Consider the following 57,671-nt stretch of genomic DNA (forward strand, 5'->3'; position numbering starts at 1 on the left):
CATATTTGCTTTATTTTTTAACAGGAGCCCTTGAATAACAGGTTTTGGCGATTGATCTTGAATAATCATCGTCACAATAGCTCTTCTCATGATTACGAAGTTACTGAATGAAATCCTCTGCTTCGTGCTCATGAACACAAGAAAATGATTCAGACGAGATGCAAGTTGTCTAAAGCAGGATTGGTTATAGCTTATCCTTTGACCCATGACAACATCGTAACCCTCGTTAATCTTAATAATCAGCTTTATAACCTCACTGGGCGGATTTTGCATGTCATCATCCATTAGAACAACAAGATCACCCCTGCAATGTCTAAGCCCTGTCATTATTGCAAGCTGTTGGCCGCTATTCGTCTCGTGATGAATAACAATAACATTCGCATATTGGTCCCCTAGGTTCTCGCATACTTGACGACTATCATCCTTGCTGTCATCGTTAACAAGAATGATCTCTAATGAATATAAATCATTGTATAAGTGAAGAAGTGATGTTACCACGGTCCCAATGCTGTCCTGTGAGTTATACACGGGAATCACTATAGATAAATCAATATGTTCCACTCTTAGTCCCTTTCTCACATGTCACCGTGTCACTTTTCTTAAGATGTAGTTGATCTCTTTCATCTCAAAACCGACAAATTGATAAGCTCTTAATGCTTCAAGGTTGTTCGATGAGACGATTAAAATCATTTTAGTATATCCTGCATCAGCCAACCAGGTGAGGACTTCCTTCGCGAAGCGTATTCCAAAAGCTCTTCTTCTATAATTATTATATAGGCTGGCTAGTACCGCATGGATGGTTTTATCTTTTCCTTTAAGAAAAAAATAGAAGCCGATCTTATTTGACTTTAATGTCGCCTCTACGATTAAGGCATTCCCGCTGAGAAACCCATCCCTGATCCAATTCACATAACGTTTGTGCGCTAAGCTAGCACCTAATATTGGATCAAGCGACACTCTATCGGTAACAAAAAGATTGTCATCAATATTGGACAGCAGTTCTTCTAACCGTTCTATGGTATCTATAGTTTGAAATTGAATGGGCTCCGAATTTGCTTTTGTGAATCGGGATGGTTCTGTTAGCTTCGTTAGATTTATAGTCATTTCCATTTGCGTCTCCATAAATCTAAACCCAGCTTCCTCAAGACCATGTACGAGATCTATTCTCCGCTTAGGCACTTTAGCCACGATATATTCGTAGTTTTCATAATCATCCTCAAGAGCAACCAAACAATCGGTTGAATCTTCTGCATCTATTTCGATTTCCAGTACCTTTTTATTAAAATTCCGCTTTTCCCAATATGCATCTATCTTTTTCACCTCTTACATGACTCCCTTTCTTCCCATTGTGCTCCTTCACCCGCAAAATACTGTTTAATCAATCTCACCGTAGTATGAATATCTTCTTGTTGTAAGCCGAAATACATAGGGAGTCTGATGATTTTCTCACTTTCGCTTGTTGTGTGGATATCCTCTCCATGAAAGAATCCGTACCTTTTCCCCATGTCGGAACTATGCAAGGGAGCGTAGTGCACAGCAGTCATTACCCCATTATGCTTTAAATAAGTCATTAATCCGTTTCGTACGGTTTGATTTTTAACTTTGATATAAAAGATATGTCCGTTATGTTTTGCGTCCTTAGGGATAACTGGCAGCGTCAGTTTGTCGTCAAGCATTAACTCTTCAAATGCATCATAGTAGGTTTGCCAACTTGTTAATCGATCAGTATTAATAGGTTCTGCCAATAACAATTGAGGATACAAATATGCAGCATTCAATTCGCTTAATAAATAAGAAGATCCGATGTCGAGCCAAGTATATTTATCGATTAAACCATGCAAATACTTTGTACGATTAGTTCCTTTTTCCCTGATAATCTCTGCTCTTTCTATAAATCTTTTGTCATTGATAATCAACGCTCCGCCTTCACCACAATGATAATTTTTCGATTCATGAAAACTGAAACACCCTAAATGACCGATCGTGCCCAAATACTTGTCCTGATACTTGCTCATTAATCCATGGGCTGCATCTTCGATAACAACCAGATTATATCGATGAGCAAGTCTCATAATCATATCCATTTCACAGGAGACACCCGCATAGTGTACGGGAACAATCGCCCTCGTTTTATGTGTAATGGCTCTTTCTATTAGCATCTCATTTATATTCATCGTATCTGGTTGAATATCTACGAATACCAGTTTAGCGCCACGAAGGAGAAAGGCATTCGCTGTAGAGACAAACGTAAACGATGGAATAATAATTTCGTCACCTTCAACAATATCGAGTAAGATGGCAGCCATCTCTAGCGCATGTGTGCAAGATGTGGTTAAAAGTGCCCTGCCACAAGCTAATGTATCTTCAAACCAACTACTGCATTGCTCAGTCAAAGGGCCATCTCCTGCCATTTTCCCGTTTTCTATCACTCTACGAATATATAATTCTTCATTCCCTGTAATTAGGGGTTTATTAAAAGGAATCATCCACCGATCTCCGTTCATCTCGTCGACGTATCTACAAAGCGCAGTGCTGTATAATTCGGGGGCATCGATTCTACAGCTATTGCCTTATAATTGTTATTTAAGTATTCCCACAGGATCGGGTGCGTATTTCGAAAACGCAGATCATCTCTTCCATCCAAGGCAATATCTCCGAGAATAACCAAAGCCACGTTATTTTGTTTTAATTCTTGAATCTGTTTGCGTTGCCGATCTTCAGTTTCAGGGAACAGCAAATAAATATCCCACAATGGTGCCTTCAGATTCAATATGGGGTACAACGCAGGTGTATGAGGAGCAATAAAGAGATTTTCCCCCTGGTTGAGGTATAAATTCTTAGTATCTTGCACGGTACGAATAAAGTTAGCGGTAGATGCATCTATCCATAAATCATTACTCGTTAGAGTGAACTTCACAAACGTATTCGGAGGTGCCTGCATGAGTTGGTACAACGGTTGAGCCCTTCCTACGGATAAGAAGGAGACGATCAACATGGCGGCTAAAAAAACGACGGATTTAGCCCTGCTTCGTTTAAAATAGTCCAAAGCCCAAAAACAAGCTCCCAGCAGCAACGGGAAAATTCCTTGAGCTAAGTGACCTAAATCTGCACGCGAAAAAGCAACATGTATATAGGGGATGCCTACAAATACTGAGGCGGCAAGATATAAGTTTGTTTTTTTTGAAATAAAGTTGTGGATCGCCCACCCTGCAGGAAATAGGAGTACGAGAAGAAACAAGCAGCCGACAATGAGCTTGCTGACGATGTCCATAACAGGAAGGTTGGTAAAGTCTACACTCCATGGCCAAGGAATTGGAAGGGGAAGATTGGTATTCCCTAATCGGAACAGCCAGATGATTGTATCAATATAGTTCTTGAAAGATCCGGGGATAAAAATAAACATAAGAAGCCTAGGAGAATACCCAATGAAGATGCCGATTCCCATATAACTAATTTTCTTCAAAAAGTTCGTCCTATCTATGCTGAAGAAGATGTATAAAGAGGCAATAGCAAACGAGGTAAGTACATACAGTCCATGATTACTACCAAAGAAAGCGGCAAGACCTATAATAATTCCACTAAATAAATATCGCACAAGCTTAGGTTTCTCCAACAAGAGAATAACCATATATACCGCAATCATACTGATGCTGATGTCGAACATTTTATGCCTAGGGTATACCCATAGCATTAAGAGAACCCCTATGGCCAATAAGTAGCCCCATGATTTAGTCACACGCCTTATAGCAAGCAAGGCACACGTCAGTCCTATCAGTTGAAATAATAGCACTGCAATTCTAAGCGTAATTATGCTGGTGCTACCGAGTATTTTAAACCAAAAGGCAACCCAATAATATCTGCCAGGATCATAGGATTGAAAATCCATTAATGGAACTTCTCCATTAGATGTTTGAATGGCACCATACCAGAGATAGCCTTCATCCGCTAAGTTAATACCAATATGGCCCTGTATAATAAACGTGATGCCTATTAAGATAAATGACAACCCACAAACATAGATCCAATCTGGATTTTTTTTCATAGCAGCACATCCACTTTGTTAATGTGTACAACATACCGTGATTAATTAATAAATAATGTAATAGCCCTTCCTTGATGAATAGTGCCCGGTGTCATGAAAGGTGTCATGTGACAAATTATCGCTTAACGGTTTACCCTGACGTTCGAAAGTACGGCTCTGAAAATGTGAAACGGGCTCCACATCTTTGGTAGAATGGAGTTTGTATTTACAACACCCAAAGAGGGGAGTACCATTTATGTGAAGTCTATCACACCACTCGCAAAATCAAGACCGTCTCCTTTTGTACGGCGAAGTGAATCTGGCACCTCCATAATCCTTACATCCCAGAATCCCGCTGCCTCAGCTCCTTGCCTTGATCTTATGGGCTTTCGAAAATTAAGTTTAACATTGGGGGATATTGATGACAATTAATTATTTGGAAAGAAACCTTATTCAAAGGGTCTGCATAGGAGATATGCTCACAAGAACTACCCAACGTTTCCCTAATAAAATTGCCCTCGTTGATAGAAATGTCACATTAACATATAAGGAGTTTAATAAAAAAGTAAATCAGGTTGCTCATGCCCTTCTTCAAAGGGGTTATCAAAAGGGTGATGTTGTAGCAGCCATGTGTGAAAACACAATTGAATTCGTCATCACTTATTTTGCATGTGCGAAGTCCGGTTTAGTCGTCATGCCTCTGAATATAAAGCTAGAGCTCGATAACCTTGCATATCAGTTAAACCAATCTGAAACCAAAGTTCTTGTTTTCACACAAAGCTCGAAGGAAAAGGTGCTGAGTTTAATCGATGAAGTTCCTTCCCTACAAGATCTATTCATGACAGAAGTCGAGGAAGAATTCATGTTGAGTGGAATGAACATTCTCCCTTTTTCTCAACTGGAGTCCGGAGATGCTTCAGACATTGATGTTATTATTGAGGATCGAGATACACTCCAATTAATGTACACCTCCGGAACTACTTCAAAACCAAAGGGAGTAGAGACAAGCCACCTTGCAATTTACTTTTCTGCAATGAGCACAGCTTTGCAATATAAATTGGATCATAACGATTCCTCCATTGTTATGTTGCCCTTATTCCATGTAGGGGGATTAACCTGTATTCTTCTGCCAAACATTTTGGTAGGTGGGACAAATGTGTTGATAAGGAAATATAATGCATCAAAAATATTGAGTGCAATGGAAGAATACAGAACGACTTGGACGATGCTTTCTGCCCCGATGTGGCTTGAAATTTCAGACCAACCCGGTCTTTCGGCAAGAGATTTTTCTTCCATGAGATTATGTGTATGCGCTATTGCGACTTTACCGCTTGCAAGACATCAACAGGTCAAAAGTATATTTAATAATGCTACTATTATACTGATATCGGGGCAAACGGAATTCACACCACCGAATACAGCACAGCGTCCCGAACATGCGAGTTCAAAAAGCAGTGCATGGGGGGAGCCTGTTGTAGCCCAAACCGCTAAAGCAATGGATGATGATGGCAATATATTGCCTCATGGAGAGCTTGGAGAATTAGTTTACCGCGGTCCTCAATCGATGACATGCTATTTCAAAGATCCTGAGGCGACTGAAAACGCATTTAAACATGGATGGTTCCATTCTGGCGATAGTGGATTTATTGACGAAGAAAATGTGGTATGGTTTGTTGATCGCAAGAAAGACATCATTAAAACCGGAGGTGAAAATGTAGCTTCAGTTGAAGTTGAATTAGTTGTTAGAAGCCATGCGAAAGTTGCTGAATGTGCTGTTGTTGGATTACCTCATGAACGTTGGAGTGAAGCCATTACTGTATTCGCAAAAATAAAAGAAGGTGAATCCGTTCAGGAAAATGAGCTGATTGATTTTTGTAAAGAACGATTAGCCGGTTTTAAAGTGCCTAAAAAAGTTGTCTTTACGAATGAATTCCCAATGACCGCGAGTGGAAAGATTCAAAAGCATGAACTGAGGAATATGTATAAAGATCTCTATAATATAAAAGAAGTAAATATATAAGTTGAACAAGAATATTCCAGTATCATACAGGTATGTGTAATTCCCAATGCTAAGGAAATCGAGGTATCCGCGATCGTTAGCCGAGTAGCGAGGGTATTATCCGGAGCACGCGGTTGGTTAACTGCTCTTTTGTCATCTTCTAATCATCCGAGCACTCCCTTATATGGAATAAATAAACGCCCTCCAATCGGAGGGCGTTCTTGATAAGTATTGGTGGACCTTAGTGGGATCGAACCGCTGACCTCTTCGCTGCCAACGAAGCGCTCTCCCAGCATGGTCAGTTACAATGACCCAAAATGGTATTGGGAGAGCCTGCCTATCATACAAGAGAATCTCTCGCCCCGTAATTATCCAATTATATTATGGTTAGATCGCCATTCGTTTATGATTCCTAAAAACTGACTGACTTCCTCAGAAAGATGTATAGGATAATGTAGTCCATATGGAATTGTGTATTCCAAATCACTAGGGATAGTCACTAGAGATGGATGGATATCCGCCCATGCCTCCAATGTTAGCAATACTGTGTTACTTTCTTCGCACCTATTGAATACATCAAGATCAAAAAGACGCGGTACATCTTTAATTCGTATTTCAGGATGATTCCTAATTAAATCATAGCGAACCTCATCAATGACTGCACTTTTACCCCCGTTCACCACCGCTATTTTCTCTCCGTACAAATCCTTGATAGACAATATTTTTTTTGAAGCCAGCCGATGATTTCGAGAAAAAGCAAAGCAAATACGATATCTTCCCAATTCAAGCACACGGAAGTAATCCTTCCAAATATCTGTAAGGAATGGCCCCACAAGGATATCGAACCGCTTGCCAATAGTACGGTAAGTGGTTGGGAGTGTGTGGGCATTATCTTCGAAATGGACGATGTTGATTTTGAACTGGGGGTATTGGCCGCTAATTCCATTCCACAAATCAAGCAAAACCTTACAAGGGTTAAGCATAGAGGTCCCCACTCGTATAACAAGCTGATTCGATTGCGTGACCTGACGCATGCGGACTAGGGATTCTTGAAAATACTGCATCATAAATGCCGCATCCTTGCTAAAGGCCGTTCCTGCCTGAGTGAGATTGACACCATGATTGGTTCGAACAAAGAGAGGGACTCCTGTTTGCTTTTCCAACAAATTCATTTGCTTCATCACCGCAGTTGTAGAAATAAACAGTTTTTCGGCTGCCTTAGAAAAGCTTCCGCACTCCGCTACCTGAATAAAAGTCTTCAGTTGTTCATTCATTCGAAAAAACCCCTCTTTTGTATAAACCCCCAGTTTATGCCATGCTAACATATTGGAAATTCCCTATCAAGTGCTCAAGCCTTACCATTAAAGATGAATCAAAGGAGCTAAAGTAAAGCACCACAAAAGAAACCTATAGGAGATGAGCATACATGGATAACAAAGTCTGGTTTATTACGGGAGCCTCTCGCGGTTTTGGGCGCATTTGGGCCGAAGCAGCCCTTTCCCGAGGGGATAAGGTTGCTGCGACTGCCCGCACACCGGAAGACATCGTTGATCTGAAAGAACGTTATGGAAACGCTGTTCTCCCTCTGGCACTGGATGTAACCGATGTCCATCAGGTACAGCAAGTCGTTCAGCAGGCGCATTCGCATTTCGGCAGGTTGGACGTCGTCCTCAACAATGCCGGTTACTCCCTGGTTGGTACAGCTGAGGAAGCTGGCGAGTCTGACGTCCACGCTCTGTTTGACACCAATTACTTTGGTACGCTTCGGGTCATCCAAGCTGTCCTACCTCATCTCAGACAACAAGGCAGTGGACATATCCTCGGCGTCTCAAGTGCAATGGGACTTGTTGCCGCACCGCTTATCGGCTTCTATTGCGCTTCCAAATGGGCAGTTGAAGCACTCCACGATAGCCTAGCACAGGAAGTAAAAGATTTCGGCATTAAGGTAACGTTACTTGAGCCTGGCGCCTTTGCGACCGATTTTGGGAGCCCCGCCTCGATGAAGGCTTCACAAGGATTGGACGCCTATGCCGATCTTCGAAATCGGGTGTTCGGTCATTTATCGACCGCAGAACGCGGTGATCCGGAAGCGACAGCCGAAGCTATTCTCCGAATCGTAGACGCACAGGATCCCCCGTTGCGGTTTGCTGTTGGCGCCGGGGTCTTGCCTTTGGTGCGTGGAGCCTATGCCGATCGTTTAGCTGCTTGGGAGGCGTGGGAAACCATTTCAAATGCAGCACAAGGTAAAGCCAATAAATAATAATCTGACCGGTCCCAAGGAGACTTTTTTCATGAAGGACAGTAACGATCAGTAGACGGTTCGACTGGTTTTACTGCTAGGTTTATTATCAGCACTGGGGCCTTTTACAATGGATATGTATTTACCTGCTCTCCCAGACATTGTAATGGGGTTCCATTCGACGGCTTTGGTCATCCAACTCAGTCTTACATCTTGTTTACTTAGGCTCGGTGCAGGCCAACTCGTGATTTACCTAAACCAGCTGAAAATGTTCCACAAAACTTATCATTATTTATGATGTGTTTCTCTGTGTTGTCTGTAACTGCAAGTTCTAGGGCCATCCTTTTTACGGGATGGCCCTTTCTATTTAAACCCGCACTGTTCAATTATCTTCCCAGTTCGCTTAGTGATATACCTTTGTTTAGATAGAGTACACTTCATATTCTTTTTCCATCTGGTATCCCAATTTCTCAGCTAACGCAACTGACTCTAAATTGGCTGCATCCCAGTTTGGGTAGATACTCCGATCCAAGCACTCAAGAATTAATCTCGATGCACAGGCTAACGCCAAGCCTTTGCGTCTATACAAAGAATGAGTTCCAATCGTAACTTCAATACTTCCTTCATGATAGGTATAAGATGAAGCTCCTGTAACAATTTGATTATCCTTCATGATGACAAATCCAATTCCATGCTTCATAAACTCCCCTAACGAGGAGAAGAAAGAACAACAATCCGCCATAAAGGGATCTTGCAGGACCCTATAATAGATACGCGCATCTATTCTCACGATTTGGAAGTCGGTGTCTATCATTTTTATATTTTCTTTCAGCTTTTCTATTTGGAAAGATTTCGGTTCCTTCGCGAAGGAATAGCGCTTGAACCTCCTAAATGTATCTGAGTAATATTCAGATAGGATAGATACCCAAGAAGATTCATCTGTAACTATGATTTTCCCCTTGCATTCTTCAAGCACACTTCGCAATGTATTGTCTAAATCATTCAAAACTTCGACATTTCCAAGTAAGAATGCGAAATCTCCCGCGACAATTACGGTAAATTCAGGATTCTCTTTCTGGTCAACCCAAGTCCTGCCTAGGTTGCCTTCGATGTTTGCAAGAAGAACAGTTTCACTCCTTCCTCTACACAAATGTCGAATCGTTTCGAGCTCATTTTTCGCTAATTCTATCATCTATCTAACCCGCTCCCTAAGCAAATCAAAAGTAAATACGAACGACTCCAGGAATTTTTTGTACATACATCATATTCGTGATCCTGAACCACGCCCCCTTTTCGAGGAGGCATTTTCCCCTATTTATGATAAGGTTCACCGTATCACTCAAACATCGAATTGCGATCCACTTGCGTAGTGAAACAGTTAGGGCTTTTTTTCCGTCGAATAAAATATAATCCTATTTTTAGGAATGGATTCCCATACCCTTCCGAAGGAGGAAGTTTTAGTTTGGAGAAAACATGGAGAAAATGGACTGTACTTGCAGTATGTCTTGCTTTCGTGATTGCACTAGTTGCCTTTATTCCTCATGGCAGCAGCCCATCGGACGAGGCCTTACCCAATGTGGCTTTTCCGAAAGCATATGCGTTTGATGACGTCAGTTCTAAAAGTACGGTGATCGAGGGTAATCCCGTGGACGAGACCTTTCTTTCCGCATTGAACGGATTTTCCTACAAAACCGCAGCTCAAATTTTCGCCGGTAGCAGTAGTAATGGAAATTACTCGCCACTTTCCCTTTATTACGCATTGGCGCTGGCTGCTACCGGTGCAGGCGGAAAAACGGCAGATGAGATACTTGCGTTATTGGATGTATCCGATCCATCCACTCTTTCCATGCAAAGCGGAAATCTTTATCGCCAGTTGTATACCGACAACCAAATTGGAAAGTTAAAAATCGCCAACTCACTGTGGATGGACAAAGATATCCATTGGAAAAAGGATTTTATACAAAATGCAGCCGAAAATTTCTATGCTTCCTCCTTCAGCATGGATTTCTCCGATAAAAAGACAGGGGAAGTTATGGCAAAATGGGTTGTGGATCATCTAAACGGTACGTTAAAACCTGAGCTTAAGCTGGAGCCGGATCAGATACTCTCCCTCATCAATACCGTTTATTTCTGCGACGAATGGACGGATAGATTCGACAAGGACAAGACGGAGAAAGATAACTTTAAAACATCAGATGGCACTACAATAATATCCGACTTTATGAATGGCAGATATGCTTCCTCTGGCTTTACAAAGGGAGAAGGGTTTAGGCGTTCCAGTCTTGGCTTAAAAAATGCAGGACGTATGGTGTTCATTCTTCCCGATGAGGGAATTTCCCCCCGTGAGCTTTTGTCCACGCCGGAAAAAGTGAAGGCTGTTTTTGAAAGTGGCAAGGAAAGCTATAGTGCAGTTCTATGGAAGATACCGAAATTCAGCTTTGATACTAATCTCAGTCTTGCGGACACGTTAAAAAAGGTAGGCGTAACCTCAGCTTTTGAACATGACGCCGACTTTTCGGGCATTACGGATCATATGGCTTTCATATCGGACGTTCACCAAGAAACGCACATCGGCATTGATGAAAACGGCGTGGAAGCCTCAGCTTTTACTGAACTTGTATATGCAGGTTCGGGGTTCCCGGTAGGCAAAGCGGATATGATATTGAATCGGCCGTTTATTTACGGCATCCTTGCACCCAATGGTACATTGCTGTTTATTGGCATATGCGAGAGTCCTACAGGAAACTCCTAAACTGAATCACAAGCCGAATAGGATTTAGCAGGATTTCAGTTGTAGTAATTCTTCAAGGCCAAGCTCCGAACTGGCTTCCTATCGCCTAATTCACAGAAGCTATTCCGTGTTTATCATACGGAATTCGGAGACTTGCCCACTCCGGCCGATACGGAAAAGTAACTCATCTGAACCGTCGAGACTGACTTGGGCTTGGATTCTTCCATCCTGTTTTCGGACACGTCGTCCTGAATTTCATCCGAGCAGTCCCGCCGGTACCTTCCCTTCTCCAATTTCATGTCGATAAAATCGACAACCTGCTGCAGAGAGGAAATTTGGCTGACGATATTTTCCCGGTGGCTCCTTAAGAGCTCCACCAGTTCGGGATATTCCGCGGGATCAGCATCAGTGGAGACCGCCAAAAAAGGCCGCATTTCTTCCAGCGGCATTCCCGTTTTTTTCAGACAAGAGATCAGCCGGATTGTTTCGATGTTCTCCTGCCGGTAGACGCGGTGCCCGTTATCCTTCCGTTCAGCCCGGGAGAGTAGCGCGATCTTTTCGTAATAACGAATCGTATCTTCAGAAATTCCGGTTTCCTTGGCGGTTTGCTTTATCGTAAACGTTTGCTCTTCCTTCATCCTGTTCCCTCCCATAGGCTATTTTTGTGTGCATTATACATCTTGGTGTTGGCTCCAAGTCAAGCCCCTTATCCTTTGGACAAAACTTGGCTTTTCAGTCTTGACTTGGAGTCGACTCCAAGTTATAGAGTGAGCATTATCAGGAGAAAACACCAGTATTAGGAGGAGCCATGCAATGAATATGGGACAACGTGAAAATATCGCCGCAATTACGGGCGCAAACGCAGGGATCGGGTTGGCATTGACCCGGAAATTGCTGTCGGAAGACTGGCAAGTGGTTGCTTTGAACCGTTCCGACTTTCCGCCAGACGATAGGAGGATCCAAGAAGCAGTCCAGAGGGGATGGCTTCGCATTTATAATACGGATGATCTTGCCGATTATGCCAGCTTGAGACGGACTTTGGAAGAAATCAAAAGCAAGGAGCAGCGGATCGATATTTTGTTCAACAATGCCGGAGGGTCCTTTTCCGAGCTGAGCTATTCGAAACAAGGACGCGAAAATCATTATGAGCTGATGACAGTCGTTCCGTATATCATTCTGATGGAATTGAAGGAACTCATAAAAAGCGGTCACTTAAAAACGGTGATCAACACCTCATCTTCAGCTCTAAAATTTACGAAAGAGTTAACTATCGAAAGCCTGGAACGCCCCAAAATCTTTCGCAAACTGATTGGTCCTTATGCCGCCTCCAAGTTAGCGCTCTCGCTGTGGACTCAGGCCATCGCGCCGCAGCTAGCCAAGGATGATATCAAGATCCGCAGCGTTGACCCGGGCGGCAACAACACACTAAGAAAAGGGAAAAAATCCGGGTTGCCCCTATTGCTTATCCCGTTGATGAAACTGTTTTTCTCTCCACCAACCCACGGTGCCAACAGGCTGTATGATGGTGCCCTCGGGCAACACCGGAATGAAACCGGCGTGTTTTTGCTGAAAGATCAGGTTACGGAATTAAAATTTCAAGATCAAGCGTGGAATGTTTTAGAAAGGATTAATGCGATTTACGAACACGAATTTTGATTTCTCCTATTCTAAGTATTTCTTCATCTGAATTCTTAATTGATTCGCTTCCTCTTTAATATTGGAATGGGCGACATCCACATTAGCATCGTAGAAGTGCATGATTTCAGTAAACAGTTCATAGAAGCTGTTTTTGATTTCAAAATTTTTGCTCAACGGAATCTTCGACCGGTAATTCTCCAGTAACCCGAAATATTTGCCGTTTGCATTATTGAGCTGATATAGGTCCAATTCGGAATCCGCCCAGCAGCAGTTAAACGGGTCAATGACCGCTGCGGCGGCTGACTGGTCCTTATCGAGCATCACATTCCACATATTGTAATCGCCATGGATTAACCTCGCATGCTCTACCTTCTCCCTAAAGATCTTCCCATAATTGCTGTAGGCATATTGTACAGTCGCATAAACCTCATCATCCAACTGTTTGTTCTTAACCATTATCGTCGCTTTTTCAAATATGAGGTCAACCTTCGGCTTGTAATACTCGTTCCAATCTTTCGTGTAGGTATCCGCATTTAATTCACCGAATCCCTCCGAGTGGATCACACTGTGATACGCAATGAGGTTGTCAACAATTTGATCCGCGATTCTTTTTCTGTTTTCCGGGGGCATCTCATAAATCTCACCTGCATTGATACCCTCCAAGTATTCCATACACAGAACGTCGAAAGGAATGTCAGATGAGCTATGATGCACAAAATAAACCCGGGGCATCGGAAGGATTGCGTGCTCCGCAAGTGTCGTTAATTGAGATTGTTCACGGGTGTTAAGCCCCTTCTGGTTGTATACCTTTATAACCAGCTTATATGGCGGAACATCGAGCTCCACCAAAAATACCTTGCCATAAAAGCCACCACCTATATGCTCGATTGAACCGGATGTTGTTTGAAATTGCACCTTAAGTAATTCATTAATATTCGTAATGAGCTGCTCATCCATCGCTCTGCCTCCTCTTACGGATTTGAGCATAGTTTAGGATACCTGTAAGGAAATGTATATATAATAATATTCTGTCTTTATATAAGAAAATGGAACAGGGATCGTTTAGCGCAATCAATTGGATTGGGATAGTTTAGTACAGTAGAAAACAAATAAGATGCTAGAGATGCAACGCCCCTCTAACTTCGGAGTTCTGCTGACAAACCTAGTTAAAAGTGCTAGCATGTTACCTAATGATGGCCGACAGATTACTATGCGAAGCACGGGGGAATTGGGACGATGTTTGAGAACCGTCACCTTAAAGTCATAATGGAAGTCCAACAGCAGATGCTGTTATCTAACTTTGATTTGAAGCTGTTTATGCAGACGATCTGCGATCGGATGTGCCTATTAACCGATGCCGACGGTTCTACCATCGAGATGCTGGCGGGAGATGAAATGGTTTATGCAGCCGTCAGCGGCACCTTGCAACCTCATCTCGGAATTCGAATAAATAAGAACGGCAGCTTGTCGGGCTTGTGCGTGACGGAGAAGGAAATCTTGTATTCACCGGATACTCAGCAGGACGATCGCGTCAACAAGGAAGCGACTATGAAAGTCGGTGCGCGGAGCATGGTCTGCATTCCCCTGTTCGAATCTAGCAACGCCGTCGGCGTGTTGAAAGTCATCTCCGGCCGCCCCGATGCTTTCTCCAGCCGCGATATCGAGACGTTGCAGTTGTTATCGCTCGCCCTAGGCTCGGAGCTAGGCAAGCAAATCAACTACGACGACAAAATTCGGATTCTGAACGATTACGAGCAATTATTGGTTCAATTAACAGCCGAAATTGAGAGACGTGAAAAACTAGAGAGCGAGCTTATTCAATTGACAGAGCGCGACATTCTGACGGGATTGCTGAATCGTAGAGGCTTTAGCGATCGAATCCAAGGCTGGATTAATCGGGCCAGTCGAGAAGAAGGCTTATTCGGGGTGTTCTATCTCGATTTAAATAAATTCAAGCAATGCAACGATACTTACGGACATGAAGTCGGCGATCTCGTGCTTGTAGAGTTCGCGAATCGCATCAAGAAAGCGGTTCGCGAATCCGATCTGATCGCACGCGTAGGCGGTGATGAGTTCGTGGTAGCGGCATGGCTGCAGAACGGCAACGATGGCTTGATGCAGGTTGCCAAGCGTTTAATCGAGCAACTAGAGTCGCCGATGCGGATTAAGGAGCTTCAACTGCCAATGTCCACCAGCGTCGGCTGCACGCTATGGGCAGGAGGCAAGACGGATCTCGATCTCATTCGCGCGGCGGATCAATCGATGTATCTCGCCAAGTCCAACGGCACCAACCAGATTGCGGTTAATGGGGAGCTCGTGGGGTAAATTCAGCTATAAAAAGTTTAAAATATAACCTTCCTAGGATTACAAAAGCAGAAATGTTGATTGAACAACATTTCTGCTTTTTCTTATGAGACAGCCTCCTACGTTGTTTTTTATTTAATGAACATTTATAATTAATACACATTAACTATTTAGGGTGATGAAACAAATGGATCAACAACTCGTACAGCTTGTAAAAGAAATTAATCAAATCGAATACGAAACAAATCTTATGCTGACGGAAGAGTTCGCTTCTCTTATAGATGATAAAATCACAGCCAAACAAGCTAAATTTCTAGATTTATTACGCAAAAGAGGGGCTCTTCAAACTCATGAATTATCGATATTAATGGGCACTTCAGCGAGTGCCGTGAGCCAACTGATTAATCGATTAGAGCAGGATGGTTATATCAAAAGGATCGTTAATCTAAAGGATCGAAGAGAAATACTTGTGGAGTTGGATGAACGAGGTCATTCCTATTATAGAAAGCATGATGAGATAGAACTTCAAATCATTAAAAAATATTATTCAAAGCTGGAAATGAATGAACTGATGAAGTTAAAAGAAACTTTCATCAAATTAAAACAGATCGTCTTACAAGAACAGCGCAGCTAGGAGGATTATTATGGATACAATTAGAATGCATCAAGAGATCTTTAAGATCGTTCGACCGTACCTTAATAATCGAGACCATCTAACATTATCGATTGGAATTGTAAATAAAAATGAAACAGCGACTTTTCTTTATAATGGATCCAATAGTCAATCTATAGAAGAACAAAAGCCCCTTATTTATGAAATAGGTTCCATCTCTAAAGTGTTTACGACCACGCTGCTCGGGGAAATGATCCAGAATGGAGCCCTTTCTGCGGACAATTCGATTGGCCAGTATTTTCCGACACTGTCCCATGACCACCCTATAACGCTTAAACATTTAGCCAATCACACCTCAGGAATCCCTGCTATATGCATATGGAAATCAATCGTCAATCGACTTCGTTCAGATACGCCTCGCGACCCCTATTGTCTATTTTCGCTTAGTGAAGCCGTTCAATTTTATAATAAACATCCCAAAGAACCAAAATTTAAATTTCGCTATTCGAATGCCGGCATGGGCTTATTAGGAAACATTCTGGCTAATCAACTGCATACCGATTACGGAACCGCAGTTAAAGAAACAATTACCAATCCGTTAGAAATGGTAGATACCTCTATTAAGGTCCCTTCTAGCAAACAAAACCGCTTGTTGCAGGGGTTCGACGTCAAAGGAAGAGAACAACCGCCACTGCTAATGAATGAATTTATGGGCGCCGGCGCCATCCGGTCTACTGTCGATGACCTATTGAAATTTATTAATGCTCACATGGATCGTAGGAATGAAGGTTATCAATTAACGCAGCAACCTACCGTAAAGATCGATCGTAATACTCAAGTCGGTTTAGGTTGGATGCTTGAGAATGACATGGTCTGGCATAATGGTGCAACCCAAGGATTCTCAAGCTTTTTGGGGTTTGATATGGAACGGCAACTAGGTGTCGTTGTTCTATCCAACTATCGTTCCCGATTATTTGCCAACAATCCTGATCAAATCGGAACAGACCTATTAAAGCTTCTGCGAACCGGTGAATATTAATCAATGAGACAGCTTTGGATACAACTTCCCGTTCCCAGAAGTTGTAAAGCCATTATTTGGCGCGCACGCTTCGGATTCACGAAGGACTGTGTCACAGCAATACTTTGTTATCCTGCGCCGCACCAATAATTTTGAGGTCGTGTAGCGGCGTCGGCCAATTAATGCCATCCTTCAAGGATTACCCGGTCTTAGTAAGCATGCAATCTGTAAATGCTGCCATTCAAAATCTCTTTAGGATGTACAGCAATTAATTCAGTGAGTGAGACATGTGGATGTAAATCTAGATAACTGTTAACCACTAAATTACCAAATGTGTAACCAATACACCATGGAAGTCCTATCTTTTCGTCGCCAAACATATATTTTTCAAAATCGTCTCGATCAGTGCTATAAAGGATTGGCTTCATTTTATCCCACAAATCTGTTTCTTCGCTTCTGGTTAAAACACTAAGCCATTGTGGCTGCAAATCAGGAAATAGACTTTTTGCAAAGGCATCCGCTTGTCCTTCGTTGATTATATACTCCAGAAAATTTCCCTCTAACCCGCCATTCAATACATACCAATGGTGTCCCCAAACGCTATGATGGTACTCATGACCAAAAACATAGGGAATCCACTGTTCCCAATTCTCTGCTCGCGGATTGACATTAATCAATATATTTCCGAATACACATGCACCTACTACTCCATTTTGGCGTTCTTTTACTAGCCCATTAGTGTTTGGATAAATAGCCACTATTATGGGGTCATCATCGTTTTTCGGTAGTTCACGGCATATTCTTCTAAACTCACTCTTAAGATCATCTGCATTTATTTTCGCCAGCAAATGAAACTGTTGTTCCAATGCATCTAAATCCTCAATCATGGCAGGTTTCATGAAGCTCTGATCAAATGGAGCCCATTGGGAAATTCGATCCCAGTAGGGCTGAATAAAATACTTGTCCCATAACAGCTGGGGATCAGCATTACTGCCATTTTTCATTTCGTCAATATACTTCAAAGCATTTTCATACGGGCAGATTATTTCAATATCCATTCATTATGCCTCCCATATTCCATATATACCCAGTATGGAACATGTACACAATGAAGAACAGATAAATAATCGATATAGTCGAACTACCCGGTTTAATCAAATATTTATTGACATATAGTTCTTTCCTTCAACAAAACCAAAACTTTCATACATCGGTTTAGCCATATCAGATGAATGTAGCAGGATTTTTCTAATTCCTTGTGTCTTCAAATCGTCTATTGCTTCACTAATAAGTTTGGATACTATCCCTTGACGACGGTAATTGGGGATTGTGAAAACATTAGTCATGTATGCAACTAATCCTGAAGGATTTTCATAACGTGGCGCGAATCGACATAAGCAAAAACATACTGTAGATACCACTACTCCGTCATCATCAGCAACCCATACAACGAGTGACTTGTCTGATAGTGAGGAATCAAAGTAGTTATTAAATGTTTCGTCCATTTTACTGTCGTCCTCATGACCTAGCAATATCTTACGGAATTTAATTAATTGCGGTATATCGGTTGTAATAGCTTTTCGAAACAGCATGATTGACTTCCTTCCCATTAAAACAAAATCGAGGGCACCCAAAAGGGTGCCCCCTATTCTTACCAGATAGAAATGCGCTTATCGGGTGATAAATACATCGCATCTTTTTCCGTTATGTTGTACACCTTGTAGAAACTATCAAGCATCTGAATGACGAAGTTTACTCTCACTTTATTTGGAGCGTGAGGATCCATTTGCAAGCTGCTGATGCTCGATTGCACCGGCATCCATGCCGCAAATGCATGGGCGTAGCCAACGAACACTTGAGAAAGGTCCGCGTTAGGGTTGTCATCCGCAATATCTAGGACGCACGACAATCCACCCAGGTCCGCAATCGTCTCCGCAAGGGTCAGCTTTCCGTTTACATCACTGCCAGGAACGAACTCAATCTCGGACAACTCCCCCGCCAATTTCTCCGTACGCTTTTGGAATTCGGCATAGTCGGCATCCTTCCACCAGTTGACCAAATTGCCGTCTTTGTCGTATTGCGCACCATTTTCATCAAAAGCATGGGAGATTTCATGGCCGATTATCGCGCCGATGCTGCCCAAATTCTGCTCGCGGCTCGCCTTTGGATCATAGAAAGGCGCTTGCAGGATCCCCGCTGGGAAAAAGATACTGTTCGTCGAAGCCGTGTAGAATGCGTTCACCGTCATAGCCGGCAGCGAACTCCATATGTCCAAGGAATACGGCTTCTTAAGCGTCTCTTTGCCTGCCGCTACCTCTGCGACTTTCCGGCTCATAAGCAGATCGAACAACGTGCCGCCATCCGCCGTGCTTGGGAAGCTATAAGAAAGCGTTGGGCTCCATTTATCGGGATAGCCGATGTTCACCTTAATATTTTTCAGCTTCTCAACGGCCTTTGCTTTCGTCTCGGCACTCATCCATGTTAGAGCATTAATACGATCTTCGTACTTTGCGATTATCTCGTTTACAATATCTTTCACATCGTTTTTGCTAGATTCGGGAAAATAATCACTAACGTATGTCTTATCAAACGCTTGCGGTTCGATGCTTTGTGCCAAGACGGCTGCACGCTCTTCCACCGGAAGCTTTTCGGGCACAATGCCTATAAGCGCCTTAGCTAAGTCATCCTGAAAACCTTGCGTTTCTTCAGAAAATGCACTTACATACTCGTGATAGGTGTTAAAAGCCAACAAGTCTTTGATCACCTGCAAATTCTGATCGGTAATGAGGCTATCTGCAAATTTAAGATAATCCGTCTCTGGAGAATACACCGTCATATTGGCAGGAAGATCGTACATCTTGATGACCGCTTCAGCCAAACCCGAGTTTGGAGTTGCCTTTTTCATCTCGTCCCAAGTGGACTTCTTATATAAGTTTTTCGGGTCCTGCTGATCTTCCGGTGGTGTAACCTTAGTAGACAGTTGTTTCTCAAGCTCGAAAATCGCTTTTGCGCGCTCGGGAATATTGTCTTTTTCGCCGATATATTTTAACACTCGCTCGATATATTCGATGTAGGCCTGTTGCACACTTGCCATAGATGGATCGTCACTATAATAGAGAGCTGTACCCAAAGTTAAATCTTTGCCTACGAAGACAGCGGCGTATTTTGTTCTGTCGCCCAATGTATCTTCCGTAGCTGTAAAAGATATGAGTGGAACGAAGTCAAACCGATCCCCATACTTTTCGGCGATTGCTCTCAAGCCTGTAACGTCTTTCACCGCATACAATTCATCTAGATACGGACGGAGCTTATGAATACCGTTCCCTCGAGCAGTTACATCGGTATACATCGTGTAAATTTCAGCCGCTCTCCATTCAGTGGAACCAGCGGCCGCAGTATTTTGGTTCTTCAATAGCTGTTGCATAATTTCAGATCCGTTATCTTCTACCTTCTTCGCAACATCATAGAAGGTTCCAGCCGCTGGATAGCCGGGGTGTATAACTGGATCGGCAAGATATTGCCGGTTCGTATAAACATAGAAGTCGTCCTTTAAACCGACTTGTTTTGCCCCATATGGATTGTTTGCCGCTACTTGAGCCACGTACGACAATTTTGCCAGAAAGGCTTGCGCTTGCTCGACTGTTACGTTATGAGCAGAAAGCCCTAGGTCATCCAACAATCCAAAATCGTCAAGCGCTGCGTAGTAGGGTGCAGCCCATACCGGTACGTCTGCAGCGTCGCCGCTTGCGTCAATCCCTTTCCACTTAAGAAAGTTACAAGCGATAACGGCCAATTCTGGTCCGGTTACGATCGATCCAGGCTGAAATTTGTTTCCTCCTGTACCCTTCATATATCCGACAGTCGCTGCGATCGCGATATCTTTTGCATACGGATTGCTAGCGGGTACATCAGAAAAGGTTTGTTTCGGGTTGTCTATTGTGATCTGAAACGTCTGATTGATCAATGCTGTCAACTGACCTCTTGTAATCCCGTTGTCGTCGCCGGCTGCATGCGCATTCGTGAGCCCAATGCTGACTGTCAAAAACAGCGCCAGCAACATTGCGGTGAAACGTTGTAACTTTTTCAAAACTGCACCCCCACGTTAATCTATTAAATACCCTCAATTTATCATAAATAGACTAGAAAGGAAATATTAGGGCGAATCAGACATTCCAGAGAGTAGGTTCTCCGTGCTGACTGGATTGTCAAGTTTAAAGGCCACCCTATACAGGTGGCCTTTTTGATCACGCTAGCTCTATCGGGATTATGAACGATTTCCGAAACGACTTTTTCGTTCTTATCGAAATCGACGATGAGCATATGTCCTCCTTTTTTAAGAACAACGATAACCTCGTTAAAGGTATATGGAACAGTTAAGTAGATAAAAGCCGCCTAGCCGTAACCTTCGTGATTGGCCAACCATCTATTCTCCATGCTGGCGATTTGTTATCGTTTGTTTACAACCCATGATATTTATCACACTCTCATCTTGACGTTTATGACTGTAAATGGCAGAGCGTTCCTCCTTATAATGAAGGGATCCATCACTAAAAAAGACATTCAGCGATTATGCTTCAACCAGGAGGGAATCACATATGGATTCAACGAACATTGCCGAATTGAAGAAACACTCCGCTCCATATGCGCGAACGAACACCGCAACCAGCTTACGTCAGCTCCTCAACACCTTGTTGCCGTTATTGTTGCTGTGGATCGCGGCTTATGCGAGCTTGTCCATCTCCTACTGGCTGACGATACCGATTGCCGTCGTTGCAGCGAGCTTTCTAATCCGAACGTTTATCATTTTTCACGATTGCTGCCATCAGTCGTTTTTCAAAAGCCGCAGGGCGAACGATTGGCTGGGGAACATTACAGGCGTCCTTACACATTTTCCATATGAACAATGGAAGAACGCTCACAATATCCATCATGCGACAAGCGGCAATCTCGATAAACGGGGCGTTGGCGATATGTGGGTCATGACCGTGGATGAATATGTCGCTGCACCGACGCGGCTCAAACTGGCCTACCGGTTGTACCGGAATCCGTTTATCATGCTGGTGTTCGGACCTTTGCTGATTTTTCTCGTTACCTACCGAAAGAACCGTCCAGGGGCGAAGCGCCGCGAGAAGCTTAATACGTATATGACGAATGTGGCGATTATCGCCTTATATGTTGGACTTACCGAGCTAATCGGGTGGAAAAGCGTACTTCTCGTGCAAGGCCCGATGCTTTGGGTTGCGGGAATGCTAGGAATTTGGTTATTCTATGTTCAACATCAGTTTGAGGATTCCTACTTCGAGAACGACGAGGAGTGGAGCTACGTCAAAGCCGCGGTCGAAGGAAGCTCCTATTATCGGCTTCCCCGGCTTTTGCAATGGATCACCGGCAATATCGGCTTCCATCACGTGCATCACTTGAACCCGAAGGTACCGAATTACAATCTGGAAAAGACTCATCTGGCGATTCCGCCGCTTCAGAAAGCGATGACCATCACCATCCGCACCAGCCTACGCTCCCTTCGGTTCCGGTTGTGGGATGAGAACGCGAAGACGTTCATCGGATTTCGCGAACTGAGAGTTGCCCGCGGAAAACTGGCTGTGAAACCGGAAATCTCGGTGATCGGAAAGGCAGGCCGCTATCCGGTCGATAAGGCTCTGAAGCCCGAGTAGTCAATCCCAAAAGGTGGAACCGTATGCAAAAGTGGCGTTCGAATTTGCACAAGACAACCGGACTCAATCCTTTTATATGGGCCATCTTGTTTATCCTGCCCTTCTATTATATCTTTCGCACTTCATCCAGAGCCCATACCACAGTGGGAATCGCCCTGATTCTCCTGTTCTTCGTCTCTTACGTGCTTGTTTTCGTGACCAAAGGGTGGAAGGTATATGTGTGGTCGGGCGTTCAAATTGCCGTATCCATCGCCATGACCGTCTTATTCGGATTCGTGTACTTCTCGCTGCTGCTCGCCTTCGTAATCGGGAACATTATGAGCAAGAAAGGCTTCATTACGCTATACGTCATTCACCTTACCTTTACGATTGCGACGATTGAATATGCGATCCTCGTCAAGCATCCGATGGTCATCAGTCAATTGCCCTTTGTCCTCATTTGTTTGATCATGGTCATCCTGCTGCCCATCTCCAACTACAACCGCAATAAGAACGAGCAGTTGCAAGATCGGCTGAACGATGCGAACAAACGGATCTCGGAATTGGTGAAGCTGGAGGAACGCCAGCGGATCGCAAGGGATTTGCACGATACCCTCGGTCAGCAGCTGTCTCTGATCGGGCTGAAGAGCGACCTGGCTATTAAACTAATGGCCAAAAACCCCTCGCAATCGATGGAGGAGATGATGGAAGTCAGGCAGACGGCGAGAAACGCCCTGAAGGAAGTGCGGGAGATCGTGACGCAAATGCGCGGCGCAAAACTGGCGGAAGAATTGGCCCGCATCGGAAAAATGCTGAAGACGGCTCGAATCGAACTGATGGTCGAAGGGGATTTGGAATCGCAGAACTTATCGCTCATGAATGAGAACGTGCTCTGCATGTGTCTAAAAGAGGCTGTCACCAATCTCGTCAAGCATAGCGGAGCCACCCTCTGTATGATCACGATCCGGCCGGATCGCCTAGCCTTGGTCACCACCGTCGAGGACAACGGAATCGGAATGACACAGAATGCGTTATACTCCAAAGGTAGCGGCCTTAAAGGGATGAAGGAACGCCTCGAATTCATCAATGGGAGCCTGGAGCTAGGTGCTGGACCGGGTTCCTCCCTTGTGATGAAAGTACCCCATACCCATCCGAGAGAGAAGGCTTGAAGATGATTCGAATCGTAATTGCCGAGGATCAAAGAATGATTCTCGGCGCACTTGCCGCATTGCTGGAGCTCGAAGAGGATATGACCGTCGTCGCGAAAGCCGGCAACGGGGAAGATGCCGTCAAGCTGGCGCGTCTCCATCAGCCGGACGTTTGCATTTTTGATATCGAAATGCCGCTCAAGAACGGCTTGGAAGCGGCCGAAGAGCTTGCCGGGCTCACCTTGAATTGCAAAGTCGTCATTCTCACGACCTTCGCCCGCGCGGGTTATTTCGAAAGAGCGATCAAAGCCGGTGTACATGGCTATTTGCTTAAAGATAGCCCAAGCGAGGAACTCGCGAATTCGGTCCGCATTATTGTAGGCGGTCGGCGTCTATATGCGCCTGAATTGATGGATGAGGCATACGGCGAGGAGAACCCCCTAACGGAGCGGGAGAAGGCCGTGCTAACCCTTATTGCCGACGGCAAAAGCACGAAGGAAATTTCGAAGGAATTGTTTATTACTCCTGGAACGATTCGGAATTACATATCCGTTATTCTGGGTAAGCTGGGAGTCGGTAACCGAGTCGAAGCGATCAAACAATTCAAGGAGAAGGGCTGGTTCAAGTAAAGAGCAAATTCCGAATGTAGAGATGAGGTAATGGCCGAATTATGGAGAAACATCATCGTTGGGAACGGTAAGATGGGCATGAAACAATGGTTGTGAAATAACGGTTTTGTGCTTGGTTACGGTGTCTCCGAGGTTCCTGTTACACTCTGCAAATTTACGGATCTATCGGCAACATCCACCGCGGCGCTTTACGACCAACCTTTCTCTGTTCGGTCCAAGAGACTGCTAAAAAGCCATCGAACTAATCGACGGCCTCTTTGTGTTGGTGATTCAACTTAAACAAACCTATCCTTACGGCTTTTGTGGGCAATTTGAGCGTGGTATTCATCGATTACGCTTCAACTAGGGGCTTAACCACTCTTCTTTTTTGGAAGTTGCTACTGCGGCTTCTTCTTCCGCTTTCAATATTGCCAAAAATCCAATTATATCTCCTATGACAGCAAAAGTTAGCCCGATTTTAGATAACTCTAAGGCATTTAAATCATCGAGTAAACCAATACTTTTTTTGTTTCTAGCCATAAGAACACCCCGCGGTTGATATCAACGTACTTTAACATATGTGCAAACAAGGAACATCAGCTATGTTTTTGCCTAGAGCAACATAGATCGGCAGAACGTTTTGAAAGCATGTTAATCTCCTTATCGAAAATGATGCGCAAAAAGCTCCATCCTATATGGGATGGAGCTACTCCGCGTTACTGCTCTATTTGCCGCAAATAGTCATCGTCAACAACGATGTTTTCAACGGCAAAAGTCTGGGCTTCCTACTATGCTTTTCATTCTGTTAGGACCGCCGTCTCCTGCGGCGGCCGCCGCCCTCCTTGGGCGATGCGCCGCGGACGCTGGCTTCACTGGGTGTCGGTGGAGCTGCCGCTGTCTCCGCCGAAATCGTCATCGGATACGGATGATCCCGGATCACCGGAATCTTTTGCTTGATCAGCTTCTCGATATCCTTCAGATAGGGAATCTCCTCGTGTTCACAAAATGAAATGGCAATTCCGCTTAATCCCGCCCGGCCGGTGCGGCCGATCCGGTGCACATACGTCTCTGATATATTCGGCAAATTGTAGTTGATGACGTGGGACAATTCATCAATGTCGATACCCCGGGCCGCAATGTCCGTCGCTACCAGCAGTCGGGTCGCCCCACTCTTGAAGTTATTCAATGCCGCTTGGCGAGCGTTCTGCGACTTGTCGCCGTGGATCGCCTGGGCGGTTATCTTTGCCTTCGTCAAGCCTCTTACCAGCCGATCCGCACCGTGCTTTGTACGTGTGAACACGAGGGCGCTCACGATGGACTTATCCTGCAGCAGGTCGATAAGCAACGGCAACTTATTCGGCTTATCCACATAGTAAAGCGTCTGTTTGATCCGCTCTGCCGTTGAAGAAACCGGCGTCACTTCGATCCTCATTGGATTCATTAACAGGGAGTCCACCAGTGACGTGATCTCGGGCGGCATCGTCGCGGAAAAGAACAGCGTCTGCCGTTTGGCAGGCAGCTTAGCGATGATCCGCCTCATATCATGAATGAAGCCCATGTCGAGCATCCGGTCAGCTTCGTCCAACACGAAGATCTGCACATGACTCAGATCGGCGATTCCTTGGTTCATCAGGTCGATCAGCCTGCCCGGCGTCGCGATCAGAATGTCGATGCCTCGCTCTAGCGCTTGCTCCTGCGCCTGCTGCGAGACACCCCCTACAATCACAGCACTTCGCAGATTGGAAAAACATCCATATGCTTTAAAGTTATCGGATATCTGAATGGCCAGCTCTCGCGTAGGCGTCAGGATCAGCGAGCGAATCACGCGTTTGCCGTTCGGGCTGCCCTGCTGCGTGCTCAACCGTTGGATGATCGGCAGCAAGAACGCCGCCGTCTTGCCGGTCCCCGTCTGGGCGCAGCCGAACAAGTCGCGGCCTGCCAGCGCCGGTGGAATAGCCTGCTCTTGTATGGGAGTGGGTTGCGTATAATTTTCCTTAGCCAGCGCTTTTAGAATAGGGGGAATCAGCTGCAATCGTTCAAATGTCATAATTTCTCCTTCGTCAAGCCTCCCTTAATGGAAGCTTCCATCTTGTATTATACCAGATAGGGAATAAGCAATGTTTCCAGTATAGAGTTCCGGAAGACTTATCGGTTATTAGCCAAGCCAGGATAATCCGTTTGAGTTTTAACTTCGACTGCTTGTCATCACCGCAAAGAACCAGGACATCTGTATGTAAGATGTCCTGGTTCCCCTTTTTCTATAGTGGAAGGTCCCATTCTTTCAAAGGAACCTCCTTCGGTAATATTTCCTCAATAACCTGTCGAAGTTTCGCGTCTTGGTATATTTCCTCGCTTAAAATGCTGACGATTCCGCGATCATCACGAGAACGAATCAATCGCCCCATTCCTTGCTGGAGACGAAGAAGCATATAGGGCAGATCCACCTCGTCGTACGGCGCTACCGACGACTCCCGTTTTGCCATAAACACCGGATCTTGAGGAGGAAAAGGCAGCGACCAAATGATGACGTTCGAAAGAGAAGGGCCGGGTATGTCGAGGCCTTCCCATAGACTTAATGCGCACAATATACTGGCCTCATCCCGTTGAAAAGAGCCAATGAGATGGCTGATTTCCGCATCTCCTTCAAACCAGAACCGCATATCTATACACTCCGGATAGGACGGAAGCATTTCCTTAAACTTTAGCAACTCCTCTTTGCCATTGAATAAAATCAACGCCCTACCCTCGGTACGGTTCAACAGGCTAACGGTAGCCTTCATTTTCTCCTCAGTCGAAGCCCCATGAGACCATTTGGGAGCCAAGACTTCCATTTGATGCTTATAATCATAAGGGGATTTCGTGCTGAAGGAGAGGTAATCGTCAATTCCCAAGCTGCTCGCTATATAATCGAATGAACCATTCACGGATAAGGTGGCGGATGAAAAAACAACCGGCATATGGAGGGCAAAGACCCGTTCATGCAACACTTCCTTAACGGCTCTGGGCATGATGACCAAGGTAAGCCCGTCCTCTGTTTCCGTTGCCCAGCTTATCAACGCATCGGAGTTTTGAAACAAGCTTAACGCTTTCTGGATCGTCTCCAGCTGCTCCTCGACAATACGCAGTTGGTAATCGTTTAGGGTATAAAGCTCGCTCTCAAAAACCAAATCATCTTCGATCGCTTCGATCACTTGACGAAACATGCGCACTTCTTCAAGCAGCGGTCTGCCCAGAATAATCCGTTTCCGGTCAGAGCCCGGTATATCCTCGCAGTGCTGCGAGAGGGTGTTGAACAACGATTCACTGCGGTAAATCGCTTCATCAATAAGCACGGCCAATGATTCCCGAACTTCACCTTTTAACAATCGAGTGATCAACTCTTCGAATACGGAGTGTTTTAACCTGTAGGTCAACGCCTTCTGTGCAGCCGCTTCGAGCAGATGCCCCTCGTCGAATACAACGGCACAGGAATCCGGCAACAGGGGAAGTTGTCCCTCCCGCTTTCGACCTTCATACGTCCATACGTGTTCCATATAGAAATCATGGGAGCAAATGATCAAATCACTGGACTTCCGATAGTGTTCACGGGATAACGTCTGTCCACAGCGGTGTCTTTGTTCGCAAGAAAAACAATCTTGAAACGAGTCCCAACTGATCTTGTTCCACTGATGATCGTTCAAATGGGGATATTGTTTACGATCTCCGTAAGCGTGGAACGATTGCATCGCTTCATATTGATGGACAAACCGGGGCAATTCATCGCGCACCGCTCTGTACAAGTCCGGATCCTCGTCATCGGTTTGTACTTGATCCAGCTTGTCCAAGCAAAGGTAACGATCCGTGGACTTCGCCATTCTCGCGTCGATCGTAAGGTTCAAATGTCGAGCCAGTTTGGCAAGATCCCCTTCCGGCTTGGCCAATTGCTCGATTAAAGATTCGTCAGCACAGGCAATGATTGCCGGCTTACGCGTATAGCGAGCGTAACAAATTGCGTACAACAGATAGACTAGCGTTTTGCCCGTTCCTACACCTGCCTCCGCGAAGATGGTCGTCTTCTGGGCGAAGGCTCTCTCCAGTTGATAAGCCATATAGATTTGCTCATCGCGAACCTCAAAGCCGGCTTCCGGCAATATATCGTAAAACACATCCGCGACCCACTCTCCAACCTGTTGAAGAAAGGGACGGGACTTGTCATAGTCAAATGGGTAGTATTTCAATTTTACCTCTGCCTCCAGGAATTTTATGTATCCCATCAATCGCAAGAAATGATGATAGCGAAGCTATTCATTGTGTTCTCGTTCTCGTTCTCGTTCTCGTTCATTTCCATCGTGCCCTGCAATCTGATCGTCGGCTCCTTGATGTTGTTTCTCGCTCAGTTCAATTGTCGCCATCCCCATCGCCTTGTCGTGGTTTGGAGCGATCATTGCTTATGCTTCGTTCCGCAATAGAGCGCAAGGATATTAACCCGTAACCGCATATCCGTACATTTAAGCCCTGTAATCAAATAAATAGATTCGCCCTACTTGTGGTGATACGGTTCACCGTAACCTTGGCTACGAGACCGAATATACAGTATACAATACTCATAAACTCAAATTCGTTATTTTTCATTTACTTTAATCACTACATTTCCTTTTTTATGTCCTTTATCAACATATCGATGAGCTTCAATCATCTCTTCGAAAGAATAGCACTTATCAATCACGGGCTTGAGTTGTCCCTTTTCAACCAAATCGGTCAAAAAATTCAACTCTTTTACCCCTGATTGTGCATGTCCTGAATGAATGACTGAAACAAAATTACCCGTCGGTTTCAATAATCTTTTGACGACTGAACGATCTATATAGCCAACAGCATCAAATACAATATCAAAGCGGTCTTTGCAATTTGTTAATTGTTCTTTTTTATAATCAATCGTTTTATCCACTCCGAGCTTTTTTACCCATTCCATATTTTCTGTACTACACACAGCAGTTACTTCTGCACCAAAATAATTTGCAAGTTGTATGGCAGATGTCCCAACCGAACCGGATGCACCATAAATAAGAATAGTATCACCCTTATTAATATTTGATTTTTTAAGAAAATGCAATGCCGACAGGCCACCAAATGGAATAGATACTGCTTCCTCGAATGTCAGACTCCCCGGTTTTAATCCAATTATCGCATTCTCCGGCAAACAAACATATTCAGCATTGGCCCCGAATTTCAAATCTAGTGTTCGTGCATAAACGGGTTGCCCAATTTTAAATTGATTAACCGACTCTGCTGTTTCTTCAATCACTCCAGCAAGCCATAAACCTTGAATAGGTCTCCGGGGTTTAAAAATCCCGATCATCAATCTCATGGGTATACTTGAAATCAAATTTGGGGGATTGAAAGCTCGTAATCTACAGTCACCCGAAGTAACGGCTATTGCTCTAACTTGAATCAAAACTTCATTTTTTCGTGGATGAGGTTTTTCAACCTCTTTGATTTGAAGCACTTCAGGTGAACCATATCTTGTTGTTATGATCGCTTTCATTTTCTCCATATATTCCTCCGATATCCACTATAGGATTAGTTTGTATTGATATAATGGATATTCACTAATAAAAAGGTTATTACCTACGTCAATTTCATAAAATTTCCTATCAGAATGACCGGTACAAAGATTAATTGAAGGGATGGCTCTGCTATACATCGTATAGATACCGCAACAAGATGGATCTTAAGAATAAGTAAAAGCACAAACCCACTCTCATGATCGAAAGAGGTTTGTACTTTTAATGCGTCATTTATGGTTTGTGATAGGGCTCACCGTCTTGTCTAGACTACCTACAAAATCTTTCAATTGTTTGAATAAGTCCGGATCCTCTGGATTCCCAGATAAACGCAAAAATAAATCATACATTTGCTTCTGGTGGTCGATAATCAATGGCTTATTTTTTGAAATAGTCATCGCTATATATAGATTACTCATGATGAGGCCGTATGATACACCCTCATTGTTTTTAAATGTTGTAATTGATTCTGGTATAACTGAAACAGCATTGACAGTAGCCATACATCGGGTGTATGCTGCATCATCGTCTAAGTTAACACCGAAACATTCACCCACCTGATAGAATTGACCCTGGAATACTTGGTTAATTTGTTCCTGAAGAGAGTGCCTTCGATCATCACTCTTGTCTTTTAAGTAAAGAAGATACAAAGTGCTCGCCAGCGCCAACACTGTAACCACGGATAGAACCTTACTCATATTTTTGAATCCACTCAACAGCAGTTCCCTTCCTCTCCTAATTCCCATGAGTCAGCAAACTTGCTTCCATATTTTACATTAGCTTGTTTAAGCTTATCATATTAACTCCGGCAACACTCAAATCAATTCTCGTGCCACTGGACAAGATCTTTAATTTAATGCGAGTCTGGGGCAGTAATAATAAAAAGATGGTTAATGAATCAACAAAACAACTTCAATAGCTTGATGCCAATTTATTTTCGGTATGCTGAGGATATATTGTGACTCAGTTTAGAATGAGACGGACTTGCATGATGTTGAATGCTAGTCCGTTTCTGTTTGTTCGCTTTTCGCCTTTTTGAGCCGCTTTCGCTCAACATGGGCCATTCCCCACTGATGTAAGGTTTCCAAAACCGGTGACAAGCTCTCACCGTATTCCGTGATGGAGTATTCCACCTTCGGCGGAATTTGCGGATAAACGACTCGCTTAACGATCTCTTCCTCCTCCAATTCACGCAGACAGAGTGTAAGCATCCTTTGAGTAATATCAGGTAGCAATCTTCGCAAATCATTGAACCGCAAAGGTTTACCTTGAAGCAAATGATAGAGGATAGTCGGCTTCCATTTGCCGACGATCGAATCCATCGCCACAACGAACTGGCATTGATCAGGGTTCTTCTGCATATCACAATCCCCCTTAAGGTACCTTTTTTAATACTATAGCACATTATTGTGCCTACTTAACAAAAGTAAGTTTGTATTTTATGATCACCCTAGGAAGGGTAATTGAATCTGATTACAGAAGGGAAGATTGATTAATGGCAACTGTACTGTACATCACCGCGCATCCCCTTGATCATCAGGCATCTTATAGCCTCACGGTAGGCAAAGCATTTATTGAAGCGTACTGCGAAGTAAATCCGGCAGATGAAGTTGTTCATTTGGATCTGTACAGAGAGAACGTTCCCCCATTCGATGCTGATGTTTTACGCGGTTGGGAAAAGCTTCGGTCTGGTTCATCGTTCGATCAATTAACGGATGCTGAGAAATCAAAAGTAGATCGTCTTGGGGTAATTGTTGATCAATTCGTAACCGCTGATAAGTATGTATATGTATCTCCGATGTGGAATTTCTCGATCCCACCAGTTTTGAAAGCATACACGGATGCTACATCAATTCCGGGAAAGACGTTCAAATACACCAAAGAAGGCCCTGTGGGACTATTACCAGACAAGAAAGCCTTGCACATTCAAGCTAGCGGTTCCGTTTATTCGGAAGGTCCTCTTGCCCAACTTGAGATGGGATACAGCTATTTGAATAAGGTTCTACAGTTCTATGGGGTTAAATCGATAGAGTCAATTTTTGTGGAAGGAACGGCATTAACAGATCAGGCTCTGTCTGTAAAAGAAAAAGCAATTGCATATGCCAAGGAAGTTGCCAAACATTTCTAATGAGGGAGTCCCATTATCCATAGAAAGTCACAAAACTCCCAAATAATAAAAAAGCCTGCTGAAGTTTTTCAACAGGTTGAGCCGTCCCATAAGGGATAGCCCTGTCTTTGTTGTGGATCTACCAACTAGCTGTAAACGGAGAATCGCACGTTTAGTAACAAGTTTCTAACTTTACTAACAGTACTAAACTACAAGCAACCCCCTTCTATTGCTAGTGAACAGAAGGGGGTTCGCATATAGTATGAGGCTACGATCACTTTATGGACTCCTAGTGCTTTGGCAATTTGGACGACCAAGCTGCCAGAGATGCCGGTAGTGCCGATAATCAAGACCGTCTGGCCCGAAATATATTCGCTATCTTCACTGCGGAATCCTTCATATCAATCGTTTCACCGAGTCCTCCCCCCTTCGCACCTGCCCCGCAAGCCATCCAAGCTTCCTTCGGTGTGTTCCGTATTTATTGTATAATCAAGGAAAACCATTAGATATTCTTTAGTAAGGAAGGATACCTATGAAAAAAGTTTTTTATTTCATGGACTGGGGGATATTTGGGCTCAGGTCCTATTACTATATGTTGCTGTTATTTCATATTTTAACGGGGAATGAATATTCGCCTCGATTGCTCGTGAACATCGTATGGCTCTTAGCGGCCTTTATTATCCCCATTTTATTCTGGTTTCCGCAGCTAAGGAAGAACAAGGAATGGTTCATCTTACTTGAACTATTGCTTGGAGGATCTTTTTATATGAAATCGTTCATGCAGGCCGATCATTTGGGGAGTGTCGATTATCTTATTCCGAGTCTTACAATCGGTTACTTATTGACCAGAAAGACGGCCTGGACTGTGCCGGTACTATTATTACTACCCTTTACCAGCATGTTATTCGGAAAAGTTACATGGGACTTGGCGCTCGGTTCAAGCTCAGATAACTTTCTTTTCTCTTTTATCGGGATTTGGGTCAACTTCATTGCCATAGCCTATCATGAGAAAAATAAATTGGCTAAAGAAATTGATGAACAAAATAAATTGTTAACCCAATATGCTGCCGAGATCGAAAGGATGACTCTGCTGGAGGAACGAAGTCGTATGTCCAAGGAGATGCATGACACGTTAGGACACTCTTTTATTTCCCTTATTATGAGTCTCGATGCTGCTATTGCACTTCTAGACAAAAATCCAAATCTAGCCAAGGAGAAATTGGTTGGTATAAGGGGACTGACGGAACAAAACTTGGATGAAATGAGGGACATCGTGCACAAGATGGGGGAGGAAGAGGATATAAGTTTAGTGGACCACGTCGAGAGACTCGTCAACACCTTTCGAGAACATACCGGGACGGTCATTCGTCTCACGCTGAACGGAACAGAACGGACCATTCGTTTCGAAGTGCGGCAATCGATAATTCGGGTGATACAAGAGTCTTTTACGAATGCACTCAAGCATGGAAAGGCAACGGAAATTGAGTTGAGTCTCCACTTTTCTCCATCCACTTTGCGAGTTACCGTTCAAAATAATGGAAAGCCCTTAGGTAAGATAGAGTATGGATTCGGCCTGACAACAATGAAGAATCGGATTGAGATGCTGGGAGGTACCTTTTCCATCTCCGCCTTGGCGGTCACTGGCGCTGAAGTCAGATGCGAAATACCACTGAAAGGAGATACGTTGGATGCCAAAAATAAAAGTACTCCTAGTTGATGATCAGGAATTGATCCTTGAAAGTCTAAATATAGTCCTAGAAATGGAAGACGATATCGAGGTTGTGGGATTGGCTAAGAATGGTGAAGAAGCGATTACCTATTGTGAAAAATCCCAACCGGATATCATCCTCATGGATATAAATATGCCGATTATGGATGGCGTTGTTGCTACAGAGAAGATCAAGCCTCGATTCCCGTTAACGAAAATTATTATTCTAACTTCGTACAAAGAAGTTGAATATGTTCTGGCAGCGCTAAGCCATGGAGCTGAAGGCTTCCTACTCAAAGCCATCCATCCCAAAAACCTTATCGCCGGCATACGGGTGGTTCACACAGGAGGCACACTCATTTCGCCAGAAATGGCAGACAAAATGATTAAAAGCATGCTGAAAAGCGGTAATTCATCGACTATGGATACAAGCGCCTTGGAACCCGGATTGCTTGAGAAAAACAATGAATTCGGACTTAGCAACCGCGAAGTCGAAGTTCTTCATAAGCTGGCGTTAGGTCTACGCAATCAGGATATCGCTAAGGCATTATATCTTAGTGAAGGTACGGTTAAAAACTACATCTCGAATATTTATTCGAAATTGAATGTAAAAGGAAGAAGAGAAGCTGCCTATAAGGCTAGAGAAACAGGGATTATAGATCCTTATTAAATACACCATATGAAGAATGAGATCCCATAATAAATCTGCTCAAAGCCGACACCGTAACGGATGTCGGCTTTGATTTTGCTAAAGTCATATGACCCTGATATGACTAAACGGTACTTCTGATGTATGACTTTTTTAAAGTATAGTGTGATTTGTATCCTGCAATATCGGAACATAAACAGATATCCCGTCAGGGGAAGAGGAGTGATCACTTCTAATGAGAAAGACTAATACACACGAAAATGAAGTGCTTAGCGGTAGGAGAAAATCTAAGTTTGTTTCGTTCTTTCAATTCCCCCTCACCTGGATGCTCGTGGGAACGCTTGGAATCATCCTCGCCAACGTGACTTTCAACTTGTTATCCAAAGATTTAAAAGCACTTGGGTCCGTCATATTGACGCTTGTCGGAAGCGCCGTTGTAATCTTTATCTACTGGCTCGCAATGAAATTTCTGGCGCGGCGACCGGTTCCTGAACTTCTGTTCCAACGGCGTGCGGTGTCGGAGGTTATTCTCGGCGCAGTCGTCGGCCTTATCTTTATCATCGTTTCAACAGCCCTCATCGTCTTGCTTGGCGGGTATTCATTCAAGTGGTCAAACGAAAACGTCGGCTCTATCGTTTGGCCGATTATCACCACACAACTCGTCGCTGCCTTCGTAGAAGAATTGATCTTTCGGGGGCTCGCCTTTCAAGCAATTGAAAGAATGGGTGGAAGTTGGTTTGCACTGACCCTAACCTCCCTCTTCTTTGGGATCGCTCACCTAGGCAACCCAGGAGCTACGGCTTGGGGAGCCCTCTCTATTACCATTGAAGCTGGTGTATTACTGGGTGCAGCCTTCCTTTGGCGGCGCAATGTTTGGTTTATCGTTAGCCTGCATTTCTTTTGGAATACAATAGAGGGACTCTTAGGTATTCCCGTCTCAGGCCATCCCTCCTCAGGTCTTTTTACGGTCGAAGTTACAGGCCCGGCCCTTCTCACTGGAGGCCAATTTGGCCTTGAAGCTTCAATAATGCCCGTAATAATCAGTCTGTTGATCGCCATTCCTATGCTGATTTTGGCTCGCCGCAAAGGGCATCTCATATCGCTCCGTCAAGATCCGAAATAATATCGAACCTGATGGAGATATTGAACAGAATTGGGGATATGACGAACCTGAGTTATGCTAAAAAATTCCGCCCTACCTATGATAAGGTTTACCGTAACATCTATAGAGCGAAATCAAAAGGTCCCCATTTGTCTGGGTGCTTCGAATCATGGATAAGCAACTCAGCCTCATTTTCTGATAAGATGGTACAAAAGAAGTGTAGGAATTGGTGGGTGGATTATGTCTGGAGCACATCGCATCTTAATCATAGAAGATGACCCTTCCATTATTGAGATGCTTCGTAACGCCCTTAGCCGCGAAGGCTTCCTGATCGATGCGGCAGCAGATGGCATGGAAGGATTGGCGCTGTTCTCGAACAAGGAGTACGACCTTGTCCTTGTCGATCTCATGTTGCCGGAGCTGGACGGTATGGAGGTCATTCGCAGGATCAGAGAGCGAAACAAGCTGCCGATTCTCATCATGTCTGCTAAGGACGGGGATATCGACAAAGCACTGGGTCTCGGATTTGGAGCAGATGACTACATTCAGAAGCCTTTCTCGACGATTGAACTGTCCGCAAGGATGAAGGCAGCTATTCGAAGAGCCACGGTTTATTCAAACGCGGAACGACAGGTAGAGCCGCCCGTTATCATTGGCGACCTAGAGCTGGACTTTGAGAAGTTTTCTATAAAGAAAAAAGGCCAAGAAGTGCGGCTGACAGCCAAGGAGTTCGATATTCTTAAGCTTTTTGCGACGAACAAAAACCGGGTTTTCACCAAATCCCAACTCTACGGACTTATCTGGAATGACGATTATTTGGGAGACGAGAACGTCATTAACGTTCATATCCGAAGGTTAAGAGAGAAGATCGAAGACGATCCTTCCCATCCGACTTTCATCAAGACCTTATGGGGAATCGGCTACAAATGGGAGGGCTGATGAGATGAACGTCCTCCTTCTCTGCGTTATCGTCATTCTCGCTAGCTTCCTCGCCGCACGTCTTCGATCGAATGCCAGGAGAACTTCAGAGCTGCGGCAGATTCGCAGCAAGCTAGGGCAGATTGTGGAGAGCCGTTCGGGAGAGAGGCTTCTCCACATGACCCGGGATTCTGAACTTCAGATACTCATGACCGATATCAACCAGTTGCTCGATAACAACCTGAAAGCGTCGGCGGAGTACGCAAGGACCCAAATCGCATCTCGCAAGATGCTTGCGAATATCTCCCACGATCTGAGAACGCCGCTGACGGTCGTTCTTGGATATGCGGAGACGCTTCATATGCGACCCCATATCGAGGAGAACGAGCGAAACGAGCTGTTAGCCAAGCTGTTCGGCAAAACGACGGAAGCCATCCAATTGATTGATACTTTCTTTGACTTGGCCAAGCTCGAATCCGATGACGTCGATATCCCTCTGAGCCGAATAAACGTTAGTGAGTCCTGCAGACTTAGCATTCTTCAGTTCCATGAACAGATCGAAGATTGCGGGCTCGAGGTATCCCTCGATATTCCTCCAGGAGATAGGCATGCGCTTGGCAATAACGATGCCTTGAAGCGAGTCTTGGACAACCTGATCTCCAATGCACTTCGTTACGGAGCAGACGGCGGAATAATCGGCCTGACGCTGAGGGATGAAGAAGCATTCGTTCTTGTGGAAGTGTGGGATCGGGGAAAAGGAATCGACGCGGCGCATCAGGATCTCGTTTTCGAACGATTATACACGTTGGACGACTCCCGGAATAAGAAGATCCAAGGAAGCGGTCTCGGGCTGGCGATCGCCCGAAGGCTTGCCGATGCCATGGGAGGATCGATTGAACTGAATAGCACGCCTTACGTGCGGACCGTCTTCTCGGTTCGGTTAAAGAAACTCAACTTAAGAAATTCGTAAGGAACGAGTAAGGAAAATGCGCCATTTCATCCGTTATGATTTTCCTAACAACGGAGGGAAGGGAAGAGGATCCATGACTTACGTTCTGCAGACACATCGATTGTCCAAGACGTTCAAGGGCAAAGAATCCGTATCCGAAGTGAGTATGAGGGTCAAAAAAGGGGAAATCTATGGTTTCCTTGGACCAAACGGAGCGGGCAAGACCACAATTATGAAAATGCTGACCAATCTTATTAAACCAACATCCGGGGAGATTGAGCTGTTCGGCGAGAAGTTGACTCCAACCTCTTACTCCATGCTAGGCAGGATGGGCTCGATTATCGAGTACCCTATTTTCTACGACAAGCTGACTGCCCGAGCCAACCTGGAGCTTCATTGCGAATACATGGGTTATTACAACCAGAGAGCAATCGATGAGGTGCTGGATTTGGTTCAGTTGCGAGGCATCGACGGCAAGCCCATCAAAGACTTCTCACTCGGGATGAAGCAACGCTTGGGCATTGCGAGGGCCATCGTGACAAAACCGGAATTGCTCATCCTCGACGAACCGATTAATGGGCTCGATCCAATCGGCATCAAAGAGATCCGGCAACTGCTGCGTACCTTCTCCCAAGAATACGGGATCTCCATTCTGATCTCCAGCCACCTCCTCGCGGAGATCGAGCAGCTGGCGGATACGATCGGGGTCATCAACCATGGTCGGCTGATCCAAGAGGTCTCTCTTGAACAGGTCCGCGAGACGAATGCCGAATACATTGAATTCCATACAAACGACTGTGTGAAAGCATCTTTCGTGCTCTCTCACCATCTTAATATCTCGAATATCCGCGTCATCGGAAATCGCACGATTCGGGTCTATGATCTCTCGACTCCGCTTCCCCAAATCAATAAGGTTCTTATCTTGAACGACGTAGCCGTAGAGTCGATCCATCAGAAGAACAGCTCTCTTGAAGAGTACTTCCTCAGCTTATTGAACGGGGGTGGGCAGAGTGCTTAAGCTAATCCAACTCGAGATTAGAAAACACAAGATCACCGGTTACGTTATTGGAGCTTTTATCGCGATGGCTTGTATTTTTGGGTTGATATGCTCAATCGCCTTTGACCCATCGTCAAGTGAGGATCTTCCTGATTTTAAGGCTCTGTTCAGTACGATTGACATTTTCACAAGAGGGACATTCATCGTATTCGCTGCGGTCCTGCTCTCGCGCTTCATTATAGAAGAATACAGGACCAAATCGATCTCCGTCTTGTTTACGTACCCGATCAGCCGCAAGAAACTGATAATCGCGAAGCTATTCATCGTGTTCTCGTTCACGTTCATCTCCATCGTGATCACCGATTTGGTCGTCAGCACCCTTATGCTGGTCGTCAACCGTTATCACGAATTCATGCACGAGACGTTAACGAAGGACGTTGTCATCTGGCAGGTGCTTTCCTTCCTCATGAACGCCATTGCAGCCAGTTTCATGAGTCTGATCCCACTATTCTTCGGCATGAGGAAGTATTCCACAGCGGCGACGATTGTTACGTCCATTCTGATCATCTTTATCGTGTGCAGCAATTCAAACGGCTTCTCGCTTAACTCGATAGTCGCCATCCCCATTACCCTGTCGTGGATTGGAGCGATCATCGCTTATGCATCGTTCCGTAATATCGAGCGCAAGGATATTAATCCGTAGCAGCTTACCCATAAATTATGCCCTGCACTCAAATTACTAGATTCGCCCTACTTATGATACGGTTCACCGTAATGTATCTAAGCACAAAGTGCGGTTTGACCCCAAAGTATATATCAGTATATAGAAAAGAAGAGCCAATCCTAACAAGGGTTGACTTTTCTTTGGATAGAATTTCTCCTTTACGTATACCGTTAAGCAATCGTTTGACATACGTCAGAAAAATCTGTTTTGATTGTCCACTCTAAACGTCTAACCCATTCGTTTTGAACTTCTACTGGAGCATTACTTACTCTTATAAGAATATTCCAAACTTTATACACACAACATGCTTTTAATTGTTCTGACGAAATGACTAAGGGATAATGGGATATGTATTCGTTGATAAATGCTGTAATCAGTAAAAGTGCTTTTTCAGAGTAATGAAGCTTTGTAAACCAACACACCCAAGCTATATCATTCAAAGGATTTCCCCATTCAGCCCATTCCCAGTCTAATATATTCACATTATGTTCTGTTTCAAACAGGACATTATGTGACCCATAATCACCATGAGTCAATACCCATTGTTCCTCGTTCAACTCAGCCCTACATAAAATCTCCTTTGACTGCTTAGTTAATTCAACTGGTACGTAATCCAAATCTAAATCCGCATCCTTTAACATAGCAATATTACTTTTTCTTATCCCTTTGTCATTTCCATTAAAGTCGTTTGTATGTATTTGAAGTGCCAATAATTTACCAATACCCTTATATAATATCGTTCCTCTCTCCCAGTCTTCCGAATCAAGGATAGACTGTCCATGAATACCATTCTTATAGTCCATTAATACAATTCTCATACTAGAAATGTCCACTACATCATGAATGATGGGTGTAACACCCGTCCCCTGTAAAAAATTCAAACAATTAACCTCATTCATTGTATCTTCATTAGATAAATGGACAACCTTAGCCACTAATAATGGATTAGTACCCTCGACAAGAAATGTAAGATTAGTGTATCCGCCTGTAAGACGAACCAAATTAATATCACCAAATATTTCTTTTAGTTTTTCCGCTATTTCTTCCATCATAACTTTCTATCGTCTCACTTTCTTTGTATTAATCGAAACTGTATACCCATCCCCATCCCACCATATATTGGAACATACTTATATATCGTTATCGTTCAGAAATAATCATATAGTCGGTCGAAGGATGTGCCTACGGCATATCTGAACTCAACAAACATGAAACAGATGTAAACCACCCCCGCCCCTTAATATCTCAGACCGCTTACAATCCATTTTAACGGCTTATAGGCTTGCAAACCATCCTAATGAAGGACAAATACCGAAGCCCACACACTCCCGTTTCTGCCATCCTCACAATGTCAAAAACTATACAAATTGACAAGGTTCTATTACTCTTCAAACTATGTGTCAATAAGTCTAATTTAACTATTGAAATATTTCAAAAATGTTTATATACAACTCAATAGACCAACCATAAAAGAGGTGTCTTTTGAGCAGGTTCATCAAGTCTTAACGGGCTTCTCAACGGTAATAACGAAGGTTGAACCAGTGAAACAAAAAGACCTACTTCACTCCATCATAAACAAGATCACTGTTAACGTTGGAAACAACCCCGACGAAAGAAGCGTCAAGGACATTGAATTGTTCTTTGACGCTTCAATTAACGATGACTTTGTGCTTACTTATGATATGGTTCACCGTATCACTCTAACAGCGAAATCGAAAGGCACCCCAAAGGGGTGCCTTGATATGTTTGTATAGACGAATAATGGGGAATGGCGACTCGATAGCACACCTATCGGGTGGCCCTTTCTGCTGCCGAATCATGCTCCGTGATCATCCGGTGAATCTTGCTTGCCGTGTCGTAATCAGCCAAAGGCGTAGCGATTTATTATTTTGTCGTATTATTCTTCACATGCACTAAGATTTTACAATGATAAGCTCAATAATGTATGCCTTACGACACTTTAGGAGGTAATATAATGAGCAAGTACGACGAAGCCATGAAGCTGCTGGAAGAACAAGTGGGTAACAAGGACGGCCTGATCTCTCTGTCCACCATCGCGCTGGAACCGGGGGCCAATGGCAAAAGCCGCCCCGCCGCCCGCATTGTGGACGCCTATTATGAGGACGGCGCGTTCTACACCGTCACTTACGCGACCTCAGGCAAGATGCAGCAGATCGCTCAAAACCCCGAAGTTGCCGTTTGTATCATCGTCGAAAACTTTACGGCCGATGGTATCGGTGAAAACCTGGGCTGGGTATGTGACGAGAAAAACGCGGAGATGATGACAAAGCTGCGCACAATATTCGCCGAGTGGTATAACGAAGCCAATAACGACGAAGACCCTAACACATGCCTGCTGCGCATTCGCCTGATAAAGGGCCTGTGGAATGACGCCCATAAAGGGATCAGAAATGAGATTGATTTTGTCAATAAGACGGCAAATTAAGTGGTCTATGTGGTTTCTACATTTTACATATTAGGTTGCTGCTGTTGGGGTATAAGCATACTGTGTGGTTCGCCTTATTGGATTAATGTGAAGTAGACATTTGATAACAGACAATATTAGCTCAAAGGGAGTGTCCGCACACTCCCTTTTTTTCGCCGTTACTTGTGATAGGGTTCAGCTTAACGGGGCTATCGGCGAAAAATGCGCTGCGACTGTATAGGAACATAATTTATAAGAATTATTCTTTGGTTGGTACTTTTGTGCTAGCCTTTTTCCCATACATCAATTGAAAATACCATGTGTTTAGCTCTTCCTCAATAATACGGCTTGTACTATTACAAACATAACTCATTTTGGTTACGCTACCATCTTCATTTTGGAATTCGCTATCATTTCTCATTACGAGGATTTTGTCGAGTTCCTTAATATAATATTGCATTACAGGAAGATTAGTTGTTTTCCCGGTTAAATACCATTGGAAATGCACTACCTTGTCCGCTATTTCATTTTTAATTTTGACTATTTCCAAATAAACATTGTTATAAATACGATTCCTCAGCTTCTTGGGATTCCAAATGAAGTCTATATTTGCGTAGGAAGTATTTAAGGCACTATAATCATAATCTGCCATCTTTATAATTGTTCTCATAATTTGCTCTTCGTTTTCATCATGTTCATATAACCCAAGATTCCGTACTGCTTTGCAAGCCTGAGTATAAAATTCCTCTAATGTTCTTCGCCGTTCTACGTTGTATCCAACTACCGAGATTATTAATGCAAGCACTCCACTCGATAGTATTCCAACGGCTATATTGGACCAAAAGTTTACTCCTTTATAATCCAAAAATAAAGCTAATGAAAGTGCAGCGGCGCAGACTATCATCATGTAAATAATTGTTAGTTTATGAATCCTCACATTACTCGTCCTCCTAGTCTTGATTACCCTATGTTTGAGATAATAAGAATCTACAAAGTAAAGCACCCACCGATAGGAGCTTCGCTTATATGTAACTGATGATTTAGTCATGCTTAATGTAACCAATTGACGGGAGAAGTTTCACCTTACTTGGAGATAAATTATGATACAGTCCACATCGACCACACCAAAATTCAGTTGATCCAAATGCCATATGCTCGTAATCATCTTCACCATCCAAGAGAAAACCATACAAAGGAAACTGGCAGACAGTACCTCCGACCCCATCCCGCTCCAGCACGTCCGGCAAGCACTCTCCCGGTTCCAGGAAATGCTCAAGTCGTCGCCGCCAGAGATGCAGAAGACACTCCTCCAAACGATGGTCTAGCAGGTTCACGTCAAGGACGGGCGCACTCCCGAAGGCATTGAGCTGGAGATCGAGATCCTTTCACAGGCTTTTTCTGCAAGTAACAAGTTAATTGCTGAAGGCACTACATAAAGTATTTCTTGTGAAGCAAACAGCCGAAAGGAGAAGTAACATAACTACTTTAAGCGAAAAAGAAAAGCGTGCTGTTGCCGCCATCATTCAGGAGCGCCTAGAAGAACATTTGGGTCGTTTCCCTTACGCCAGATATCCGGCAGAACCGCTGGAAGATTGGCACAAGGTTTTCTGTGATCCGATATCGGTTTTGCCTGAACCAATTAAAAAGGCCCTCGTATGACACTTCGGAGGCTGGCAGCGTCAAAGCCACCCGTCAGCCGCTACTCGAACCATCTCCGAAGTCTTAAAATCCTGGCCGAAGTTTGTTGCGCTGAATTCGCTGGAATTGGAAGAGGTATTCGCCTTCTGGAAGTCACGTCTGCCGGATTGGAGTAAAGGATTCGGGGCAACCGCCTGCCTGCTCCATTTTCTAAGCCCTGACAGTTTTGAGCTTGCCGACCATCACCGGATTGAGGCCATGCTGGACCTATTGCGGGAAATCGGTCACGTGGAAGAAGTGCCGGTGGTATACCCTTTTAGGGGGGCATCGACCAAGGGGTAAGGGGAAAAGCATGAAAATAAGCAGCGAAGAACTTGGACTGTTCTTGGCTGCTTCTTTTTATTTATAACATTCTACTAATCTAGTTGTATTAAAATCTTGTATAAACCAATCTATTGAAACTAAATAATCTTTGATCTCTCTTATGTCCAATTCAATTTCCATGTCTTGCAGATTAACGTATAGAACTCTGAAAAGATCATTGATCTGATGAGAATAAATTTTTACTAACCCCTCGCTGTTTCCGCTTAAATGAGTATAGTCTTCAATCTTATGATTCATGAAGCTTCGAATATCCTCTTTACTCTCAGTTTGATCGATCCCGAGTTTTGAACATATATAATGATATCGCAGCTTTTTGCATGAATTGATGCTTTTTAATATCCCTTTATAAAGCTTGATGAGTTCGCTTTTGTTCATACACACATATTCATTTTTTGAATAAAATAATTGCACTTCATTTACTAAAGTTATAAGTTGGAACGAGTTTATAACATAATTCAAATTAAGATATCGCACTTCTCCATCACTGTAATAATCAGTAATCTCTATATGATTAGGCTGTGTCTTTTTTAAAAAGACCTTCGTTTGCGCAGCGTTATTCTCTTGGATTACTCTGGGTAATAATTCTTTCGTTAACCATGCGTAGGCATTACTCACAGTCCAATAGTCTCTTGGTCCATATTTCTTTGACAAGCCTGATTTATTCCATAATAACCACACCTTATCTGAAGGCGTCCAGCTATAGTGATCTTCTATGAAGCTGTGAATGATACATTTAAATCCTTCGTTATGGTCTTCATTTGCTTTCTTCATATAAATTTTCAACATATTATTTCCAGTCGCATCAAAGATATGCCAATCGGAATCGCCATTTTCATAATCGTACTCTCTGGAAAACATAAGAATTTTTCTCCAAACATCCATACCGACCTTAATTAAATGATATTCATCCGGATGATAATGGTTAGGAATGAATTCTCTGCAATCCAAGATTTCTTCTGTCAAGCGGATAGCCTCAATATATTCAACAATAAATTTATCAATAACGGCACAAAGATTGCCCAATTCTTCATCGCTTAGATTAAATCTTGAATTCCCTAATTGAACCATATAATTATTTTCATCAAGTTTTGCCACAACATACCGTCGCATTTCAAAATCTATTGGAGTGTTATTCCCAGGATATAATTCACTTAGGATTTCTTTATGTCCTAAATTAATGGTGGTTCCCCGGATGTAAAAGCTATTAAATGTAAATAAACACGAACCTCTGCTTTCTCCTACTGCAGGAAGATCCCCTTCCAGCATAACTGTTCTATTTCTATATTCTAAATATTTTTTATTAAACGTATGGCTTTTTTCCTCTACACCAAAATCGGCTACATAATTATTGATGCGGTCCGTATACTCCTCAGCTGTAATCTTCCCCTCAGCTAATTGCTTTCGGATGGCTTCTATGCTAAGCGCATACTGGGCTTCTTCTTCAAATTTCCTGATATGTTTTCTCACATCTTTTATTTTTTTTTGTGCACGCCTTAATAAACGCGCGACAATCTCATCCGGCAGCTCCGTATCCCGCTTTTCGTTGTTGCATTTGTGATGAGCGGGTCTTAAATTTTCTAAATGATTAAAATCAAAAGTGGAGGGCAAGTTAAACTTCTTTATAACTTCTGTTGCTTTTTGATTATCTTCAAATGTTTTTTCAGGAATAATGTGGTCAATTTCTAATTCGGAATAATTAAATAAATCTTCTAAACAAATTGCACACCGCCTTTGATAAGCTTGCCAAAGGCCGTATCTAGCTTCGGGTTTGTCTTTTATACTCACTTCGGCCACTCCTTATGACGAAACATTTATAGAACAAAATCGAAGGCACCTGCTCGAATTATTGCTAAGTGTACCATTTTTTAAAAATCTATCCATTGAACCATACCTTAGTCGAGCAGAGGCTTAGGATAGCATTTAATATTTTATCGTATAATTCTATATCATATAGAATATTTTAGGATTATTTCACGATTTAAAAAACTTGCCGCTACTTATGATACGGTTCACCGTAACGGGCTAACGGCGAATTTTTGGTTAACAACGAAATAAAATAAATGCCTCAACTATGCGATTCATAGGCTAATTTAGAGATATCAAGAAATCTCTATAATAAAAAAGAAACTGAGATTCTATTCATCAGTGTCTTTTTTATTGATCCTTTTCCGCCGTCATCATGAGAGTTATCATTTAAAGCAGCTTAATTATCTCTTCCAGCTCATCGACCAATACTCTTGCAAGTTCAAAATTCTTATCTTTTAAAGCCAACTCTATTTTCATTTCAACCGACTTTTTCTTTTGTTCCGTTTCCAAATAGTCTCTATTAAAGTGGCTCGTATAAATCATCTGTCTAAATTTTCGCATGCTCATTTTTCTAATCTTCTTATCGTCAATGATTAACACATAATGCATGCCGTTTACGACTGAATAGAAATCATGAGAAATCATCAGAATCGCACCTTTATAGTCTTCGATGGCTTTCTCCAGTGCGATCTGTGTATAGATATCCAAATGGCTTGTCGGTTCGTCAAGAAGCAGTACGTTTGCTTTGCTGGCAGACACTTTGGCCAACTGAAGCATGTTTTTTTCTCCACCAGACAAAGATTCAATCTTTTGATCAAGGATTTCTCCTTCAAAATCATAGTTTGAAAGATACGATCTGATCTCATCATACGTTTTAAACCCAGCATCGATGAATTCATCCATTATGGTATTGGAATCTTTTAGCGTTTCGCCATGAAGCTGCGATAAATAAGCCACTTTAGCATCAGCATTAATTTCGATCGACTCATGATTGTTTTTAAAGATTTCTCGGAGCAAAGTCGTTTTCCCGGTACCGTTTGGACCGATAATGGCTACTTTATCCGTAGATTGGATCTCAAAGTTAACATTTTCTAAAAGCAGCTCATTGAAGGCAATGCTATAATCATGGACTCTTACAACAGTGGTGTCTTCCATTTCATGATCCATTCCAAAAGTAATATCCGGCTGCTTAATATCGACAAACGGCTCTTTGATTCTACGCGCTTCCAATCTTTCTTGAAACTTGACTCTGGCTTTTAACGCTTTGCCTCTGGATGCTTCTGAATTATAAGTCGCGATCGCTCTAAGATTATCGATGATGTTCTCGTTTCGCTCGATTTCTTCTTCTTCAGCAATTGCGAGTTCTTGCAGCTCAATTTTGGTCTGAATCAATGAGAATTTATACTCGATATATCGCCCATCAAACTCTTGGATCTCCTTGTTTTCAAGGTGTATGATTTTGTTGAAACAATGATTCAACAAATATCGGTTGTGCGTAACGACCAGCAGCATTCCCTTGTGAGCATTAATTAATTTTTTAAGCGCATTTAGGTTTTCAAAGTCTAAAAACACATCCGGTTCGTCCATAATCATCAAGTCCGGACTGTTAAGCATTTCCTTTATCACTTGAATAAGTTTGAATTCCCCGCCGCTCAGATCGGATACCTTAAGATCTTTTAGCTTCATGAGGTTTGCCAGATTTAGTTTCTTATTAATGCTACTTTCAAAATCATCCCCGCCTATTGAATCGAATGCATCCAAAGCTAATTGATACTTTTCCAGCAGCGAATCCATGTCCGATGTGGTTTCCATTTCAGCATAAATTGATGTGATTTCATCTTGTATCTTGATAAATGCTTCCCCGATATATTCAAAAACGGTTGTTTCTTTAGGCTTGTCTACTTGCGAGAACTGACTGACATACCCGATTTTGCAAGTCGGGTCTATCTCTAACTTGCCCTCGAACAAATACCTTTCTGGATCTATCAGTATATCGATCAGTGTACTTTTCCCGCTGCCGCTTGTTCCGATAAAAGCGCAATGTTGCCCCTCTTCAAGCTTAAACGAAATGTCCTTATATAGATCTTTTTGCGGAAACGAGAAGGATAAGTTATCAACATTTATCATATTGTTACCTTTCTTAAAAAACTATAGTGGTGACTATTATTGGATGTATTGCAGAACATGATCTGCGAGTTTACTGTTTCTCAGAGTAACGCTGTTTTCACCAATTTCAAACCATTTGTAGCTTACTCTTACTTCGAAATTCTGCCCTACTCATGATACGGCTCACCGCGCTGTCTGAATCTTACGCGGAATATCCCAATCGCAGAGTCTGCCGTCCGGGCATTTATGTACGCCATAATCTGACCGCTACCGCTGTTGGTTTCGCTCCCGCCATCATATCGCCAGAACCATCCCTTTGGCTACCTACAAAATCTCTTTATTAAAATGTCCTCTTGTGTCTGTTTCCTGATTAAAGACAGCATTATTCATTGAGCCATCTAATTTGCCTGAGGCCTGATGAATAACTTTCACAACCTGCTCTTGTGATTCAACGGTGAAGCTTAATCGGAATGCCTCGATTCCTTTGATGTTTTGCAGCTCATCCAAAAGATTAAGCGTCTTCCCATTAAGGACAGTCGTTGTACAATCATCATGGGAAAGGATAGGGAACGTTCCGTGCTCATCTTTTAACGCATAGCTCTTCGTTTTGCAAACTCTGCATTGATTCATTTTTTTCATCGGGCAATATTTGGTAAACATCAAGGGAGCCTTGCCATACACAACCATTTCCAGTGAAGGATAGCCGTCATTTTCTTCATAATAGGCGTTCCTTAAGTCTTCCATTTGGCTCTTATTCAATTCATAAGATAAGGTGACTCGTTTTGCACCTAATTTGTGTAATTCATAGCAGTTGGCAGCATTCACGACATTTAGCGAATAGTCCGTAACAAACGGATTCGTTTCTCTGTAGTGATAAATTCCACCATATCCCCCGATTAGCAGCTGCCCTTCTTTTTCCTTATAATCATTCTGATTTCTTCTAACCACGTTTTCAAAATAGATTTCCTGAATTCCACAGCTTACGCAAGCATCATACTGTTCCTTAGTCGTTACAGAGGCCGTAAGGTATGGTTTTTCAGGGGCAAAGCTTATTTTTTCCTTTGCTTTCAAAGATTTGGTTCTTTTCTTCTGGCTGTTAAGCTTTAAGTCATATAAGCCCAGTACAATATCTCTTCTTGCTGCATTTAACAGTTTAGCTGGAATAAATGCATGGCATTCCTCAAAATCGACATGATGAAGCTCGAATATCGTATCATTTAATCTGGAAAATTGCTTGATTACCTGGTCTTTGGTTGTTGGATTATTCATGGCTTCGCCCAGTATTTCCTCGCTTTCATATGAATAATGAAAGCCTAAGCCCTCCGCATCTATGAAAAGCTTTGAATCTGGACATGCATATACTCTAATATCGAGGTTAAACCGCTTAAATTCTTTTTCCAGTGATGCTTCTAATTCTTTGGAATAGAAATAATCCTTCGTTTTATAGACGACATCTCCCATAGACAGCGTTTCTTGGATTTTGATATAGCAGACTTTATCTGCCTTGTTGATTAAATCGCCGTCTTTATCGTACAGTTTGGCAACCGTTAAATTAACATCTTCCTTGTTGTGACTTATTCGGATGGTATCGTTTTGATTTAAAGGACGTGTAAGTGTTATTTCATACCTATCTTTAACAATCCTGCTGATGGTTCCAATTTCATAACCAAAGTTATTCGGTTTTACGATGTTTGTAATATTTCTCCTATCTTCGTGAAACAAATAGCCTTTGGTGAATGTTCGATTGAATGTTTTTTTCAGATTTTCTTTATCTTCTTCGGTTATTTGATTATCCAAGGCCATGCGATATTTGGATACAACATTAGCCACATACGTAGGATCTTTCATTCGACCTTCTATTTTTAAAGAATCGATTTCTTTTAAATCATGGATATAATCGATTGTGTTTAAGTCCTTCGTCGATAGAATATAGTTTTTCGCTAAAGATGCATCTGTTGTCTTATCCATTAGTTCATACTCCTTACGGCATGAACCCACACATCTTCCGCGATTTCCGCTTCGATAGCCGATTAATCCTGACATGAGACAGTTTCCCGAATAAGATAAACATAAAGCACCGTGAACGAAAATTTCTAAAGGTATTTCCGCTATTCTTTTGATCTCTTTTACTTTTTCAATCTCAACCTCGCGGGACAGAACCACTCGTTTAGCACCAAGTTCTTTAAATAATAAAGTTCCGTCTACATCGTCTATTCCCATTTGAGTTGAACAATGTGCTTCCAGATCAAGAAAGTTTTTAACGATATAATCGAAAGCAGCCAGGTCCTGGACGATAATGCCATCAACACCGATTTCATTTAATTCGTGTATCTGCTCTTTCATCTCTTCAACTTCGTTTTCGAAAACGATGGTATTCATTGTAACGTAGATTTTAACATTCCTCAGGTGTGCATACGTAACAGCCTCTTTTAACGATTCTAAATCAAAATTAGATGAGTATGCACGTGCACCAAATTTTTGCATTCCTAAGTATATTGCATCACAACCATTAGAAATTGCAGCTTTTAAAGCTTCCATATTTCCTGCTGGAGCTAATAATTCAGTCATTTTTTCCTCCTGATGACCCATAAATTAATAAAAATTTATAGTTACTTGTGATACGGTTCACCGTAACACCTTTATAGCGAAATCGAAAGGGATTCGATCGGATGCCTTTTGCAGAATCTAGTCTCTATGTAATATAAGGCTTTCTCACTCTTCCAGGACAATTTGCTTCAACTGAATGACCGGACTTCTCAGCTCCTGTTCTTGTTCTAAGTAGGCGCAAAGCGCCTGAATGAGCGATCTCTTTGGCTGAGTCTGGGAGATCTCCGTCCCCAGCAATTGAACAATCTCTTGCAACTCCCTCCGCCGAGCGAGCCCGCCGGGCCAAGCCTCAAGCAGCGCGGTCACTCTGCCGAACAATTCTTCGATAATTCTTTCTTTTTCGTTATTCCAGTCTTTTGAATCTGAATGAATAAACTTTGTGAAAGCGATTTGTCCAAGTAGCCCCTTCGAACCTGATCTAGACATATGTTCGACTAGCGCATCCATTTTATCGACGATGAACCAAGCTGTATCCTCTATCGACAGGTGCTTCACCTCGAAGATGATTCGCTGCAGATAGTCCTTCAGGATCGCGCGGTATATAAAAATTAGATCCCAGAGAAACGATTCGATTCTCTCACCATAAACTTCAAGTAGCCAGTATCTATGCCACTCCATCATACGGGCGCGAACATGATTCCTTAGTGAACGGAAAGTTGCGTACTGCGTAATAGGAAGATCTATGAAGTCAACCATAATGTGACTGTATTCAATAAAATACTGAAAGCGAAATACGATTTGATTGACGAGCCGCTCCTTGGGAGTGCCCGTCTCGGTTTGTTTCAGGTGCTCAGCCCGATCAAAATAAACCGTCTGGCACTCGTCGAAAACCGCGCACAATAAGTCCTCTTTGGACGGAAAATATTTGTACACCGAGCCCTTTGCAATGGAACAATCCTGAGCAATTTCCTGAATTGAGGTCGCCAGAAACCCTTTTTCTTTAAACATCTTAGAAGCCGAACGAATGATATCCTGTTTGGTTACAGTCATCCTTACGTCCCCCCCCGCTTGACAATTTTAAACTGATAGTACAAAATTATGAACACAGAGTCAAATGACCCATTTTTCATAATATTGAACTGTAGGTCACATTGGGGCAAACTCGATTTCTAAGTTGGAGTGTGATTGATCATGGAAGAACTTTTGTTTCAATTTCCTAAGACGGCATTAATCGTAATCGACTTGCAAAAGTGGCTTGGAACCCAGTATGCCCCTCACTCGGCAGAGCAAGTCATCACCCGTGCCGCTACAATGGTTCAAGCATTCCGTGAGGCAGGCGCATTCGTTGGGCTTGTTCGCGTATCCACGAAAGACTTCAAAGATATGCCTCGTCCGTTGCTGGATCAGGCCCCCCCAACCTTCAATCTGGTGCCTGGATGGGATGAAATTGTACCCGAGATCGGAGTCACTGACACCGATTATTTAATTACCAAGCGCCAATGGGGAGCATTTTACGGAACGGACTTGGATCTGCAGTTGCGCCGGCGGGGTATCACGACGATCGTGCTTTGCGGCATTGCTTCTGGTATCGGCGTAGATACCACTGCGCGTGAAGCCTTCGCCCATGGGTATCAGGTAGTTTTTGCGACAGATGCCATGACCGGCTTCAGCGAGGAGGAACATGAACACGTAATTAAGGTCATCTTCCCGCGTATTGGCAGAATCCGCTCGACCGAGGACATTCTTGCTTGCGCCGCGCTTCAATCTTATCCGGCATCCATATAATGGGAGGGGTAAAAATCTATTAAGAGAGGCTGTGACAGGCAACTTGCTCCTAACCTGTCACAGCCCTCTCTCCCATGTCCGACGTAGCTTTTCTTCTCTTCAACACCTTTTACCAAAAAATTCGCGTCATTTGTGATACGGTTCCCCTCGATTGATCCTAAACGCGCGATAAACCTGCTCCGTTAAAATAAGACGCATCAACTGATGCGGGTAAGTAATCTTCCCAAAGGAGAGTTGAGCGTCGGCACGTTTGAGGACGGCCGCGGAGAGGCCGTGGGAGCCGCCGATGATGAAGCTGACGCTGGGGCGGCCGTAAGTCGCCAGGCGGTGGAGCTCGGCGGCGAGGTCTTCCGACGACCACATGGCGCCGCCGATGGCGAGGGCGATGACGTGGGTGTCGGGGCGGAGCTGGGCAAGGATGCGTTCGCCTTCGCGGACGCGGACTTGCTCCTCCTCCGCCGGGCTCATGGTGTCGGGAGCCTTCTCATCCGCCACCTCGACGATGGTTACTTTAGCGTAAGCCGACAGCCGTTTCAAGTACTCGGCGATGCCCGCCGTCAGGTACTTCTCCTTCAGCTTGCCCACTGCGATGATTTGAATGTTCATTCCAAACGCCTCCTGATCTCTACAAAAAAGGAGAGCCACCGCTCCCCCGAATCGTGCTTATTCTCTTTACACAATCAAAAACTCACCGTGCTTGTCGCACCCTTTTTCCTCGCAGGTTGGGGGTGGGTTCCAGGCGGCGAAGTGGGTTTCTTTCAGGTCCACCACGTCCGGCGCGTCCTCAAAATCATCGACAAAACGGTCAATAGCGATTTCTACATGCTCTTTGCATACCACATACATACCTTCCATTTTGCAGCTCCTTATGTTGGATCAAAGTGTGAGTTCAATGTTTATAAGTTCATTACCTATATGAATAACGGCCCAAAAGAAACCGTTCTAGCTATCCAATTCACCTAGCGTCAGAGTGACGGTCTTCTTCTTCCCTTCCCGGTAAAAAGAAACGTCTAGCTTGTCGCCGATTTTTTTCTGGCTGAACAAATATTTGCGCAGCTCCATGGTGCTACCGACATTATGGCCGTCCAGGGCGTAGATGACGTCGCGGGTCAAGAGGCCGGCTTCTTTTGCAGGGTCGGCTACATCCATGACGATAATTCCTGATTTGACACCATCCGGTAATTTTAGTATCTCCAATCCGCTGGTAAAAGTCTGCAAATCCTCAGAAGAAATGCCCATTTTTGGCCGCTTGATGGTTTGATCCTTCACCAGTGCCTCCAGGATCGGCTTCGCGTCGTTGATGGGGATCGCAAATCCGATGCCTTCCACGCCGGTTTCGGAAATTTTCATGCTGTTGATGCCGATAACCTTACCGTTCAGATCAACCAACGCTCCACCGCTGTTGCCTTCGTTGATAGAGGCGTCCGTCTGAATGACATCCATCTCCCACTCCACATCCCCATCTGTACCGAGATTGACGGGAATGGTCATATGGGGCGAACTGATGATACCAAAGGTTGTTGTATGGGAAAAGCTTAAGCCAAGAGGATTGCCGATGGCAATCGCCCATTCGCCGGATTTTAGTGACTCAGAATCACCAAATTCGGCCACGGCGTTGATACCTGCCGGATCCACTTGCAGAACCGCCAGATCCGAGTAAATGTCCTTGCCTAACACCTTGGCGTCCCTTCGGGTTCCATCGGCTAACACCACTTCATACGTACTGCCGCCTTCCACCACATGGTTGTTAGTGACGATGAGCGCCCGATCGGACTCCTTGCGGAAAATCACCCCGGACCCCATGCTCATCCCCGACAGCACATTCCCCTCTTTGCGGGTAGTCAGCACGCTAACGACAGCGGGCCTTACCTTATCCCCTGCCGCCACAACCCGGTTGTCGTAGGGGCTTTGCTCCGAGGATTCGCTTCCCGCACCGGGAACCGCCATGGACACCGCCGGTTTGCTAAAACCGTGAATGACGAACACGGTGAGAAGGGAGCCGAACACCAGCGCGATCGCCACCAGAATGATGGCGGTTCGCACTTCTAGAGCCTGCTTACCCCAGCCCTTTCGTCCACCGCCCCGGCTTGTACGCGTACTGTAGAAATCATCGCGAAACAGCCCCAACTCGTTCCCCTCCCATTCTCGATAAGTTGAACCCTGGATGTTCAACTTCCATCCGTTTTTTCCTGCCGTTAGGAATCTTTTTGCCGGCTGATGACTATACTATAAGCATATTGCTAGAAAGGAAGAGTCACTATGACTCCAATGGACGAAGTAAATTTGGTCGCATCTATCGCCGACCTGAAAGAATTCCAATATCAAAATGCTCTGATGATCAGCGCCATTGTCGAGCTTCTTCTGGCAAAAGGAATCATTAGCGCAGAGGAAATCGCTGAACGGGTGCGCCGTCTGGAAGAAGAAGATACGCCGCCGGATGCTTAATTCCCATTCCGCGCAAATTGCGCAGCTTACCTATTCATCATCGAGCCGGTCCCACTCCGTGGGGCGGTCGTAGAAGGTGTCTTTCAACTGGACTTTACCATCTTCAAGAATTCCATTTTCGTCCAAAATATTACCCACCGTCATACGCGCCAGATCCATCATATTATGGTTACGGCTGAGATGAGCCAAATAGACCCGTTTTGTTTTGCCGCCAATCACTTCGCATAAACCTTCACCAGCCGCGTCATTGGACAAGTGCCCCATGTCGCTCAAAATCCGGCGTTTGATGTTCCAGGGGTAGCTCCCCATCCGCAGCATTTCGATATCATGGTTGGATTCCAGCACGAGAACATCGGCGTCCTGCACTTGCTCCTTCACTTTTCCGCTCATGTAGCCCAAATCCGTAGCCACACTCAGCTTCTCGTCACCGCTATAGAAATTATAGGCCACAGGCTCCGCCGCATCATGGGAAATGCCGAAGGATTCCACCCGCAGCGATCCGAATTCCAAGGCGGAACCGGTATCCATAATGCGCCGGTTTTCCTCGGCAATTTTGCCTAACTCGCTATCCAGCGCTTCCCACGTTTTTTCATTGGCGTAGATCGGCAGATTATACTTCCTCGCTAAAATCCCCAAGCCTTTAATATGATCGGAATGCTCGTGGGTGACTACTATGGCATCCATCTCCCGAAAGCTCATGTCCCTCTCGGCGATGAGGCTCTCCAGCTTCTTGCCGCTAAAGCCCGCGTCGATTAGCACCTTCGCATCCCCATTGTCCACCACGGTGGCATTGCCCGTAGACCCGCTGGACAGTATCGTAAATCGCATCCCCATGTTCTTACTCCTTTAAATCGCCTTCCCCTGGCATTTGGAACACCGCGGGAAGTTTTTTTTGTTTATCGTGAAGTTTTCCAAATCATCATTTATCTTCTCTTGCTATCAAAAGAGTCAGGGTGCGCTGGTCGGCACGACCACGGCAGGCGTTGCGGAAGGGCTCTCCGCCGGTTTTTCCACCGCGCCGCTAAAGGCTTGGACGTAAAAAATCTCGCCGGAAGCCAAAACAATGCGCCAACTAGGCAGCATATACTGCGTGTCTGATTCAAAACGCTGGCCATGATAGCCAAGGCGGATATCCGTCACGACGGAGTCGTTTTTCAGGCTGTTCTCCGCGACGCTGCGTAAAGCAGTATAAGCGGAAATGACCTTCTGCTCCTTGGATTCTCCTCCTGATTGTACTTCAACATACGTCTGTTTGTAACCCGTGATTTTGTTGTTATCCTCCAGCAGAACCAGACTGACGTCAAAAATAGGCAAATCGTCATGCAGCTGGTCATATACCTTCATCCCCGGTTTGCTGGTGCTGGCATCGATCCGGTAGCGGTCGTAATTGACAATGCCCGCCTTCTCCATCTCCGCCTTCAAGACATTGCGCCCGATCAGCGTCCCGCTACCGATCGGTTCCGACAGTTCAACCGGTTCCTGCGCGTTCAAAACCTCTTTGTAATAAAATGCCCGCAGCTTCGGCGTCTGCTTCGGAATGGACTCCACCTTTAACTGAATCTGCTTAACCTCCAGCAGCTTCAAGGTGTCTTCCTTGACTCTGGCCGCATCCGACTGCCCGCCTGCCTGATCGCGGTTGATAAACAACTGATAGCCAAGCAAGGCATTCAGCAGCAGAAAAGAAAGAATGAGCACGGTTTTCGCTCGTCCCCAGTCCATCGCTTAAGCCTCCCTTCCGGATTCACGGTTCTAACCTTCCTTGCCCTTAATTTAAAAAGTCGTAGGTGCCGTCTTTCAGTTCAAGCGCCCAACGAGGGATAAGCCGCACCGTCTTCTTGCCGATGATCGCCTGGTAAGCAGGGAACACGTTGACAATATCGCTGCGTTGCTCGTAGCGGAGCAGCATGTTGGTCAGCGGCTCGCCGCCGATCAAAGAACTGGTGGTTTTGACGATGCCATCCGTCTCCAGATTAATCAGAGAACGCTCGTAATTGGAGACAATTCCGTTTTGCAGAGTCAGCTTCATGGTACCGAAGATCTCTTTATCGGGATTCACCACCGGCAAATTGTCGATGGGGAAATTACTCATATACTGCTGAAACTCCAGGGTCTGGGCATCGCTGCCCTCTTCCTTCGGGGCAAAGGAACTGAGCAAATAGCTGCCGTTCCAACCCCCATGCTGGTTGACGAACTGCACAGCCGCCATCAGATTGCCTTTGGGGTCGTTTTTTCCATTGGCCGGGACGGCAATGGGGTCGGAGTAAACCAAACCATGTTGAACGCTGCTAATTTGCAATCCTCTTTTGCCGTCGGTATAGATTTGCGTCCCATCCCGGTTTGGCAAAGGTTTTGCGATACTGGGATCGACGAACAAATTGTGCTTCCACTGATCGGGAGAAAACTCCGTATACGGGATTTCATAGCTGACCGTGTCTAAATTCCCGTCCGGCAAATAATAAACGCCGCTAACCGTCGTATAGTTAGGCAGATATTCACCTAAAGCAACCTTCTCGCGGATCTCCGCCGGCCGGACGTCGGCTTTCGCCTCATAAACGTTCATCGAATTATCGGAGAAAAAGTACGCCTTCGTCTCCTTGGTATCGCCGGAGTCAAACAGCCAAATCCGGTTAATGAAGTCATTCCCCGCATCCGGATCGTTAGAGTTAACTTGCAGCAAGTTCTTCAGCACGTCGAAGGGCATGCCGTCGCGGAATCGCAGTTCGATTCCGGTGTTGTCGCGGCGAATTTGGCTCCAGTCCAGATCGCCGGAAGCGTTGCTGACCTTGGTCAGATTATCAAAACGACGCAGCTGCAAAAAGTCATCAAAGATCATCCGGTAAAAATTCCGATGGGGACCGAGAACCGTATGCTTGTTGTTCCCAAAATGCAGAATGATCTGGCTGGGGTACACCAAATCCTTCAATTCCGCCTTTGTACCTGCCAGCTCGGTTAAGACGTATTCTGTAGGTGTCAACGTTTCAAACTTTGGCGTCCCGTAAGCCAACATATAGCTTTGCACTAAACTAGCCGCGACCAGCACCGTCAGCAAAATGGTTTTCCATTTCTCCTTCATGCCGGTTCACTTCCTTCCAAATACGGCAGCGTGAAGGTAACCTTCGTCCCGTGATTCAGTTCCGATTCCAAGGAGATGGTTCCGCCATGGGCGCGGACGATTTCCCGGGCAATAGCAAGGCCAAGCCCCGTGCCCCCCATATTGCGGGAGCGGGCTTTATCCACTCGGTAAAAACGTTCGAATATCCGTTCCAGATCCTTCTTCGGAATCCCGATGCCGTTGTCGGAAATGATGATATCCAGCCAAATGCCATCCCGAAGTCGGGCTTCCAGACCGAGATTGCCATGCTCTCCCGTATATTTGATGGCGTTGGACACAAGGTTGTCCAGCACCTGATCGATTTTATCCCGATCCAAAAGGACGGGCTTTAGCTTCTTATCGACAGATAGACGTACCGATATATCCTTCTGCTTCAACTGGAAAGCAAAACGGTCCGCCACCTCTTCCAGCATATCCTGTACGCCCGTCCAATCCTTCTTGATCCGAGCCTGGTTGGAGTCCAAACGGGAAAGGTGCAGCAAGTCCGTCACCAGCCGGATCATCCGCTCCGTCTCATTCAGCGTAACGCCGACAAAACGATCCGCCAGTTCTTTTTCCTCCAGCGCTCCATCTTTCAGCGCCTCCAGATAGCTCTTCATCGTCGTAAGAGGCGTCCGCAGTTCGTGAGATACGTTCGCGACAAACTCCCTGCGGGATTGCTCCAGTTCCATCTGCTCCGTCACGTCCTGGAGGACGACGATGGTTCCCGTCGTTCCCAGTTCCCGGCGGTGAATTGGCGTCATGGTCAGCCGTACC

At 44.3% G+C, this 57,671-nt stretch carries 54 protein-coding genes (2 of these 54 running past the window's edge); 24 read left to right on the forward strand and 30 right to left on the reverse strand.

Annotated features, from left to right (window positions below):
• The 4 genes in view from TJ79_RS14405 to TJ79_RS14420 are tightly spaced (at most 21 nt apart) and all read right to left on the reverse strand, a layout consistent with a single transcriptional unit that may run on beyond the window.
• Positions 1–561, reverse strand: the 5' portion of a protein-coding gene (locus tag TJ79_RS14405; protein WP_040950990.1) for a glycosyltransferase family 2 protein. The gene continues 210 nt to the left of window position 1, outside the view; 561 of the gene's 771 nt are visible here — the first part of the coding sequence; its start codon is at positions 559–561; its stop codon lies off the left edge, out of view.
• 21 nt (positions 562–582) lie between these two features.
• Positions 583–1,320, reverse strand: coding sequence for a GNAT family N-acetyltransferase (locus TJ79_RS14410; RefSeq protein WP_040950991.1), 738 nt, complete (start codon positions 1,318–1,320; stop codon positions 583–585).
• On the reverse strand, positions 1,317–2,486 hold the full coding sequence (gene rffA / locus TJ79_RS14415) for a dTDP-4-amino-4,6-dideoxygalactose transaminase (protein WP_052339601.1): 1,170 nt from the start codon (positions 2,484–2,486) through the stop codon (positions 1,317–1,319). The genes TJ79_RS14410 and rffA overlap by 4 nt, the downstream gene beginning before the upstream one ends.
• Before the next feature lie 14 nt (positions 2,487–2,500).
• The gene (locus TJ79_RS14420) at positions 2,501–4,042 is read right to left on the reverse strand and encodes a hypothetical protein (protein WP_040950992.1); all 1,542 of its coding nucleotides are present in this window, start codon (positions 4,040–4,042) and stop codon (positions 2,501–2,503) included.
• 400 nt (positions 4,043–4,442) lie between these two features.
• On the opposite strand from TJ79_RS14420, the gene TJ79_RS14425 reads away from it, so the two are divergent.
• The gene (locus TJ79_RS14425; protein ID WP_040950993.1) at positions 4,443–6,041 is read left to right on the forward strand and encodes a class I adenylate-forming enzyme family protein; all 1,599 of its coding nucleotides are present in this window, start codon (positions 4,443–4,445) and stop codon (positions 6,039–6,041) included.
• A gap of 347 nt (positions 6,042–6,388) precedes the next feature.
• Here TJ79_RS14425 and TJ79_RS14435 read toward each other — a convergent pair whose 3' ends face one another.
• Positions 6,389–7,294, reverse strand: a complete 906-nt coding sequence (locus TJ79_RS14435) for a LysR family transcriptional regulator (RefSeq protein ID WP_040951082.1) — start codon at positions 7,292–7,294, stop codon at positions 6,389–6,391.
• A 152-nt stretch (positions 7,295–7,446) separates the two neighbouring features.
• Between TJ79_RS14435 and TJ79_RS14440 the strand changes: the two genes are divergently transcribed.
• Positions 7,447–8,280, forward strand: coding sequence for an SDR family NAD(P)-dependent oxidoreductase (locus TJ79_RS14440; RefSeq protein ID WP_040950994.1), 834 nt, complete (start codon positions 7,447–7,449; stop codon positions 8,278–8,280).
• Positions 8,281–8,680: 400 nt separating this feature from the next.
• On the opposite strand, the gene TJ79_RS14445 is transcribed toward TJ79_RS14440, so the two are convergent.
• The gene (locus tag TJ79_RS14445; protein ID WP_040950995.1) at positions 8,681–9,451 is read right to left on the reverse strand and encodes a GNAT family N-acetyltransferase; all 771 of its coding nucleotides are present in this window, start codon (positions 9,449–9,451) and stop codon (positions 8,681–8,683) included.
• A gap of 270 nt (positions 9,452–9,721) precedes the next feature.
• Here TJ79_RS14445 and TJ79_RS14450 point away from each other — a divergent pair, with 270 nt between their 5' ends.
• Positions 9,722–11,011, forward strand: a complete 1,290-nt coding sequence (locus TJ79_RS14450) for a serpin family protein (protein ID WP_052339602.1) — start codon at positions 9,722–9,724, stop codon at positions 11,009–11,011.
• 113 nt (positions 11,012–11,124) lie between these two features.
• On the opposite strand, the gene TJ79_RS14455 is transcribed toward TJ79_RS14450, so the two are convergent.
• Positions 11,125–11,628: a MerR family transcriptional regulator gene (locus tag TJ79_RS14455; RefSeq protein ID WP_040950996.1), complete on the reverse strand. Its 504-nt coding sequence runs from the start codon at positions 11,626–11,628 to the stop codon at positions 11,125–11,127.
• A 175-nt stretch (positions 11,629–11,803) separates the two neighbouring features.
• On the opposite strand from TJ79_RS14455, the gene TJ79_RS14460 reads away from it, so the two are divergent.
• The gene (locus TJ79_RS14460; RefSeq protein ID WP_040950997.1) at positions 11,804–12,646 is read left to right on the forward strand and encodes an SDR family NAD(P)-dependent oxidoreductase; all 843 of its coding nucleotides are present in this window, start codon (positions 11,804–11,806) and stop codon (positions 12,644–12,646) included.
• 6 nt (positions 12,647–12,652) lie between these two features.
• Here TJ79_RS14460 and TJ79_RS14465 read toward each other — a convergent pair whose 3' ends face one another.
• Positions 12,653–13,585: a phosphotransferase gene (locus tag TJ79_RS14465; protein WP_040950998.1), complete on the reverse strand. Its 933-nt coding sequence runs from the start codon at positions 13,583–13,585 to the stop codon at positions 12,653–12,655.
• 279 nt (positions 13,586–13,864) lie between these two features.
• Between TJ79_RS14465 and TJ79_RS14470 the strand changes: the two genes are divergently transcribed.
• From TJ79_RS14470 to TJ79_RS14480, 3 genes are all read left to right on the forward strand, one after another.
• Positions 13,865–14,953: a sensor domain-containing diguanylate cyclase gene (locus TJ79_RS14470; RefSeq protein ID WP_040950999.1), complete on the forward strand. Its 1,089-nt coding sequence runs from the start codon at positions 13,865–13,867 to the stop codon at positions 14,951–14,953.
• A 166-nt stretch (positions 14,954–15,119) separates the two neighbouring features.
• On the forward strand, positions 15,120–15,566 hold the full coding sequence (locus tag TJ79_RS14475; RefSeq protein WP_040951000.1) for a MarR family transcriptional regulator: 447 nt from the start codon (positions 15,120–15,122) through the stop codon (positions 15,564–15,566).
• Positions 15,567–15,576: 10 nt separating this feature from the next.
• Positions 15,577–16,584, forward strand: a complete 1,008-nt coding sequence (locus tag TJ79_RS14480; RefSeq protein WP_040951001.1) for a serine hydrolase domain-containing protein — start codon at positions 15,577–15,579, stop codon at positions 16,582–16,584.
• A 188-nt stretch (positions 16,585–16,772) separates the two neighbouring features.
• Here the strand turns inward: TJ79_RS14480 and TJ79_RS14485 are convergent, their stop codons facing one another.
• From TJ79_RS14485 to TJ79_RS14495, 3 genes are all read right to left on the reverse strand, one after another.
• A complete protein-coding gene (locus TJ79_RS14485) occupies positions 16,773–17,621 on the reverse strand; it encodes a DUF2268 domain-containing putative Zn-dependent protease (RefSeq protein ID WP_040951002.1) in 849 nt (282 codons plus the stop codon).
• A gap of 96 nt (positions 17,622–17,717) precedes the next feature.
• On the reverse strand, positions 17,718–18,197 hold the full coding sequence (locus tag TJ79_RS14490; protein ID WP_040951003.1) for a GNAT family N-acetyltransferase: 480 nt from the start codon (positions 18,195–18,197) through the stop codon (positions 17,718–17,720).
• A 17-nt stretch (positions 18,198–18,214) separates the two neighbouring features.
• Positions 18,215–20,650: a M13-type metalloendopeptidase gene (locus TJ79_RS14495; RefSeq protein WP_040951004.1), complete on the reverse strand. Its 2,436-nt coding sequence runs from the start codon at positions 20,648–20,650 to the stop codon at positions 18,215–18,217.
• A 508-nt stretch (positions 20,651–21,158) separates the two neighbouring features.
• Here TJ79_RS14495 and desA point away from each other — a divergent pair.
• From desA to TJ79_RS14510, 3 genes are read left to right on the forward strand one after another with little or no spacing between them, the layout of a single operon-like run.
• Entirely contained in the window at positions 21,159–22,235 is a 1,077-nt protein-coding gene (gene desA / locus TJ79_RS14500; protein ID WP_052339603.1) for a Delta(5) desaturase DesA, read from the forward strand.
• 23 nt (positions 22,236–22,258) lie between these two features.
• Positions 22,259–23,383: a sensor histidine kinase gene (locus TJ79_RS14505; RefSeq protein ID WP_040951005.1), complete on the forward strand. Its 1,125-nt coding sequence runs from the start codon at positions 22,259–22,261 to the stop codon at positions 23,381–23,383.
• A gap of 2 nt (positions 23,384–23,385) precedes the next feature.
• Complete coding sequence (locus TJ79_RS14510; protein ID WP_040951006.1) at positions 23,386–23,991, forward strand: response regulator transcription factor; 606 nt, start codon at positions 23,386–23,388, stop codon at positions 23,989–23,991.
• 342 nt (positions 23,992–24,333) lie between these two features.
• Here TJ79_RS14510 and TJ79_RS27245 read toward each other — a convergent pair whose 3' ends face one another.
• The 6 genes from TJ79_RS27245 to TJ79_RS14535 all read right to left on the reverse strand — a co-directional run bounded on the left by TJ79_RS27245 (position 24,334) and on the right by TJ79_RS14535 (position 30,874).
• On the reverse strand, positions 24,334–24,510 hold the full coding sequence (locus TJ79_RS27245) for a hypothetical protein (RefSeq protein ID WP_155987890.1): 177 nt from the start codon (positions 24,508–24,510) through the stop codon (positions 24,334–24,336).
• Positions 24,511–24,775: 265 nt separating this feature from the next.
• Positions 24,776–26,017, reverse strand: coding sequence for a DEAD/DEAH box helicase (locus tag TJ79_RS14515; protein ID WP_040951007.1), 1,242 nt, complete (start codon positions 26,015–26,017; stop codon positions 24,776–24,778).
• Between the two features lie 211 nt (positions 26,018–26,228).
• Positions 26,229–28,187 carry an ATP-dependent DNA helicase gene (locus TJ79_RS14520; RefSeq protein WP_040951008.1) on the reverse strand — a complete coding sequence of 653 codons (1,959 nt, stop codon included), beginning with the start codon at positions 28,185–28,187 and terminating at the stop codon, positions 26,229–26,231.
• Between the two features lie 383 nt (positions 28,188–28,570).
• Positions 28,571–29,494: an NAD(P)-dependent alcohol dehydrogenase gene (locus TJ79_RS14525; protein ID WP_040951085.1), complete on the reverse strand. Its 924-nt coding sequence runs from the start codon at positions 29,492–29,494 to the stop codon at positions 28,571–28,573.
• Positions 29,495–29,743: 249 nt separating this feature from the next.
• The gene (locus tag TJ79_RS14530; protein WP_155987891.1) at positions 29,744–30,229 is read right to left on the reverse strand and encodes a hypothetical protein; all 486 of its coding nucleotides are present in this window, start codon (positions 30,227–30,229) and stop codon (positions 29,744–29,746) included.
• A gap of 285 nt (positions 30,230–30,514) precedes the next feature.
• Positions 30,515–30,874 carry a winged helix-turn-helix transcriptional regulator gene (locus tag TJ79_RS14535; protein ID WP_040951010.1) on the reverse strand — a complete coding sequence of 120 codons (360 nt, stop codon included), beginning with the start codon at positions 30,872–30,874 and terminating at the stop codon, positions 30,515–30,517.
• Positions 30,875–31,008: 134 nt separating this feature from the next.
• Between TJ79_RS14535 and TJ79_RS14540 the strand changes: the two genes are divergently transcribed.
• The 8 genes from TJ79_RS14540 to TJ79_RS14575 all read left to right on the forward strand — a co-directional run bounded on the left by TJ79_RS14540 (position 31,009) and on the right by TJ79_RS14575 (position 38,646).
• Positions 31,009–31,641 carry an FMN-dependent NADH-azoreductase gene (locus tag TJ79_RS14540; RefSeq protein ID WP_040951011.1) on the forward strand — a complete coding sequence of 211 codons (633 nt, stop codon included), beginning with the start codon at positions 31,009–31,011 and terminating at the stop codon, positions 31,639–31,641.
• Positions 31,642–32,152: 511 nt separating this feature from the next.
• On the forward strand, positions 32,153–33,337 hold the full coding sequence (locus TJ79_RS14545) for a sensor histidine kinase (RefSeq protein WP_040951012.1): 1,185 nt from the start codon (positions 32,153–32,155) through the stop codon (positions 33,335–33,337).
• Positions 33,309–33,998 carry a response regulator gene (locus TJ79_RS14550; RefSeq protein ID WP_040951013.1) on the forward strand — a complete coding sequence of 230 codons (690 nt, stop codon included), beginning with the start codon at positions 33,309–33,311 and terminating at the stop codon, positions 33,996–33,998. Before TJ79_RS14545 ends, TJ79_RS14550 begins: the two co-directional genes overlap by 29 nt.
• 214 nt (positions 33,999–34,212) lie before the next feature.
• The gene (locus TJ79_RS14555; RefSeq protein ID WP_040951014.1) at positions 34,213–35,100 is read left to right on the forward strand and encodes a CPBP family intramembrane glutamic endopeptidase; all 888 of its coding nucleotides are present in this window, start codon (positions 34,213–34,215) and stop codon (positions 35,098–35,100) included.
• Between the two features lie 273 nt (positions 35,101–35,373).
• Positions 35,374–36,018, forward strand: a complete 645-nt coding sequence (locus tag TJ79_RS14560; protein WP_420319392.1) for a response regulator transcription factor — start codon at positions 35,374–35,376, stop codon at positions 36,016–36,018.
• A 4-nt stretch (positions 36,019–36,022) separates the two neighbouring features.
• Positions 36,023–36,967, forward strand: coding sequence for a sensor histidine kinase (locus TJ79_RS14565; RefSeq protein WP_040951016.1), 945 nt, complete (start codon positions 36,023–36,025; stop codon positions 36,965–36,967).
• Between the two features lie 73 nt (positions 36,968–37,040).
• Complete coding sequence (locus TJ79_RS14570; protein ID WP_040951086.1) at positions 37,041–37,964, forward strand: ABC transporter ATP-binding protein; 924 nt, start codon at positions 37,041–37,043, stop codon at positions 37,962–37,964.
• Positions 37,957–38,646, forward strand: coding sequence for an ABC transporter permease (locus TJ79_RS14575; protein ID WP_040951017.1), 690 nt, complete (start codon positions 37,957–37,959; stop codon positions 38,644–38,646). The genes TJ79_RS14570 and TJ79_RS14575 overlap by 8 nt, the downstream gene beginning before the upstream one ends.
• Positions 38,647–38,837: 191 nt before the next feature.
• Here the strand turns inward: TJ79_RS14575 and TJ79_RS14580 are convergent, their stop codons facing one another.
• Positions 38,838–39,719 carry an aminoglycoside phosphotransferase family protein gene (locus TJ79_RS14580; RefSeq protein WP_040951018.1) on the reverse strand — a complete coding sequence of 294 codons (882 nt, stop codon included), beginning with the start codon at positions 39,717–39,719 and terminating at the stop codon, positions 38,838–38,840.
• Between the two features lie 923 nt (positions 39,720–40,642).
• On the opposite strand from TJ79_RS14580, the gene TJ79_RS14590 reads away from it, so the two are divergent.
• Complete coding sequence (locus tag TJ79_RS14590; protein ID WP_040951020.1) at positions 40,643–41,113, forward strand: pyridoxamine 5'-phosphate oxidase family protein; 471 nt, start codon at positions 40,643–40,645, stop codon at positions 41,111–41,113.
• Positions 41,114–41,351: 238 nt separating this feature from the next.
• Here TJ79_RS14590 and TJ79_RS14595 read toward each other — a convergent pair whose 3' ends face one another.
• Positions 41,352–42,029: a hypothetical protein gene (locus tag TJ79_RS14595; protein ID WP_040951021.1), complete on the reverse strand. Its 678-nt coding sequence runs from the start codon at positions 42,027–42,029 to the stop codon at positions 41,352–41,354.
• 214 nt (positions 42,030–42,243) lie between these two features.
• Between TJ79_RS14595 and TJ79_RS28170 the strand changes: the two genes are divergently transcribed.
• From TJ79_RS28170 to TJ79_RS27260, 3 genes are all read left to right on the forward strand, one after another.
• Positions 42,244–42,417, forward strand: a complete 174-nt coding sequence (locus tag TJ79_RS28170; protein ID WP_155987892.1) for a hypothetical protein — start codon at positions 42,244–42,246, stop codon at positions 42,415–42,417.
• Positions 42,418–42,508: 91 nt separating this feature from the next.
• On the forward strand, positions 42,509–42,751 hold the full coding sequence (locus tag TJ79_RS28175) for a hypothetical protein (protein ID WP_155987893.1): 243 nt from the start codon (positions 42,509–42,511) through the stop codon (positions 42,749–42,751).
• 105 nt (positions 42,752–42,856) lie between these two features.
• The gene (locus TJ79_RS27260; RefSeq protein ID WP_155987894.1) at positions 42,857–43,072 is read left to right on the forward strand and encodes a hypothetical protein; all 216 of its coding nucleotides are present in this window, start codon (positions 42,857–42,859) and stop codon (positions 43,070–43,072) included.
• Positions 43,073–43,129: 57 nt separating this feature from the next.
• Here the strand turns inward: TJ79_RS27260 and TJ79_RS14600 are convergent, their stop codons facing one another.
• The 4 genes from TJ79_RS14600 to TJ79_RS14615 form a co-directional block, all read right to left on the reverse strand.
• Complete coding sequence (locus TJ79_RS14600; RefSeq protein ID WP_040951022.1) at positions 43,130–44,899, reverse strand: HNH endonuclease; 1,770 nt, start codon at positions 44,897–44,899, stop codon at positions 43,130–43,132.
• A 408-nt stretch (positions 44,900–45,307) separates the two neighbouring features.
• Positions 45,308–47,047 carry an ABC-F family ATP-binding cassette domain-containing protein gene (locus TJ79_RS14605; RefSeq protein ID WP_040951023.1) on the reverse strand — a complete coding sequence of 580 codons (1,740 nt, stop codon included), beginning with the start codon at positions 47,045–47,047 and terminating at the stop codon, positions 45,308–45,310.
• A gap of 303 nt (positions 47,048–47,350) precedes the next feature.
• Entirely contained in the window at positions 47,351–49,594 is a 2,244-nt protein-coding gene (locus tag TJ79_RS14610) for a U32 family peptidase (RefSeq protein ID WP_040951024.1), read from the reverse strand.
• A gap of 144 nt (positions 49,595–49,738) precedes the next feature.
• The gene (locus TJ79_RS14615) at positions 49,739–50,623 is read right to left on the reverse strand and encodes a TetR/AcrR family transcriptional regulator (RefSeq protein ID WP_040951025.1); all 885 of its coding nucleotides are present in this window, start codon (positions 50,621–50,623) and stop codon (positions 49,739–49,741) included.
• 141 nt (positions 50,624–50,764) lie between these two features.
• Between TJ79_RS14615 and TJ79_RS14620 the strand changes: the two genes are divergently transcribed.
• Positions 50,765–51,358, forward strand: coding sequence for an isochorismatase family protein (locus tag TJ79_RS14620; RefSeq protein ID WP_040951026.1), 594 nt, complete (start codon positions 50,765–50,767; stop codon positions 51,356–51,358).
• Between the two features lie 126 nt (positions 51,359–51,484).
• On the opposite strand, the gene rlmH is transcribed toward TJ79_RS14620, so the two are convergent.
• The 3 genes from rlmH to TJ79_RS14635 all read right to left on the reverse strand — a co-directional run bounded on the left by rlmH (position 51,485) and on the right by TJ79_RS14635 (position 53,485).
• Positions 51,485–51,964, reverse strand: coding sequence for a 23S rRNA (pseudouridine(1915)-N(3))-methyltransferase RlmH (gene rlmH, locus TJ79_RS14625; RefSeq protein WP_040951027.1), 480 nt, complete (start codon positions 51,962–51,964; stop codon positions 51,485–51,487).
• Between the two features lie 66 nt (positions 51,965–52,030).
• Positions 52,031–52,204, reverse strand: coding sequence for a CxxH/CxxC protein (locus tag TJ79_RS14630; protein WP_081756925.1), 174 nt, complete (start codon positions 52,202–52,204; stop codon positions 52,031–52,033).
• 96 nt (positions 52,205–52,300) lie between these two features.
• Positions 52,301–53,485, reverse strand: coding sequence for a S1C family serine protease (locus TJ79_RS14635; protein ID WP_040951029.1), 1,185 nt, complete (start codon positions 53,483–53,485; stop codon positions 52,301–52,303).
• A 132-nt stretch (positions 53,486–53,617) separates the two neighbouring features.
• Between TJ79_RS14635 and TJ79_RS14640 the strand changes: the two genes are divergently transcribed.
• Positions 53,618–53,803, forward strand: a complete 186-nt coding sequence (locus tag TJ79_RS14640) for a hypothetical protein (protein WP_040951030.1) — start codon at positions 53,618–53,620, stop codon at positions 53,801–53,803.
• 30 nt (positions 53,804–53,833) lie between these two features.
• On the opposite strand, the gene TJ79_RS14645 is transcribed toward TJ79_RS14640, so the two are convergent.
• The 4 genes from TJ79_RS14645 to walK form a co-directional block, all read right to left on the reverse strand.
• Entirely contained in the window at positions 53,834–54,637 is an 804-nt protein-coding gene (locus TJ79_RS14645) for an MBL fold metallo-hydrolase (protein WP_040951031.1), read from the reverse strand.
• Positions 54,638–54,751: 114 nt separating this feature from the next.
• A complete protein-coding gene (gene yycI / locus TJ79_RS14650; RefSeq protein ID WP_052339604.1) occupies positions 54,752–55,522 on the reverse strand; it encodes a two-component system regulatory protein YycI in 771 nt (256 codons plus the stop codon).
• Between the two features lie 46 nt (positions 55,523–55,568).
• Complete coding sequence (locus TJ79_RS14655; protein WP_040951032.1) at positions 55,569–56,876, reverse strand: YycH family regulatory protein; 1,308 nt, start codon at positions 56,874–56,876, stop codon at positions 55,569–55,571.
• On the reverse strand, positions 56,873–57,671 hold the final stretch of the coding sequence (gene walK / locus TJ79_RS14660; RefSeq protein ID WP_040951033.1) for a cell wall metabolism sensor histidine kinase WalK. Its footprint extends 1,067 nt past the window's final position; only the last 799 of its 1,866 coding nucleotides appear in the window; its start codon lies off the right edge, out of view — the gene reads right to left on this strand; it ends in the stop codon at positions 56,873–56,875. Before walK ends, TJ79_RS14655 begins: the two co-directional genes overlap by 4 nt.

This window comes from Gorillibacterium massiliense (genome assembly GCF_000455485.1).
Lineage (GTDB): Bacteria > Bacillota > Bacilli > Paenibacillales > NBRC-103111 > Gorillibacterium > Gorillibacterium massiliense.

Coding starts and splice junctions, on each gene's coding strand:
- rffA (WP_052339601.1), bottom strand. CDS start 2,486: ATGATTCCTTTTAATAAACCCCTAATTACAGGGAATGAAGAATTATAT.
- TJ79_RS14420 (WP_040950992.1), bottom strand. CDS start 4,042: ATGAAAAAAAATCCAGATTGGATCTATGTTTGTGGGTTGTCATTTATC.
- TJ79_RS14425 (WP_040950993.1), top strand. CDS start 4,443: ATGACAATTAATTATTTGGAAAGAAACCTTATTCAAAGGGTCTGCATA.
- TJ79_RS14435 (WP_040951082.1), bottom strand. CDS start 7,294: ATGAATGAACAACTGAAGACTTTTATTCAGGTAGCGGAGTGCGGAAGC.
- TJ79_RS14440 (WP_040950994.1), top strand. CDS start 7,447: ATGGATAACAAAGTCTGGTTTATTACGGGAGCCTCTCGCGGTTTTGGG.
- TJ79_RS14445 (WP_040950995.1), bottom strand. CDS start 9,451: ATGATAGAATTAGCGAAAAATGAGCTCGAAACGATTCGACATTTGTGT.
- TJ79_RS14455 (WP_040950996.1), bottom strand. CDS start 11,628: ATGAAGGAAGAGCAAACGTTTACGATAAAGCAAACCGCCAAGGAAACC.
- TJ79_RS14460 (WP_040950997.1), top strand. CDS start 11,804: ATGAATATGGGACAACGTGAAAATATCGCCGCAATTACGGGCGCAAAC.
- TJ79_RS14465 (WP_040950998.1), bottom strand. CDS start 13,585: ATGGATGAGCAGCTCATTACGAATATTAATGAATTACTTAAGGTGCAA.
- TJ79_RS14470 (WP_040950999.1), top strand. CDS start 13,865: ATGTTTGAGAACCGTCACCTTAAAGTCATAATGGAAGTCCAACAGCAG.
- TJ79_RS14475 (WP_040951000.1), top strand. CDS start 15,120: ATGGATCAACAACTCGTACAGCTTGTAAAAGAAATTAATCAAATCGAA.
- TJ79_RS14480 (WP_040951001.1), top strand. CDS start 15,577: ATGGATACAATTAGAATGCATCAAGAGATCTTTAAGATCGTTCGACCG.
- TJ79_RS14485 (WP_040951002.1), bottom strand. CDS start 17,621: ATGGATATTGAAATAATCTGCCCGTATGAAAATGCTTTGAAGTATATT.
- desA (WP_052339603.1), top strand. CDS start 21,159: ATGGATTCAACGAACATTGCCGAATTGAAGAAACACTCCGCTCCATAT.
- TJ79_RS14505 (WP_040951005.1), top strand. CDS start 22,259: ATGCAAAAGTGGCGTTCGAATTTGCACAAGACAACCGGACTCAATCCT.
- TJ79_RS14510 (WP_040951006.1), top strand. CDS start 23,386: ATGATTCGAATCGTAATTGCCGAGGATCAAAGAATGATTCTCGGCGCA.
- TJ79_RS27245 (WP_155987890.1), bottom strand. CDS start 24,510: ATGGCTAGAAACAAAAAAAGTATTGGTTTACTCGATGATTTAAATGCC.
- TJ79_RS14515 (WP_040951007.1), bottom strand. CDS start 26,017: ATGACATTTGAACGATTGCAGCTGATTCCCCCTATTCTAAAAGCGCTG.
- TJ79_RS14525 (WP_040951085.1), bottom strand. CDS start 29,494: ATGAAAGCGATCATAACAACAAGATATGGTTCACCTGAAGTGCTTCAA.
- TJ79_RS14535 (WP_040951010.1), bottom strand. CDS start 30,874: ATGCAGAAGAACCCTGATCAATGCCAGTTCGTTGTGGCGATGGATTCG.
- TJ79_RS14540 (WP_040951011.1), top strand. CDS start 31,009: ATGGCAACTGTACTGTACATCACCGCGCATCCCCTTGATCATCAGGCA.
- TJ79_RS14545 (WP_040951012.1), top strand. CDS start 32,153: ATGAAAAAAGTTTTTTATTTCATGGACTGGGGGATATTTGGGCTCAGG.
- TJ79_RS14550 (WP_040951013.1), top strand. CDS start 33,309: ATGCCAAAAATAAAAGTACTCCTAGTTGATGATCAGGAATTGATCCTT.
- TJ79_RS14555 (WP_040951014.1), top strand. CDS start 34,213: ATGAGAAAGACTAATACACACGAAAATGAAGTGCTTAGCGGTAGGAGA.
- TJ79_RS14560 (WP_420319392.1), top strand. CDS start 35,374: ATGCTTCGTAACGCCCTTAGCCGCGAAGGCTTCCTGATCGATGCGGCA.
- TJ79_RS14565 (WP_040951016.1), top strand. CDS start 36,023: ATGAACGTCCTCCTTCTCTGCGTTATCGTCATTCTCGCTAGCTTCCTC.
- TJ79_RS14570 (WP_040951086.1), top strand. CDS start 37,041: ATGACTTACGTTCTGCAGACACATCGATTGTCCAAGACGTTCAAGGGC.
- TJ79_RS14580 (WP_040951018.1), bottom strand. CDS start 39,719: ATGATGGAAGAAATAGCGGAAAAACTAAAAGAAATATTTGGTGATATT.
- TJ79_RS14590 (WP_040951020.1), top strand. CDS start 40,643: ATGAGCAAGTACGACGAAGCCATGAAGCTGCTGGAAGAACAAGTGGGT.
- TJ79_RS28170 (WP_155987892.1), top strand. CDS start 42,244: ATGCTCGTAATCATCTTCACCATCCAAGAGAAAACCATACAAAGGAAA.
- TJ79_RS14605 (WP_040951023.1), bottom strand. CDS start 47,047: ATGATAAATGTTGATAACTTATCCTTCTCGTTTCCGCAAAAAGATCTA.
- TJ79_RS14610 (WP_040951024.1), bottom strand. CDS start 49,594: ATGACTGAATTATTAGCTCCAGCAGGAAATATGGAAGCTTTAAAAGCT.
- TJ79_RS14615 (WP_040951025.1), bottom strand. CDS start 50,623: ATGACTGTAACCAAACAGGATATCATTCGTTCGGCTTCTAAGATGTTT.
- TJ79_RS14620 (WP_040951026.1), top strand. CDS start 50,765: ATGGAAGAACTTTTGTTTCAATTTCCTAAGACGGCATTAATCGTAATC.
- rlmH (WP_040951027.1), bottom strand. CDS start 51,964: ATGAACATTCAAATCATCGCAGTGGGCAAGCTGAAGGAGAAGTACCTG.
- TJ79_RS14630 (WP_081756925.1), bottom strand. CDS start 52,204: ATGTATGTGGTATGCAAAGAGCATGTAGAAATCGCTATTGACCGTTTT.
- TJ79_RS14640 (WP_040951030.1), top strand. CDS start 53,618: ATGACTCCAATGGACGAAGTAAATTTGGTCGCATCTATCGCCGACCTG.
- TJ79_RS14645 (WP_040951031.1), bottom strand. CDS start 54,637: ATGGGGATGCGATTTACGATACTGTCCAGCGGGTCTACGGGCAATGCC.
- yycI (WP_052339604.1), bottom strand. CDS start 55,522: ATGGACTGGGGACGAGCGAAAACCGTGCTCATTCTTTCTTTTCTGCTG.
- TJ79_RS14655 (WP_040951032.1), bottom strand. CDS start 56,876: ATGAAGGAGAAATGGAAAACCATTTTGCTGACGGTGCTGGTCGCGGCT.